The organism is Paenibacillus sp. FSL P4-0184 (assembly GCF_038004625.1).
Lineage (GTDB): Bacteria > Bacillota > Bacilli > Paenibacillales > Paenibacillaceae > Paenibacillus_AQ.
Map to the genome: position 1 here is coordinate 3,195,316 of NZ_JBBORN010000001.1, position 57,671 is coordinate 3,252,986.

At 46.2% G+C, this 57,671-nt stretch carries 42 protein-coding genes and 1 riboswitch (2 of these 43 only partly in view); of the genes, 30 read left to right on the plus strand and 12 right to left on the minus strand.

Annotation, left to right across the window (positions count from 1 at the left end; all coding sequences use genetic code 11):
• Positions 1–7, minus strand: the 5' portion of a protein-coding gene (gene hemQ / locus MKY52_RS13990) for a hydrogen peroxide-dependent heme synthase (protein WP_042191564.1). 746 nt of this gene lie to the left of the window's left edge; 7 of the gene's 753 nt are visible here — the first part of the coding sequence; it begins with the start codon at positions 5–7; the stop codon falls past the left edge of the window.
• 349 nt (positions 8–356) lie between these two features.
• Here hemQ and MKY52_RS13995 point away from each other — a divergent pair, with 349 nt between their 5' ends.
• The 3 genes from MKY52_RS13995 to dnaI all read left to right on the plus strand — a co-directional run bounded on the left by MKY52_RS13995 (position 357) and on the right by dnaI (position 3,459).
• The gene (locus MKY52_RS13995; protein ID WP_042130887.1) at positions 357–653 is read left to right on the plus strand and encodes a YuiB family protein; all 297 of its coding nucleotides are present in this window, start codon (positions 357–359) and stop codon (positions 651–653) included.
• Between the two features lie 292 nt (positions 654–945).
• Positions 946–2,484, plus strand: coding sequence for a DnaD domain protein (locus tag MKY52_RS14000; protein ID WP_341051829.1), 1,539 nt, complete (start codon positions 946–948; stop codon positions 2,482–2,484).
• Positions 2,485–2,502: 18 nt separating this feature from the next.
• Positions 2,503–3,459, plus strand: coding sequence for a primosomal protein DnaI (gene dnaI, locus MKY52_RS14005; RefSeq protein ID WP_042191560.1), 957 nt, complete (start codon positions 2,503–2,505; stop codon positions 3,457–3,459).
• A gap of 155 nt (positions 3,460–3,614) precedes the next feature.
• On the opposite strand, the gene MKY52_RS14010 is transcribed toward dnaI, so the two are convergent.
• A complete protein-coding gene (locus MKY52_RS14010; protein ID WP_143759540.1) occupies positions 3,615–3,770 on the minus strand; it encodes a YqzM family protein in 156 nt (51 codons plus the stop codon).
• A 359-nt stretch (positions 3,771–4,129) separates the two neighbouring features.
• Here MKY52_RS14010 and trxA point away from each other — a divergent pair, with 359 nt between their 5' ends.
• Together trxA and uvrC are read left to right on the plus strand one after the other, a co-directional pair.
• Positions 4,130–4,447 carry a thioredoxin gene (gene trxA / locus MKY52_RS14015; RefSeq protein WP_042130884.1) on the plus strand — a complete coding sequence of 106 codons (318 nt, stop codon included), beginning with the start codon at positions 4,130–4,132 and terminating at the stop codon, positions 4,445–4,447.
• A gap of 121 nt (positions 4,448–4,568) precedes the next feature.
• The gene (gene uvrC / locus MKY52_RS14020; protein ID WP_339267016.1) at positions 4,569–6,521 is read left to right on the plus strand and encodes an excinuclease ABC subunit UvrC; all 1,953 of its coding nucleotides are present in this window, start codon (positions 4,569–4,571) and stop codon (positions 6,519–6,521) included.
• A 106-nt stretch (positions 6,522–6,627) separates the two neighbouring features.
• Here uvrC and MKY52_RS14025 read toward each other — a convergent pair whose 3' ends face one another.
• Positions 6,628–8,313 carry a CPBP family intramembrane glutamic endopeptidase gene (locus MKY52_RS14025; RefSeq protein WP_341051830.1) on the minus strand — a complete coding sequence of 562 codons (1,686 nt, stop codon included), beginning with the start codon at positions 8,311–8,313 and terminating at the stop codon, positions 6,628–6,630.
• 314 nt (positions 8,314–8,627) lie between these two features.
• A riboswitch (cyclic di-AMP (ydaO/yuaA leader) is annotated at positions 8,628–8,809 on the plus strand.
• A 134-nt stretch (positions 8,810–8,943) separates the two neighbouring features.
• On the opposite strand from MKY52_RS14025, the gene MKY52_RS14030 reads away from it, so the two are divergent.
• Both MKY52_RS14030 and MKY52_RS14035 read left to right on the plus strand, forming a co-directional pair.
• On the plus strand, positions 8,944–10,239 hold the full coding sequence (locus MKY52_RS14030) for a TrkH family potassium uptake protein (RefSeq protein WP_341053419.1): 1,296 nt from the start codon (positions 8,944–8,946) through the stop codon (positions 10,237–10,239).
• A gap of 13 nt (positions 10,240–10,252) precedes the next feature.
• Entirely contained in the window at positions 10,253–10,921 is a 669-nt protein-coding gene (locus tag MKY52_RS14035) for a potassium channel family protein (RefSeq protein WP_042191554.1), read from the plus strand.
• 72 nt (positions 10,922–10,993) lie between these two features.
• Here MKY52_RS14035 and MKY52_RS14040 read toward each other — a convergent pair whose 3' ends face one another.
• On the minus strand, positions 10,994–11,896 hold the full coding sequence (locus MKY52_RS14040; protein ID WP_042191552.1) for a LysR family transcriptional regulator: 903 nt from the start codon (positions 11,894–11,896) through the stop codon (positions 10,994–10,996).
• Between the two features lie 401 nt (positions 11,897–12,297).
• Between MKY52_RS14040 and MKY52_RS14045 the strand changes: the two genes are divergently transcribed.
• The 7 genes from MKY52_RS14045 to MKY52_RS14075 all read left to right on the plus strand — a co-directional run bounded on the left by MKY52_RS14045 (position 12,298) and on the right by MKY52_RS14075 (position 19,051).
• Positions 12,298–12,963, plus strand: a complete 666-nt coding sequence (locus MKY52_RS14045) for a succinate dehydrogenase cytochrome b558 subunit (RefSeq protein WP_042130879.1) — start codon at positions 12,298–12,300, stop codon at positions 12,961–12,963.
• Positions 12,964–13,031: 68 nt separating this feature from the next.
• On the plus strand, positions 13,032–14,774 hold the full coding sequence (sdhA, locus tag MKY52_RS14050) for a succinate dehydrogenase flavoprotein subunit (protein WP_341051832.1): 1,743 nt from the start codon (positions 13,032–13,034) through the stop codon (positions 14,772–14,774).
• Between the two features lie 75 nt (positions 14,775–14,849).
• Positions 14,850–15,614 carry a succinate dehydrogenase iron-sulfur subunit gene (gene sdhB, locus MKY52_RS14055; protein WP_042130877.1) on the plus strand — a complete coding sequence of 255 codons (765 nt, stop codon included), beginning with the start codon at positions 14,850–14,852 and terminating at the stop codon, positions 15,612–15,614.
• 188 nt (positions 15,615–15,802) lie between these two features.
• On the plus strand, positions 15,803–16,594 hold the full coding sequence (locus tag MKY52_RS14060; protein WP_341051834.1) for a DUF3891 family protein: 792 nt from the start codon (positions 15,803–15,805) through the stop codon (positions 16,592–16,594).
• 19 nt (positions 16,595–16,613) lie between these two features.
• The gene (locus tag MKY52_RS14065; protein ID WP_341051837.1) at positions 16,614–17,558 is read left to right on the plus strand and encodes a metallophosphoesterase; all 945 of its coding nucleotides are present in this window, start codon (positions 16,614–16,616) and stop codon (positions 17,556–17,558) included.
• Between the two features lie 34 nt (positions 17,559–17,592).
• A complete protein-coding gene (locus MKY52_RS14070; RefSeq protein WP_341051838.1) occupies positions 17,593–18,135 on the plus strand; it encodes a GNAT family N-acetyltransferase in 543 nt (180 codons plus the stop codon).
• A 175-nt stretch (positions 18,136–18,310) separates the two neighbouring features.
• On the plus strand, positions 18,311–19,051 hold the full coding sequence (locus MKY52_RS14075) for an NADPH-dependent oxidoreductase (RefSeq protein WP_341051841.1): 741 nt from the start codon (positions 18,311–18,313) through the stop codon (positions 19,049–19,051).
• A gap of 99 nt (positions 19,052–19,150) precedes the next feature.
• Here the strand turns inward: MKY52_RS14075 and MKY52_RS14080 are convergent, their stop codons facing one another.
• Together MKY52_RS14080 and MKY52_RS14085 are read right to left on the minus strand one after the other, a co-directional pair.
• Positions 19,151–19,960: a histidinol-phosphatase gene (locus tag MKY52_RS14080; RefSeq protein ID WP_042191541.1), complete on the minus strand. Its 810-nt coding sequence runs from the start codon at positions 19,958–19,960 to the stop codon at positions 19,151–19,153.
• Between the two features lie 69 nt (positions 19,961–20,029).
• Positions 20,030–20,932, minus strand: a complete 903-nt coding sequence (locus MKY52_RS14085; RefSeq protein WP_042191539.1) for a LysR family transcriptional regulator — start codon at positions 20,930–20,932, stop codon at positions 20,030–20,032.
• A gap of 253 nt (positions 20,933–21,185) precedes the next feature.
• Between MKY52_RS14085 and MKY52_RS14090 the strand changes: the two genes are divergently transcribed.
• The 5 genes from MKY52_RS14090 (at position 21,186) to MKY52_RS14110 (ending at position 26,011) form a co-directional block, all read left to right on the plus strand.
• The gene (locus MKY52_RS14090; protein ID WP_042130872.1) at positions 21,186–21,641 is read left to right on the plus strand and encodes a chemotaxis protein CheX; all 456 of its coding nucleotides are present in this window, start codon (positions 21,186–21,188) and stop codon (positions 21,639–21,641) included.
• Positions 21,642–21,669: 28 nt separating this feature from the next.
• Positions 21,670–22,446 (plus strand): SDR family NAD(P)-dependent oxidoreductase, encoded by a 777-nt coding sequence (locus MKY52_RS14095; RefSeq protein WP_042191537.1) that lies wholly within the window; start codon positions 21,670–21,672, stop codon positions 22,444–22,446.
• Positions 22,447–22,543: 97 nt separating this feature from the next.
• Positions 22,544–24,046, plus strand: a complete 1,503-nt coding sequence (locus MKY52_RS14100) for a DEAD/DEAH box helicase (protein ID WP_341051845.1) — start codon at positions 22,544–22,546, stop codon at positions 24,044–24,046.
• Positions 24,043–24,789 carry an ABC transporter ATP-binding protein gene (locus MKY52_RS14105; RefSeq protein WP_076285232.1) on the plus strand — a complete coding sequence of 249 codons (747 nt, stop codon included), beginning with the start codon at positions 24,043–24,045 and terminating at the stop codon, positions 24,787–24,789. The genes MKY52_RS14100 and MKY52_RS14105 overlap by 4 nt, the downstream gene beginning before the upstream one ends.
• A gap of 1 nt (position 24,790) precedes the next feature.
• Complete coding sequence (locus MKY52_RS14110) at positions 24,791–26,011, plus strand: ABC transporter permease (RefSeq protein ID WP_341051847.1); 1,221 nt, start codon at positions 24,791–24,793, stop codon at positions 26,009–26,011.
• A 142-nt stretch (positions 26,012–26,153) separates the two neighbouring features.
• Here MKY52_RS14110 and MKY52_RS14115 read toward each other — a convergent pair whose 3' ends face one another.
• From MKY52_RS14115 to MKY52_RS14125, 3 genes are all read right to left on the minus strand, one after another.
• On the minus strand, positions 26,154–26,267 hold the full coding sequence (locus MKY52_RS14115) for a YjcZ family sporulation protein (protein ID WP_234541014.1): 114 nt from the start codon (positions 26,265–26,267) through the stop codon (positions 26,154–26,156).
• A 148-nt stretch (positions 26,268–26,415) separates the two neighbouring features.
• Complete coding sequence (locus MKY52_RS14120; RefSeq protein ID WP_341051852.1) at positions 26,416–27,717, minus strand: aminotransferase class I/II-fold pyridoxal phosphate-dependent enzyme; 1,302 nt, start codon at positions 27,715–27,717, stop codon at positions 26,416–26,418.
• A gap of 179 nt (positions 27,718–27,896) precedes the next feature.
• The gene (locus tag MKY52_RS14125; RefSeq protein WP_341051854.1) at positions 27,897–28,514 is read right to left on the minus strand and encodes a pyridoxamine 5'-phosphate oxidase family protein; all 618 of its coding nucleotides are present in this window, start codon (positions 28,512–28,514) and stop codon (positions 27,897–27,899) included.
• Positions 28,515–28,657: 143 nt separating this feature from the next.
• On the opposite strand from MKY52_RS14125, the gene pdxR reads away from it, so the two are divergent.
• The 5 genes from pdxR to MKY52_RS14150 all read left to right on the plus strand — a co-directional run bounded on the left by pdxR (position 28,658) and on the right by MKY52_RS14150 (position 41,216).
• Positions 28,658–30,163, plus strand: coding sequence for a MocR-like pyridoxine biosynthesis transcription factor PdxR (gene pdxR, locus MKY52_RS14130; protein ID WP_341051857.1), 1,506 nt, complete (start codon positions 28,658–28,660; stop codon positions 30,161–30,163).
• Between the two features lie 232 nt (positions 30,164–30,395).
• Entirely contained in the window at positions 30,396–31,181 is a 786-nt protein-coding gene (locus MKY52_RS14135; protein ID WP_042191520.1) for a helix-turn-helix domain-containing protein, read from the plus strand.
• Between the two features lie 547 nt (positions 31,182–31,728).
• Positions 31,729–32,472 carry a 2,3-diphosphoglycerate-dependent phosphoglycerate mutase gene (gpmA, locus tag MKY52_RS14140; protein ID WP_042191518.1) on the plus strand — a complete coding sequence of 248 codons (744 nt, stop codon included), beginning with the start codon at positions 31,729–31,731 and terminating at the stop codon, positions 32,470–32,472.
• A 217-nt stretch (positions 32,473–32,689) separates the two neighbouring features.
• Positions 32,690–33,685: an ABC transporter substrate-binding protein gene (locus tag MKY52_RS14145; protein WP_341051859.1), complete on the plus strand. Its 996-nt coding sequence runs from the start codon at positions 32,690–32,692 to the stop codon at positions 33,683–33,685.
• A gap of 694 nt (positions 33,686–34,379) precedes the next feature.
• Positions 34,380–41,216 carry a glycoside hydrolase family 3 N-terminal domain-containing protein gene (locus tag MKY52_RS14150; RefSeq protein ID WP_341051861.1) on the plus strand — a complete coding sequence of 2,279 codons (6,837 nt, stop codon included), beginning with the start codon at positions 34,380–34,382 and terminating at the stop codon, positions 41,214–41,216.
• Positions 41,217–41,289: 73 nt separating this feature from the next.
• Here the strand turns inward: MKY52_RS14150 and asd are convergent, their stop codons facing one another.
• Positions 41,290–42,081: an archaetidylserine decarboxylase gene (asd, locus tag MKY52_RS14155; RefSeq protein WP_341051862.1), complete on the minus strand. Its 792-nt coding sequence runs from the start codon at positions 42,079–42,081 to the stop codon at positions 41,290–41,292.
• Positions 42,082–42,167: 86 nt separating this feature from the next.
• Positions 42,168–43,262, minus strand: a complete 1,095-nt coding sequence (locus tag MKY52_RS14160) for a YheC/YheD family endospore coat-associated protein (RefSeq protein ID WP_341051863.1) — start codon at positions 43,260–43,262, stop codon at positions 42,168–42,170.
• 239 nt (positions 43,263–43,501) lie between these two features.
• Between MKY52_RS14160 and MKY52_RS14165 the strand changes: the two genes are divergently transcribed.
• The 5 genes from MKY52_RS14165 to MKY52_RS14185 all read left to right on the plus strand — a co-directional run bounded on the left by MKY52_RS14165 (position 43,502) and on the right by MKY52_RS14185 (position 52,624).
• Positions 43,502–49,081: a WIAG-tail domain gene (locus MKY52_RS14165; protein ID WP_341051866.1), complete on the plus strand. Its 5,580-nt coding sequence runs from the start codon at positions 43,502–43,504 to the stop codon at positions 49,079–49,081.
• Positions 49,082–49,288: 207 nt separating this feature from the next.
• Positions 49,289–50,131: a glycosyltransferase family 2 protein gene (locus MKY52_RS14170; RefSeq protein ID WP_341051868.1), complete on the plus strand. Its 843-nt coding sequence runs from the start codon at positions 49,289–49,291 to the stop codon at positions 50,129–50,131.
• The gene (locus MKY52_RS14175; protein ID WP_341051870.1) at positions 50,128–51,111 is read left to right on the plus strand and encodes a glycosyltransferase family 2 protein; all 984 of its coding nucleotides are present in this window, start codon (positions 50,128–50,130) and stop codon (positions 51,109–51,111) included. The genes MKY52_RS14170 and MKY52_RS14175 overlap by 4 nt, the downstream gene beginning before the upstream one ends.
• On the plus strand, positions 51,108–51,845 hold the full coding sequence (locus MKY52_RS14180; protein WP_341051872.1) for a glycosyltransferase family 2 protein: 738 nt from the start codon (positions 51,108–51,110) through the stop codon (positions 51,843–51,845). Before MKY52_RS14175 ends, MKY52_RS14180 begins: the two co-directional genes overlap by 4 nt.
• A gap of 47 nt (positions 51,846–51,892) precedes the next feature.
• Positions 51,893–52,624 (plus strand): sugar phosphate nucleotidyltransferase, encoded by a 732-nt coding sequence (locus tag MKY52_RS14185; RefSeq protein ID WP_042191506.1) that lies wholly within the window; start codon positions 51,893–51,895, stop codon positions 52,622–52,624.
• A 178-nt stretch (positions 52,625–52,802) separates the two neighbouring features.
• Here MKY52_RS14185 and MKY52_RS14190 read toward each other — a convergent pair whose 3' ends face one another.
• Positions 52,803–53,681 (minus strand): AraC family transcriptional regulator, encoded by an 879-nt coding sequence (locus tag MKY52_RS14190; RefSeq protein ID WP_341053420.1) that lies wholly within the window; start codon positions 53,679–53,681, stop codon positions 52,803–52,805.
• A gap of 270 nt (positions 53,682–53,951) precedes the next feature.
• On the opposite strand from MKY52_RS14190, the gene MKY52_RS14195 reads away from it, so the two are divergent.
• Positions 53,952–57,671: the 5' portion of a glycosyl hydrolase family 8 gene (locus MKY52_RS14195; RefSeq protein WP_341051873.1), read on the plus strand. 1,440 nt of this gene lie beyond the right edge of the window; only the first 3,720 of its 5,160 coding nucleotides appear in the window; its start codon is at positions 53,952–53,954; its stop codon lies beyond the right edge, outside the window.

Genomic DNA, 57,671 nt, shown 5'->3' on the forward strand with positions numbered 1-57,671 from the left:
CGTTCATGATCTCACTCCTTAAAAGTTTTACGAAGCATAGGCTCCGCTTGAAATAACATCGCGTAAAACTTGCATCGGAAGCATACGCTTTGTTTTACGAAGCATAGGCTCCGCTTGAAATAACGTCGCGTAAAACTAGCTACGAAGCTCCTGCATCATAGACTATGTATGATTTATTAATCTATATGCATTGTATCGCAATCAAGTTGCTTAGAGCAAATGATGACATTCCGTTGTAAGAGTATTAGACCTAATTTTGAATAAAGTTCATTGCTTCGTGACATTTTTTCTAGTAAACTTACTACTAGCTCGTATAAGATGTGCGCTTCTTTATAGAAAGGGGTAGTGACGGTAAGATGGGGTTTATTCCAGTGTTTATCCTAACCGTTTTATTCTTTGTGATGATGTTTGGTATTGGATTTATTCTTAACATGTTAATGAAGACAACCTGGTTTCCCGCTTATCTATTCGTACTTATTATTCTACCCGTCGTAGTCTATTCCATTTGGGATAGAAGCGCGATGTCGCTCTGGGAGCATCTCTCCAGTTTCCACTTTGTTGATTACTTAACTGGTGTCGCTGGTCTTGCAGGTGCTATATTGAGTGGATGGACCATTCAAAAACTGCGCTTTGGCGGTTACAAGATGTTTTAAAGATTTAATCGGAAGACCTGCGGCTCTGATGTGAGAGTCGTTTTTTTGAACATATAAGCTTTTAGTTCTACGCTAAGAATCAATTTTGAAATTCAGCGAGAAACGGAACCTTCCTCATCCAGAGGACAGTGAAGCCGTTTCTTCTTGTTTAATAGAGGTAGATAATCGTATGAAAAAGCTGATTATATAGCGAAAAGAGTCGGAATTGGTAGTTTATTTACATTTCCGGCGACGTTTTTTATGATAGAATAGAATCCTGTATGAATTCGTGAAAACAAGGGGGTATCCGTAGATGCGCATGAGTAACTTACATCATTTCACCGAACATCATCGGTACTGCGTTTCCCGCGAATTTGGTCTTAGTGTTATAGATGGACGTATGCTTAGCTCTGTGTATCAGCCTATGGTAGGAGCTTTTGCAATCAGTTTCTATCGCTTGCTGGTTGAACATGTACCAGCAGATAGCATTGGCTATTCTGGAGTGGAGCAACAGCGCAGATTATTTATGACGCTAGGCGTTGAACCAAATGAGAAAGGCCGCAAATATTTAATAGATCAGGCTTCCCGTTTAGAAGCGGTAGGTCTGCTACAGACCTGTCGAATCTATGTGCCGGAAACCGATGATTACTTATATGAATATGAGCTTATGCCGCCGCTATCGCCAGCTGACTTTTTTGCCACTCAGCATTTGACGTTGCTGTTACGCGATAAAATCGGCAAATTTGCTGTGCTGTCCTTACGGGAACAATTCTGGAATCGAGAGCCAGAAGAATGGAGTCGCAGATCCATAGGCAAAGAGAATATCTCCGTGCCTTTTTATGATATTTTTCAACTTAATACACATGTCATTGATTATGAGCTGGAGCAGGCACTTGCAGAAGTAGCCACTGTGCGTCAGCCTGGTATGCGTGAATCTGGAGAACAAGCGATTGGATATAGTGATATTATTTTGCGTTTTCCAAGGGAGTCCGTGAACCGGGCTCATGTAGAAAAACTGCGTTTTGACCATACTCAAATGGGTGTTATTAACTATGTAGCTCATAAGTACGAACTCAGTCCGCAGGATTTATGTCGTCTGCTGGATGAAGATGGCGTGTTCTCACCGGATGGCGAGGTTTTTCTGGATGCACTGCAGTATAAAGCGAGCCAGCATTTCAGGCAGGATATGAAACGACAAGAAAAGCGTGAAGTTGCTGCTGCTAAGGTTGTTTCCATCCGTTCCAGTGCCTCTGAAGAGAATGATGATTCTATAGCACCACCGGAGCAATCTGTAGAGATGGAGTATTATGTAGAAGTACCACCACAATTTTTGTCCAAATGTGACATCCACCAATATAATATGATGCTGCGGAACGAACCTTATACGCGGCTGCTTCAAACTTTTTTCCCAGGTGCAGTACCCAGTCATTTGATGGATATGTTCGAGAAAATAGATTTGAACTATAAGCTAAGCGGTGAAGTAATCAATGTACTTATTCATTACTTAATGACTATGGTAGCCTCAGGTGGAGAACAGCGAATGAACCGCAATTTTGTGGAGGCTATCGCTTCTAATATGCTGGTTAAACAGGTGAACACCTACGAAAAGGCTGTAAAATATATCAGGGATCAGTCCAAAGTGAAAGGCAAGGGAGCTACAACTAACACGGCGGCAGGATCTCGATCACGTTCATATGCTAAAAATACAGGTCGATCCGCTAAACCGGAAATTCCGATTGTGCTGGACGATGGAAGTGCCGGAACGGTATCGGAAGAGGAATTCGCGGCGATGATGAAGAAAGCGGCAGAAATTAAAGCCAACAAGAAAAAAGGCGTTTCCCAAGCGCCGTAATGAAAGAGAGGTGGAACTATGGAGTCTATGGGCGATGTGCTTCGTTCGATTAACAATCCAACTCTACGGCAGCGTCAACGCGATCTTGAACAGGAGTTATTCAATCATCCACTTGTGAAGGCATTACAGTCTGAACATCCTGAGTTAGATGATTCGCGACTGCGGCTTCATATGAGCCGCCTGTATCAATATGTAGAGGAAAGCCGCCACTGTGCGAACTGTCCGGGTCTAGAGAAATGTCCGAATGATTTCCCTGGTCACTTTAGCAAACTTACGGTAGAGAGCGTGAATGGTTCGGCGGACTTATATGAACGCAAGACGGCATGCCGGCTTAAAGTGGCACAGGATAATCAGGATAGCATCCGCAAACGTATCCGTAGCTTTTATGTGGACGAGCGTGTGCTCAATGGCGGTTATGATGAAATAGATATTATGGGTAAGGATCCACGCCGGGTCTCTGCTGTTAATAAAATATTTGATTATATCACGAGCGTTAAAGAAGAGGGTTTGACCTCGCGCGGGATTTATTTACATGGGACTTTCGGAACAGGCAAAACATTTCTGATGTGTTATTTGCTTCATGAGCTTGCTGTTGCCGGCTATACTGGAGTTATCGTATATATGCCAGATTTTATCGAGGATTTGAAGTCGATCATGATGGACGGCCAGAAGATGAAGGAAACCGTAGATACGTTGAAAAACTGCGATTTACTTATTTTTGATGATATTGGTGCGGAGAACTTGAATCCATGGGCGCGTGATCATGTGCTTGGTGCGATTCTGAATTATCGGATGAACCGTAAGCCAACCTTCTATACCTCGAATTATCCGCTCGATGGATTGGAGAAACATCTTAGCTTTACAAGCAAGGATGGCGAGGAGATTTATAAAGGCCAACGTTTGATGGATCGTATTGCTCCTTTTGTGGATGTAATTCCACTGCATGGGGAGAATCAACGGGGGACGATTAGATAAACATAACCGTAACATTCAAAAGAGCAGCGATTCTCCTTTTATTGGAGGATCGTTGCTCTCTGTTTTTTCTTATTTACTCTCAAAAAACAGAAGCCGCCCCCTAAGTAGCATTCACTACTTTTGAGACGGCCTCTGTTTATATTGCGATGATTCCCTTACTCCGAAATGAACTTAATGATAACCATGCCGAAAAAGACAACGGTCATAAATGCAGTCATTCCGAAAAATCCATTCATTAAATCGCCTAGATCATTGCGGGGTTCTTCGTTGATATGTTCTCGTGGGTCCCGTGCTTGCGCGTTGACATCCATAGCTTCTGCCTCCTTACAGGGACAATGCCTGTATTGTTAAGAATGCAAATTGAGTTGACCATTATGAAATAAGTCATTGACATTTAATGCGCTTTCTTAGAGTATACCGAAAGGCTGGGGAGATTGTAAAGAAAAGAGTAACGTAAATAAAATTAGTTTGAGAGCAATATAATTGTATGTGATATATAACATATCCCTTAAAGATATGTTATACTGGAATTGTGTCGGTAAGTGGTAATTTGGTTATCATATTACATGAAACAATTTATTAACTTATATTTTCGGAGCAGCTTCCATAAACTAAGCTTTGGTTTAGAGTGGAGTAATGTTTCGTAAAACTTTAGAGGAGGAACAATATCATGGCTATCGTGAACGTGTCTGACCAAACCTTCAGTAACGAAGTGGAAGGTCAAGGTACTGTAGTAGTAGACTTCTGGGCTCCTTGGTGTGGTCCTTGTAAGATGATTGCTCCAATCTTGGACGAATTGTCCGCAGAACTGGGAGACAGCGTGAAGATTGCAAAATTGAATGTGGATGAGAATCCGGAAACGGCTTCCCGTTTTGGCGTGATGAGTATCCCAACCCTGATCTTCTTCAAAGACGGTCAACCGGTAGATAAAGTTGTGGGATTGAACTCCAAAGAATCCCTGAAAAATATCGTAGCTAAACATCAATAATTGTTAAATGCTACTGTTCGGGCCTCGGCCCTGCCGCTCAGCGCCTTCGGTTCATTCCGGAGGCGTTTTGTGTGCTGAATGCCAATTAATTATGGGTCCAATTTAGCTGGAGGGGATCATTTTGGACAATATCCGCAACAAACTGGCTCTATTACCCGACCTGCCCGGGTGCTATCTGATGAAGAATGAAGAAGGCACCATTATTTATGTGGGTAAGGCGAAGGTGCTTAAGAACCGGGTTCGCTCTTATTTTACAGGCAGTCATAATGGTAAAACTCAGCGGCTTGTCGCTAACATTGCTGATTTCGAATATATTGTTACGTCCAGTAACATGGAAGCGCTCATTCTCGAGTGCAATCTGATTAAGAAGCATATGCCGCGTTATAACGTACTTCTGAAGGACGATAAGACATTTCCTTATATCAAAATAACGAATGAAACTCACCCTCGGCTTGAAGTCACACGCCGGGTGATTAAAGATAAAGCAAAATATTTCGGCCCTTATCCTAATGGTTATGCTGCACAGCAAACGAAAAAGCTCCTCGATCGTATGTATCCGCTCCGTAAATGTGGCGTAATGCCAAAGGAAGTCTGTCTTTACTATCACATGGGCCAATGCTTGGCGCCGTGTGAGAAGGAAGTGCAGAAATCCGAGTATGAGCAGATTACGCAAGATATCGCTGCTTTTCTGAGCGGAGGTCATGATGCGGTTAAGAAGGATCTACAGCAGAAGATGCAGGAAGCTGCTGAGGAATTATATTTTGAACGGGCGAAGGAACTGCGGGATCAGATTATCCATATTGATGCATTGATGGAGAAACAAAAGATTAACACCACAGATACTAAGGATCGTGACGTATTTGGTTATGCGGTAGACAAGGGATGGATGTGTGTACAGATTCTGTACATGAGACAAGGGAAGATGATTCAGCGCCACTCCTCTGTCTTTCCGTTCTATGGGGAAGCCTACAGTGACTTTATGTCTTATGTGACGCAGTATTACAGTGATAATCCTGCTCTGCCGCAGGAGATTCTTCTGCCGGATGTGCTTGACGAGGAAGCAGTGGTTGATAAAGAAGCTAAACCGGCGATTGTCATTGCTGCTCCAGCCGAAGAAGATCTACAAAAGGGGGAAGATACCCCCGAATCGCCTGAAGAAGTTGAGGCCCGTGAAATGGCCGCTGCGGAAGCATCAGCAGCAGGTGTCGTTGATGCTGCAGGTGGCGCCTCTATTCTACAGGAGTGGCTCGGCACCAAAGTGCTAGTGCCACAGCGTGGCCTCAAGAAGCAGATGGTCGGTATGGCCTGCCAAAATGCTACAGTCGCAATCGACGAGAAGTTCCGGCTTATTGAACGAGATGAAGTACGTACCTCTGGTGCTGCAATGAGCTTAGGCGAGAGCTTGGGGCTCGAACGCTTAAGCCGGATCGAGGCGTTCGATAACTCGAATATTCAAGGGACTAATCCGGTTTCTGCGATGGTTGTCTTCATTGATGGCAAGCCTGCACGAAAAGAGTATCGTAAATATAAGGTTCGTACGGTGGTGGGTGCGGATGATTATGGAACGATGCGCGAGGTCATCCGGCGGCGGTATGAACGGGTGCTGAAAGAAAACCTGCCGATACCAGATCTTATCGTAGTCGATGGTGGTAAAGGGCAGATATCCTCAGCTATTGATATTCTGGAGAACGAGCTGGGGTTATTCATTCCGGTCTGTGGTCTCGTCAAGGATGATAAGCATAAGACGGCTCAGCTTTTGGTTGGAGATCCGCCAGAACCTGTCGCTTTGGCTCGGGATAGTCAGGAATTTTATCTGTTGCAACGGATTCAGGATGAGGTGCATAGATTCGCCATCACCTTCCACCGTGAACAACGTGGGAAGTCCATGGTTACTTCTAAACTGGACTCCATACCAGGTATAGGCGAGAAGCGGCGCAAGGCGCTGCTTAAGCATTTCGGATCGCTAAAGAAAATTAAAGAGGCCTCCATAGAGGATTTTAAATCACTTTCTATTGGCGAAAAGCTGGCTAGTCAAATTCTTGAGGCGCTCAAGGATGAAGAGCCAGCGACATAGGCATTCGAAATACTGGAATGATGTATACGTAAATATAAAAAAGGTGTCACAGCAGTTTTCTGCTGTGACACCTTTTTTTATTATAGGTTATCCACCCATTACTTCTTTAAATTACAGATGTAGGTTCAACCGGCTTAGGTTCTGATTTTTGCGGTGGATTAAACCGATAGACGATGTAGGCAACTATGAACGGCATGATAATCGCGAAGATACCAGCCCCTACATTCACGCTTTCCTTCATAAAGATCAGCGTAGCGCCCATCAGAATGCTGTCAAACACGACGTGACTGAACATGACGGCAATAAAGCCGTAACGAAGGAAAATATAGCTAAAAAGCAAACCGATCACCGTCAGCTCAATAGGACGGGAACTGATGGGATAGATCGGATACAGCGTATGGCCAAACGCCCAAACCAGCGTGGTGATCAGGCAAGCAATGAACGTGCTACGGAATACTTTTTTCAACATAGGAATTCCGAAAAAACGATAAATAGCTTCCTCGGATAAACCAGCGAGCCATGCAACGATGGGCAGCAGCCAAGCATATCTCATGTTGTAAGGAGATTGAGTAGCGTCAGTAGTGGACCAGTTCTGCAAGGTAAATGATAATACGATGAACATAAGAGTCTGCACCCCTAGCAGCACGAATGCCCAGACGTATCCAGCGCGGATACTATCCAAAACATATTTTCCATAGCCAGGCTCTTTAGCACGAGGCCATGGGTTCATCCCCTCTTCTTTTTTCCATAGGCCGTCCCCTCCAACTAAAGAAAAATAGAGCAGGGAGGACATTAGGAGGCTATATAAGGCATAAATGATGAACATAATGATGGAAGTTATCTGAGCCTCGAGTCCTTCGCTTGAGGATTCAGGGAGCATATTATAGGTGCTGATCATCATGATTACAAAATAAGCTGAGCTTAGGAATATTCCACGCTTAAAGGAGGTATGTTCTCTTCTAAGTATGCTGTAGATGAGTGCCAGAATTCCTAAAGCTAAAGTAGGCAAACCGTAGCCGAATAAAGTAAACTTTTCCGCGAGAGAGGTCTGGTCCTTTACATAGGAGGTATGCCAGGATGGAGCGGTGAATCCTGCTTTAAAGCTGGATACCTGTTCGCCAGTGAAATCGAAATAATAGTGTAGTAAGGATTCGCCGATCTGAACGGAACGATCTGTATACACGAGCCCGTAATTTCCCGTATTCGATTCAATTTGCAGCTTGGCGGGATTTACATCCCATTCCTGAAGCCAGGGACGGGCAAGATTTTCTTTTTGTGCAAGTGATAAGGTAGTACCCTTGTCCTCTTCTTTTGCACTGGTGGATACATTGTTTGGTAATCCGGTACCTGATCCTTCTGCACTTTGTTTGAAGGCGACAACTGCGCCAGTGTACATATTGAGGTCAACGGAGATCAGTGGCTCTTGTTCCTCTGAAGGACTAAGTGTTACACGAAAGATGTCAAAAGGATATCGTTGATCCAATTTCTTTTTTGTATAGTCCTCCAAAAGCTTCTCGCGGGACATATAACCATAAAAGGAAGAGTCCGTATCGTACAGTACATTCCACTGATCGGTTGGTGCTTTGGTGTAGTTCAGCTTTTGTTCTGCGAATGATATGGCTTTGTCGCTGGCTTCCGCCTTACTGATGACAGTAGTATCTTCCCCGGCAGGGCTATTTAGCACCGAGGGAGCAATCTGAAACATAATAAATAGAATAAGACCGATAATGCCCGAGATGATGAGCCTCTTGGAGAGGGCACGTTGCTGTAAGGGCTGGCCAACGGGATTCATGTAACGCCTCCTTGTAAACTGACAATGTTATGTTCCATTATAGTATTAGTGCCATGATAGTTACAAAAATCATCGTATATTCTTTTTATGGGTAATAGAGATATTATAGAATAGGTAACTGAATATATACCATGAATTTAAGGTGATTATTTCTTCATTTTTCATGAAAATCGATGCAATTGCAGGGAAAACACGGAAAAGTGATGAGAAAAGGCACTCCTAGTGGTACATCCTCTCCAAACCGCATTTTTCATATGAATCACCATTAATAGTGTCTTTGTGATTTATCGAAATAACATATATAATTTGTATGCAATTGTATATAGCCGAATTTCAGGTGAAAACGGGGGAACCATAAGAAGTAATGAAAAGATGATTATACGCCATAGGCGTTGTCTTTATTCATCAGGGGTGAATTTCGTTCTAGGAACGAATAGGGCAGCCTGCACAGTCCGAATCCGTCAGCTAACCTCGTAGGCTAATTTACTGCAGGAACCAAGGGTAGCATTGGTTTTCCAGTGCTTTTTTTGTTGGAATTCTTTAAATTTTGATAAGAGGGTGAGCGTAGTGGCTTCACAGTTTCGCAGGGTTTCTGAATCAAAGTTCCTGAAGCTCTCTCCGCCTCAGATTATGGTGCTTGGTTTTGCATCGATCATTCTGATTGGAGCCTTGCTGCTAATGCTTCCCATTTCGAGTACCAGCGGGAATGATGTTAGTTTTATTGATGCGTTGTTTACTGCAACATCGGCCACCTGTGTGACAGGACTTGTGGTGCTGGACACCGGGACGACATTCACCATTTTTGGGAAAACCGTAATTATGGTGCTTATCCAGGTGGGCGGCTTAGGGTTTATGACAATGGCGACCTTATTTGCCATGATGATGAAACGCAAAATTTCCTTGCGGGACAGACTGATCCTTCAGGAAGCAATGAACCAAGGCTCTATGGAGGGGATTGTTCGACTGATCCGGAGAGTACTTATTTATTCCTTGGTCATCGAAGGCTGTGCAGCGGTGCTTCTGTCCATACGCTGGGCGTTTGATATGCCACTTGGAAAGGCCATTTATTTTGGAATATTTCATGCGGTGTCTATGTTTAATAATGCTGGATTTGATATTTTCGGGGATTTCCGGAGTTTAACCGATTATGTATATGACCCGCTAGTGAACATCGTGGTGATGTTTCTGATTGTCTCTGGCGGTATTGGTTTTATTGTCATGTCGGATCTGGTGGAGTTTCGTGTCAAACGTAAATTATCTTTGCATAGCAAAGTTGTACTCTCCACCACTGCAGGGCTTATTCTTATCGGCGCTTTGGTTATTTTTATATTTGAATTTACGAATCAGCGCACACTGGGGAATTTAAATTTCGGCGGCAAAATATTATCGGCATTCTTTCAGTCCGTATCGCCCCGAACCGCTGGCGCCAACACGGTGGATATTGCCGGATTGCGGCAAGCCTCACAGTTCTTTATGGTTATTCTTATGTTTATTGGTGCATCTCCTGGATCAACAGGTGGCGGGGTCAAGACTACAACCTTTACGATTATGATTGGTGCAGTAATCGCGATGCTGCGCGGACGTGAAGATGTTGTACTGTTCCGTTATCGATTGGCGCAAGAGCGTATCTATAAAGCGTTGACGCTAACATTACTCGCTTTGCTATTGGTCCTCACGGTGTCGATGTTACTGTCCACAACAGAGGATAGTAATTTCTTAGCGATATTATTTGAGACGACCTCAGCTTTTGCCACAGTGGGACTAACCATGGGGCTGACACCTGAACTGTCTGTCTTCGGCAAGATTCTGATCTGTCTGACCATGTTTGCAGGTCGGCTAGGTCCATTAACATTAGTGTATGCGCTTGGACCTAAACAGGGTAAACCATTGTATAAGCACCCAGAAGGTAAAATAATTATTGGATAGGAGTTAATCCGAAATGAAAGCACAGCAATTTGTAGTAATCGGTTTAGGCCGCTTTGGCTCAAGCCTTGCACTTGAGCTGATGGAAATGGGCTACGAGGTGCTCGGCATTGATCACCATGAGGAGCGTGTGGAGGAAATGAGCGATCATCTGACGCATGCGGTAGTGGCTGATGCTACAGATGAAGGAATTATGCGCTCGCTCGGCGTACGGAACTTTGACTGTGGGATTGTAGCGATTGGCGACAATATGGAACGAAGTATTCTGGCGGCGATTTTGTTAAAAGAGATTGGAGTCAAGCAAGTGGTAGCCAAGGCGATCTCGATCCTTCATGGTCGTGCGTTGTCCAGGCTGGGCGTGGACCGGGTTATTTTTCCGGAGCGGGATATGGGCATTCGTGTGGCACATCAGCTCGTGACACCCAATTTGCTGGATTATATTGAACTGTCCAAGGATTATAAAATTGTCGAGCTAACCGTTCCGTCTTGCATGAACGGGAAAAGCTTGTCAGATTTAAATACAAGAGCGAAATATGGCTGCAGTATTGTTGCCCTGAACCGGGAAAGTGGAATTATAGTGGCTCCAACGGCACATGATCATTTGAGTGAGGGCGACGTTATGGTACTCATTGGTTCTAATGAAAGTATTGATCGATTTGAGGATGAAGTTGTAAACCAAGATTAAATAGATAAGCCCTCCGTCCTTTACATGGGACGGGGGGCTTTTTTTAATTAAGGTTGCACTCAGAGGTATGTACTATTTCTCTCGTTCCGTCAGAAACATCTCTTCTGTGACCTGCACGAGGCTGCGGGCCGCTGTGCTCAGGCTCCCATCGTCACGGTAAATCAGACAGGTAGTTCGCTGAGTCTGCTCCAGCTCTTTAATATGCAGAGAGACCAGCCCACCGCCGTTTAACAGCTGCGGACGCAGATAAGACTTGGGCAGTAACGCTGCCACATTGACTGTCGGCAGCAGCCGCACGATGGCTTCGAAGGAGTCAATCTCCATCCGAACGTCTGGATCAATTCCACAGCGCTGGAACAGATCATCTGTTAGACGTCGGTACCAGGTGCCTTTGGAGAACAGGATCATAGGCAGTCGGGACAGATCATCCATGGTTAGCTTGGTAGATTGATTCAGAGGATGATGCTCAGAAACAACCAGTCGAAGCTGATCCTCAAACAGAGAAATACAGCGCAGTCCAGGTTCTTGAATAGAGGAAGCGATCAGACCTATATCTGACTTTCCTTCACTGACAGAGGAGACAATTTCATGTGTTCGGCCTGTGATTAGCTTCAGCTCCGCAGTTGGGTATTTCTCCATATATGCGTTAACTAGTGGAGGCAGAGTGGTCTGCAGTGAGGTAAGTGACGCCCCTAAGGTGACGAGCTTAGGCTCGCCTTCTTTGTATTTTGACAAAGCCTCCAGAAATTTAGAGCGCTGCTGCCGTTGTTCAAGTGCGTAGGAATAAGTAAGACGCCCAACCTCGGTTAACTCCAGACGCTTGCCATAACGATTAAATAGCGCGACACCCAGCCGTTCTTCCAGCTTGGAGATTTTACGAGATAGGGCAGGTTGGGACAGATTGAGCTGGCGGGAGGCCCGATTCAAGCTGGAGTGCTCCACAACCGCTGCAAAAACATCTAAATCGTCAAACATATTTATGTTCCTCTCGTAGTGCAATCTATAAACAGTAGTGACGAAATTCATAGCCATGAAGACAATACTTCTTGCTCCATAAGGAAATAAAAGATTTGTCGGAAAATGTTGTTTCTCTAAATGAGAATTATTATCATATAAAATCTATTCTTATGCGTTTATTGTATAACGTTTAATAATTAGATTGCAATTCCCTTATAAGGGAAAAAGGAGTAACATGAAAAGTGACACAAGATATTCACATTTTGTGAAAAAGAAAACAAAGTCCGGGAAACCAAGGATAGCGGTAAATATAGACGTTTTGTCATGACATATTCTACGTTATCCTGTGTCAAATGTAGTTCCGGCGGTGAATACACAATAATGAAAACGCTGTTTTAATCGGAAAGGGGTTACTTTGTATGAAAGGATTTTATTCCAGAAAGATTCATTCCTTGCTAGGCGTTATCCCGCTTGGAGCTTTCTTCATTGAGCACATGATGACGAATTTTGCGGCTGTAGAGGGTGGCGCTTCCGGTTTCACTGACAGCGTGATATGGCTGAATAGCCTGCCGCTTGTCTTCTTCCTGGAATTGTTCGGTATATGGCTACCTCTGCTGTACCATGGCGTATATGGACTGTATATTGCCTATCAATCCAAGCCGAACTTGAACCGTTTCAACATTGAAAGAAACTGGCGTTATACGCTGCAACGCATTACAGGAATTATTACCTTTATCTTTATAGTCTGGCATTTGTTCCAAACCCGGGTTCAGGTGGCAGTTGGTAGTGTAGAGCATGAAGAGCTGGGCGGTCTGATGCATGATATCGTGACTCAACCACTGATGTTGACACTGTACATTATCGGTATCGTTGCAGCATGCTTTCACTTCTCAAACGGTCTATGGTCTTTCTTGATCAGCTGGGGAATCACGGTAGGACCTCGTTCACAGCGGGTATCCTCTTACCTTTGTCTCGGTATATTTGTTCTTGTAACGTTTATGTTCCTCATTTCGCTAGTCACTTTCCGTGATGCTGAATTTCAAACCGCAGCTTCCATAGCTCAGTCCATAAAGACTTTCATCTAAGTAATTATCCTCTCAGGACTAGATTCCAGAATCCTTTCTGATATTTTCAATAAAGGGAGTGAACTATCATGGCAACAGCAAATATCATTATCGTGGGTGGCGGTCTGGCCGGCCTGATGGCTACCATCAAGGCGGCGGAGTCCGGTGCGCATGTTCAATTATTCTCATTAGTGCCTGTAAAAAGGTCACACTCCGTTTGTGCGCAAGGCGGCATCAACGGCGCGGTAAATACGAAAGGGGAGGGGGACTCCCCTTGGGAGCACTTCGACGATACCGTTTACGGCGGTGACTTCCTGGCGAATCAGCCACCGGTCAAGGCGATGTGTGAAGCAGCACCGGGTATCATCCACCTTATGGACCGGATGGGCGTAATGTTCAACCGCACACCTGAGGGATTACTCGACTTCCGTCGTTTCGGCGGAACGAAGCGTCACCGCACTGCATTTGCTGGCGCAACGACAGGCCAACAGCTTTTGTATGCGCTGGATGAGCAAGTGCGCCGCTGGGAGTCCGAAGGTCTTGTAACGAAACGTGAGAACTGGGAGTTCCTCTCGGCCATCGTCGACGACGAAGGTGTATGCCGCGGCATAAGTGCCCAGAATCTCAAGACGATGGAAATTGAGACTTTTCCTGCAGACGCTGTTATTTTGGCTAGCGGCGGGCCTGGTATTATTTTTGGTAAAACAACGAACTCCGTAATTAATACGGGTACAGCAGCAAGTGCGGTGTACCAACAGGGCGTACATTATGCCAATGGAGAATTTATCCAGATTCACCCAACGGCTATTCCAGGAGATGACAAGCTCCGCTTAATGTCGGAATCAGCACGTGGCGAAGGCGGCCGTATCTGGACTTATAAAGACGGGAAACCGTGGTATTTCCTCGAAGAAAAATATCCGTCCTACGGTAACTTGGTGCCGCGCGATATTGCTACACGTGAAATTTTTAATGTGTGTGTGGATCAAGGGCTGGGCATTAACGGTGAGAATATGGTGTATTTGGACCTCTCTCACAAGGACCCGAAAGAGCTGGACGTGAAGCTTGGCGGGATTATTGAAATTTACGAAAAATTCATGGGGGATGACCCTCGTAAAATACCAATGAAAATCTTCCCGGCTGTGCACTATTCCATGGGCGGTATGTGGGTTGATTACAACCAAATGACAAACATTCCTGGTCTGTTTGCGGCAGGCGAATGTGAATATCAATATCATGGAGCGAATCGTCTAGGCGCTAACTCTCTGGTATCTGCCATTTACGGTGGTATGGTTGCTGGACCAAAGGCTGTTGAATACATTAAAGGTCTGAAGAAATCGTCACAAGATATCTCTTCTTCTGTATATGATAGCTTCCACAAAAAGCAGACGGACAAATATGAGTCTCTGCTAGCGATGTCAGGTACAGAGAATGCTTATGTGATTCACAAGGAACTGGGCGAATGGATGACCGCCAATATGACGGTTGTACGGCATAATCCGAAGCTGGAAGCGACCATTGGCAAAATCAAAGAGCTTAAAGAACGCTATCGCAATATCAATATGAACGATACGTCACGCTGGAATAACCAAGGTGTAGCTTTCACCCGTCAGCTATGGAACATGCTGGAGCTGTCCGAAGCGATGACACTGGGAGCGCTTATGCGTAATGAGAGCCGCGGCGCTCATTACAAACCGGAATTCCCGGATCGTAATGATGAGGAATTCTTGAAGACCACGAAAGCAGCTTGGACTGCAGACGGTCCGCAAATCTCTTACGACGAAGTCGATGTCTCACTGATCCCTCCACGGGTCCGTGATTATTCGAAGGATTAATCTTTCCCAGCAGTGAAACAGCTTGCGAGGCAAGCTTAATGAAATAAAATTAGGCAATTTGAGGAGGGAACCATTATGGCGGAAACTGCTACAGCTCCCAAAAACGTAAAGTTTATCATCACCCGCCAGGACGATCCACAAAGCTCATCTTATGTTGAGGAATTTGAGCTCCCTTATCGTCCGGGTATGAATGTAATCAGTGCTTTGATGGAAATTCAGCGTAACCCTGTGAATGCCAAAGGTGACAGCACCGTTCCGGTATGCTGGGATTCCAACTGTCTAGAAGAAGTATGCGGAGCTTGCTCGATGGTGATCAACGGCAAACCTCGCCAAGCCTGCGCAGCGCTTATAGACAATCTGGAACAACCTGTACGCATTGAGCCAATGAAGACATTTCCGGTGGTGCGTGACTTAGTGATTGACCGTACCCGGATGTTCAACGCACTGAAACGAGTAAAGGCCTGGATTCCAATCGATGGTACGTATGACCTTGGGCCGGGACCACGTATGCCGGAGAAGAAACGGCAGTGGGCTTATGAATTATCTAAGTGTATGACTTGCGGCGTATGCTTGGAAGCTTGTCCGAATGTCAACGAGAAGACGGATTTCATCGGACCCGCAGCAATCTCTCAAGTACGCCTGTTCAATGCTCATCCTACAGGTGAAATGAATGCGGATGAAAGATTGGACGCATTGATGGAAGATGGCGGTATTGACGGTTGTGGTAACTCACAGAACTGTGTGCGCGCTTGTCCAAAAGGTATTCCTCTTACCACCTCCATTGCAGAAATTAATAAGCAGACGACAAAACATATGTTCAAACGCTGGTTAGGTGTGTAATAAGTAGTACCGCCGGATCTTTAATATGGAGCTATCCTCAATGGTGGATGTATATTCGCTGAGGATAGCTTTTTTGTTTATAATTGGTAGGGAATAGGAAATTCGTCTAGCTCAGAAGAATGAATAGCATATGCTATAATATCCATTGTTAACGTACGTTAGGTGTGGAACAACAGGGAGGAATAATCGTGATTTGTCGGGAGCATGATGGAGCAATTGTAATGGTTAAACAGCATGATCACGGGAAGTTAGCTGGAGAGCTTGCCATTTGGTTTAAGGAAGAGCATGTGCCAGAAGAAGGACGCCGGGATGAGGTGCTTTGGGCGGTAGCTGAACATGACCGGGGCTGGATTGATCTGGATGAGACGCCCTTTTGGAACGATGCGGAACACGCGCCTTACAGCTTTATTGATTTTCCTGTAGTGCCGAAGCTGACCTTTTATAAGCGAGGACTTGATGAGATCGAGGCGCGGACACCTTATGGAGCGCTTTTGTGCAGCTTGCATTTTGAACGACTCATTAAGATTTCGGGACTGGATTATCCAGAACTGACTTTATATCAAGAGCATGAAGAGGAACGTAGATCCCGTATTCACCGAGAACTGGAAGTATCCAAACCGATTGGTGAAGATGAGCTGTATTATGATGCCCGTCTTTTGGAATTCTGCGATGACTTATCTCTATATTTGGCTTTAAATGAACCGGGTAGCCCGAAATCTGAGGAGCATCCATGGTGGCGTGAAGGATTCTCTGGCAGTGAAGATTTCAGTTTTACGTCAGGTCGTACGATAACCGTGGAGTGGAAAGATAAGTCAACGTTAGTGCTGGATCCTTTTCCCTTTAAGAAGACGGTGGAAGTAGCCTTTATGCTGAAACGAGTCCAACGATCAGAAATTGCTAATAGAGGCATCGCACCCGCATACCGTGATACGCCAGAGGAAGAATGTAGAATTGTACTGACGGCTCTAAACGAAAGCTGAAGGGAAGGAGAAACTCCGTATGAAGATACAATCGTCTGGGGCTTCTCCCAATAAGAAAAATAATCATTCAGGTAAAGGCACCCACTCTAGTGCCTCTGGACGTCGATCTAAGGGCAAGACAACAATGACCCGACGGCAATTCCTGGTTCGAGGTGCGGCTACTGTAATCGGCGCAGGCTTGCTCACAAGTGGTTACGCTTGGCAAGGGGAGCCCAACTGGATTCAGGTTACTAAGCTGAAGTTGTCCTTCAAAGATATTCCCTCTGCTTTTTCAGGCATGAAGGTTGTCCATTTCAGTGATACTCACCTTGGGTTTAATAAGGATGCCCGTGATCTGGCTCGACTTGCAGAACGTATCGCTAAGGAGGAACCGGATCTTATATGCTTTACAGGTGACATCGTGGACAGCAACCCTGAGGATCTTGTAGATGCCATACCTGTATTGGCAGAGCTGAATGCTCCACTAGGAAAATATGCGGTGCTAGGCAACCATGATTTCAAGAATACGAAGCGGATTATCGAGTTGTTTACATCTGCTGGTTTCCGGGTGCTAAGGAATGAATCTTATCTTCTAAAAAGAGGCGGGGCAGTTATGGCTGTGACCGGACTGGATGATCTGCTGCATGGCGAGCCTGACCCTGTGAAGGCACTCAAGGGTGTACCTGCAGGAACCTTTACCGTTCTGATGATGCATGAACCGGATTATGCTGATATAGCACAGGCTCATTCCTTTCATCTACAGCTATCCGGGCACAGCCATGGAGGACAGATTCGCCTGCCGTTTCTAGGTGCGCCATTCACCCCTTATGGGTCTCAAAAGTACATAAATGGATTGTATTATACAGATACCAAGCGCATGCCAGTGTATGTGAATAGAGGTTTTGGCGAAACAGTCATGCCTTTTCGTTTTCTATGTAGGCCTGAGTTAACGGTGCTGACATTGCGCCATTCATCGGATGAATAGGCTGATATTTTAGCGGCATGGAGGAGGAGAGAGTATGAGCACTTATGAGGCAGTATCGTTCCAGGCGCAAGAAGGTGTGGCGGTTGACCTTAGGATGATTCCGCCCGAGGATGCCTGTCATTTGCAGCAACTGCTCTCCCACCCAGAAGTGCAGGCTCATATTCAAATACGCACCGGAGCTGGATCAGACCTTGCTCAGGTGGAGAAGCTGGTGAACCGGATGTTATTCGCATTCGATCCTTGCGCGTTACATGCGGGTATCTATTTAAAGGAGCAGCAGAAGTTGATCGGTATTGTTGCTTTACAGCATTGGAACCGCCGTGAGGGCAAGGCCACGTTAGGATATATGCTAGACCCGGCGTACTGGGGAGGCGGATTGGCGACAGAGGCGGTTGGCTTATTTTTAAATTACAGTGTTCATACGCTTGGGATCACACGGATCGAAGGGCGCTGCCGAGGAGATAATATTAGATCCGAACGTGTAATGCTTAAGAACGGCATGATGCTGGAGCGAGTGATGCCCAGAGTAGGCTCCTTGGATGATGTAATGAAAGTATTCACATTGTTACACAAATGAAATAATGCCGTTATGAAACTCTAACAGTGTCCGGTTAAACTAAGTACATGACCCCCTTTTAAAAATATACTGCTTTGGGACCCGATGATTCGGGTCCATTTTTTTTTGTCAGGACCTCATCCGATCGTTTATGATTAACAAACAGTCGAATGAATTGAGAAGGAGGCGTAACATTTTGAATGATGTAATACAGACGTTAATGAATCACCGTTCTTTCCGGCAGTATTCTGATCTACAAGTGGAGCCGGATAAGCTAAAGATAATGATCGAATCGGCCCAAGCAGCGCCCTCATGGGTTCATGGACAGCAGGTCTCCATTATAGCTATCAAGGATCCTGCGCGTAAGCAGCAGCTTTCGGTCTTGTGCGGCAATCAGAAGCATGTAGCAGCAGCCCCTGTCTTTCTAGTGTTCTGCATGGACTTCTATAGAGCGAAATTAGCAAGTAAAGTGGAAGGCAAGTCTTTTGAAGCGGTAAAAGATGTAGATGCTCTGCTCGTTGGAGCTACAGATGTTGGTATCTCAGTGGCTAACGCGATTGCAGCGGCAGAATCCATGGGACTCGGGATCATCCCTATTGGGGGTGTCCGGCGCAATACAGCAGGCGTTATTGATCTGTTGAAGCTGCCGGAGTACGTATTCCCTATCGTCGGGCTCTGTGTCGGATATCCAGCCGAACAGACCGCACAGAAGCCGCGGCTGCCGCTGGAAGCGGTGTTTCATGAGGAACAATACAATCCGGATGTGGAAGGCCTCCTGGAGGCGTATAATCAAACCCACCGTGAATATATGCAGCAGCAGGGATTAACGGAGAGAGATTGGACGAGCACGATTGCTCATTTTTACGATATCAACCCGGAATATGGGGATGCGAAGCGCACCCTGAAGCAGCAAGGGTTTACTTGCGATAACCTATAAATAAACGACAATGCACCAAGCGGAGATTGGTTTAACGGAGGGTAACCCCACCCCTAAACCAATAACGCTTGGTGCATTTGTTCAAAATATAAGAAATCTTTACAGTGAAACTTTAATTTTCTCGCGCTGCTTGTAATAAACCCAATGTGTAAAACCTATCGCTTTTAGCTGTGCAGCTACCGCATCTCGGTCTTCTGCGACTCGGGACGGCTTATGCGCATCCGAACCGAAAGTAACCTCAACGCCAAAATGATGTGCGCGCTCCAGTATATCTTCTGATGGATACCAACCACCAACCAGCTTGGTTCCGCCTGAGGTATTAATTTCGATCGCCACGCCACATTCACTAATTACTTGCAGACAGTCATCAATTGGCTTTGGAGCAGGAATTTCTGAAAAAGCAGGATAATTCCCCTTCATTGCATCAATGTGTCCGAGAATTTGAAACATGCCACTGCGGGCGGAATCAGCAATCAATCGATAATAATCAGACTTCACACGAATCTGTTCATTTTTGCTAAGCCCTTTCCAGCGACCCTTGTTAAAGATACTGACGCCACCAACACTATGTACCGATCCAATCACATAATCAAAAGGGTAGGCGGATAATGTTTTGCGGTAAAGCTCGGCATGCTCAGGGAAGTAGTCTGATTCAATCCCTAGCAGAACGTCGATTACTCCTTCGTATTCTTTTTTGAGGGAGAGGACTTCCTCAACATAGTTTGAGAATTCGGACTTACCCATAGCAATTAGAGGAAAAGCTTGCTCGGAAGGGCTTCCGAAATATGGGGTGTGATCAGAAATGCCTATTACCCCTAAACCTGCTGAAATTCCAGCTTCGATATAATCTCTAATCGTTCCATCAGCATGGCCACAGCGAAAATGATGTGTATGCAGGTCAAATTTCATCAAGATCAACTCCTTTAAACAAGGTTATGCAATTAGCTCAGAAGTATCGATTCCACTATTGGGTGTTTTTTATTCAGACCCAATAAATTGTGTCTCCGGCATACCTTTGAGATCACTGAGAAACTGTCTCATGGCTGAGTTCACGTATTTTCCAGACTTCGTTATGACGCCAACAGGATGCGTGACTTCCAATTCAATAATAGGCACAATTTTGAGGGAACCGGCTCGCACCTCAGCGGTCACTGACTGCTTGGAAATAATGGCTGCACCTAAATCGAGTTCTACCATCCGTTTCACTTCCTCGCTGCTCGTCAGTTCCATAATTACCTGTGGCTCTATGCCATGCTTGGAGAATACCTCGTCGGCAAATTTACGGCCCACTGTATCTGGTGAGAGCAGAATTAGCGGGGTTTTGTTTAGGGCTTCTATACCTGCAGTCTTAACTTGAGCCAGGGGGTGTCTAGGTGAGACAACCAACTCGAATGTATCATAATAAAGAATGGAAGTAGTCATGCTCGGACTTCGTCCGATCAAATAGCCAATGCCGACATCGACAATGCCATTCTCGACATGTTGATAAATTTGAGACGAGGACATAGAGGAAATAGATGTTTTGATATGAGGGAACTGGTCTTTAAAATAGGACAAAATACGCGGTAAAATTTGAATGGCGATAGAGGTAGTAGTGCCGAGAATAATATGTCCTTGGGGATTATCTTCAAGGTCCGCAAGTCTCTGTTTAAGCTCCTCGACAATCGTCACAATTTGTTCCGCATGCTCCAGAAATACAGTTCCTCGATCGGTTAACGTAACAGGCTGGTTCCGGTCAACCAGCTGTGTTTTGAACTCTTCTTCAAGGCTCTTGATTTGTGCTGAAACCGCTGGTTGGGTCAAGTTAAGCAGTTCTCCGGCCTTGCGAAAGCTCATCGTTTTGGAGATCGTTATTAGTGTCTCCAGCTGGCTGATGTTCATGGAATACCTCCTTTGGACAAGCAAATATGAAAGTGATGGGGTGAAATATTACGTTCCATGTTGGCATTTGATTTAAATTATAGGAGATAATACCCGACAGAGCAATGTTGCAACATAAACAAACTTGGGTTCGAATTCGACATGTACATTAATTTTTGCTGAATTGTGCCGATATATAAAGTATAATAAATCCATATTACTTGGGACTTTTGGTATATGACTAAAGCACGATAAAGGGGGAGACAGGACTTTCATGAAAGCAGAAGTAATTAATCCGTTTTTAGAATCTGCACGGACAGTTATAGAACAAGTGATTCAGGTCTCGCCTTCCACTGGGAATTTAGGCATCAAAGAAATTGAACTGATCGATAATCATATATGGATTCAAGTGGGAATGACAGGCCAGCTGAGCGGAAATATTATATTTGGTATCGCAGAGCAGGTAGCCTTGCGAATGGTATCGATTATGATGGGCGGGTATGTGATTACGGAGATGGATGAGATGGGTCAGAGTGCAATTTCAGAGCTGGGCAATATGATCAGTGGAAATGCTAGTACGATTCTATATAATCAGGGGGTTTCAGTGGATATAAGTCCTCCCCAAATTATGAAGCTTGAGAGCATGTCCTTTTTGCCTCGCAGAGCACTTAGTATTCCATTGTTGATGGATGGGGTTGGAGAGATGGATATTCAGGTGATGATCTCTTAGGCAAGAGTTAGGAGCTGAAATACTTTTTATGGTACTTAAAGATAAGGTTGTTGTGATTACAGGAGCATCCAGCGGTATTGGTGCATTAACCGCACAAATGCTTAGTAAGCAAGGTGCGATTCCGATCCTTGTGGCACGTTCCGAAGCGAAGTTGAAAGAAACGGCGGCCGGTATTCCGGGCGTTTTTGGACTGTATACATGCGATGTAACAGATGCCGACGGTGTACAAGAGACCTTTGCTCAAATTTTGGCGACTTACGGCAGAATTGATATTTTGCTAAATAATGCTGGGTACGGTAAATTCGCCGCTTTTACAGAGATGGAGCCTCATGAGTTTGATGATATGATGGATGTTAACTATATGGGGATTGTTCGCTGTACGAAGGCTGTTGTTCCACATATGTTAGAGCGGGGAAGTGGCCAGATCGTAAATGTGGCTTCTATGGCAGGGAAGATCGGTACAGCCAAATCGGTAGCCTATACAGCCACCAAGCATGCTGTTCTCGGATTCACGAATGCACTTCGTCAAGAGCTGCGGAAGAGCGGAATCATCGTCTCGGCTGTGAACCCTGGTCCCATTGCCACTGATTTTTTCAAAACGGCTGACCCTTCCGGCAATTATGAAAAGAGCGTAGCTCGGATGATGATGACACCGGAACATGTCTCTTCCAAGATCGTAAAGGTCATGGAAACTGGCAAAGAAGAGATTGATCTTCCGGGTCTGGCAGGGTTTGGTATTCGGCTTTACGGTCTGTTTCCTCGTCTGGCGGACAAGCTTACTTATAATGCGATGAACAGAAAATAGAGCCTGCCGTCAGCATTATTGGCCTTCCATTTGGTGGAGAGGCCTTTTTGGCATATAATGAAGATATTATCTCAAGCGAAAAGGATGAATTACACTTATGAATAAAGCTTCTTTTGCGGCTATCGGCATTCAGGAAGACCTAGTTGCCCGATTGTCGGAATTCGGTATTAACGCTCCATCCCCTGTACAAGAGCAGACGATTCCACTTCTGCTGGAGGGAAGAGATGTTATTGCTGCTTCCCAGACTGGAACGGGTAAGACCTTGGCCTATCTGTTGCCTCTGCTTCAAACGATCAATCCGGAGCAGAAGGTGGTCCAAAAGCTGGTGCTCGCCCCTACACAGGAGCTGGCGATGCAAATCTTACGTGAGGCGGAACGTTATGGCGAACACCGTGGGATTCGAGTTATGGGTCTTATTGGCGGGGCAGCCATCAAACGCCAGATTGACAAACTGCGTGAGCATCCACAGCTTGTTGTGGGAACCCCTGGCCGGATTCGCGAATTGATTGGTCTTCGCAAGTTAAAGATGCATGAAGTCAGCACGATTGTTCTAGATGAAGCGGACCAAATGTTTCAGCTAAGCGGGGCCGGAGAGGTAACGAAAATTGTTAGCAGCGCACTGCGTTCACGCCAGCTCGTTATGCTGTCTGCAACCATTGGTCCGGAGACAAAAGCCTTGGCAAATCGTGAAATGAAGAACCCGGCAGAGGTTGGAATTGCTCCTGGTGTCATGACAGCAGAGAGTTTAGAGCATCACTACGTTGTTACTGAAGAACGCAACAAAATAGACATGCTGCGTCGGGTCATCCGTCATTACAATCCAGATAAGGCGATTGTGTTCGTGAATGCGACTGATGATATTGCAGAGGTAGAGGCTAAGCTAAACCATCTTGGACTGACCGCAGCCGCACTTTACGGTGATGCTGATAAAGTAACGCGCAGTAATGTATTGTCACGTTTCCGCGAAGGGAAATTCCGTGTGCTTGTTGCCAGTGATGTAGCTGCCAGAGGATTGGATATTGAGAATTTGTCACTGGTAGTTAGCTTTGATCCTGCCTTTGATTCCGAGCATTATGTACACCGTGCGGGTCGTACGGGTCGGATGGGAAAACGCGGATTATCCGTAACGATTGTGACAGAGCAGCAGACCTTTATTATGCGTAAATTTGCGCGTGAACTGGATATTGCCCTTGAAGAGCGGGAAATGGTCGGTGGCAAGGTGCTAGCAGCAGATGAAGCGCGCAACGCTTTGAATAGTGGACGGGGACGAAATGAGAGCAGCGGACAACGCCGCGATGCTTCTTCTCCGCGCAGCAGTAAGCCACAGGCGCGAACATCTGGGAATGCAGGAACTCAGCCGTCTACAACCAGCACAGAGCAGCAACCTGTTAAAAGACTGGCTACGATCCAGACAAGTGAGGCTAGCGTAGAACCACAGCGCGATTCTCAGCGCAGTGTGAATCCTTCTGCAGGCGCGCGTGGAGGTGCTACTCCTGCTCGAAGCAAACGCAGCAGCAATGCGGAACGTGAGAAGAACCGTAAGAATAAAGGAGCACCAAAGTGGTTGAAAGACAAAACTCCGAGAGGTGACGGTCAATGAATAATTCTCCCGTATTGCAAATTACGGGCCTCAGTGGTGGATACAGCCTGAATAAGCCGGTGCTGCATGATATTGCACTTCAGGTGCAGCCTGGCGAGATGGTTGGTTTAATTGGTTTAAATGGAGCAGGAAAAAGTACGACCATGAAGCATATTCTAGGATTGATGTCGCCCCATAAGGGCGATATCACAGTAAAGGGTAAGACTCGTGCTGAAGATCCCATCGGATATCACAATGCTTTGAGTTTTGTACCTGAATCTCCTCTTCTGTATGATGAAATGACAGTACGTGAGCATGTTGAATTTACAGCAAGAGCGTATGGGGTAGAACAAAGTGACTACGAAACTCGCACCTTACATCTAGCCAAGCTGTTCCATATGGAAGATAAGATGGACACGTTGTCGACTCATCTATCCAAAGGGATGAAGCAGAAGGTCATGATCATGTGCGCTTTCGTGGCACGCCCTGCGTTATATGTGATCGATGAGCCCTTTTTAGGACTGGATCCGCTCGGGATTCGCTCTCTGCTTGATTTCATGATGGATCTGAAAAAATCAGGCTCCTCTATTCTGCTTAGCTCTCATATTCTTTCTACCATTGAGAATTATTGCGACCGCTTTATTGTGCTGCATAGAGGTAAGGTGATTGCTCAGGGAACGCTGGCAGAAATTGCGGCAACCACTGGACTACAGGGGCTGACTTTGGAGCAGCTGTTCTACGAGCTGGTTCAGGGAGGGAAATAATATGGATTTGAAAGAGCTGCGGCGCACGCGGCGAGGTCGATTCATGGGAAGTATGCTTCCTTATGTGGGATATATCATTCAAAGCGGCGTAGCTATGGTCTTCCTCTTTGTGTTGATTGTCTTCTCTGCTTGGTATACATCGTTGTTACAGAATGTGCCTGAAGGCATTCCCATCCGCTGGATTATGCTTGCAATACTGCTGCCTGCAGCAGTAAATAGCAGCTTCCGCACCTATTTGCAGACTCCGGATACGATCTTTCTATTGCCTCAAGGACATCGAATGAAGGAATATTTCGCACCTTCGTGGGTGAGTGGGAACGTATGGAAGATTGTTCGATTGTTATTTGTACTCATTACCCTTTGGCCGTTGTACATACGTACAGATGACTCGCCTAAGCGGCTGTTATTTACAATATTGATTCTGATTGCTGTGAAGCTAATCGCGAGTTACGGCTTATGGAAAGAGATAGCTATGCTGTCGCGTCCGATGGCAAGCATATTCACTTTCTTACGCTGGGCAGTAGGAGGATTAATTATTGCCGCTTGGTTGTGGCAGCCTGCCGGTAGAAGCCTGATATTTATGGCGCTATTAGCAGCAGCCTATCTGGTTGCACTATCCGTACCTGGACGCCACGCCGTACCTTGGGAAAGACTAATCGCCATGGAAAAAAATCAAGGTGGACGCGCCCTGATGGTTCTGGGCTGGTTCGTGGATGTACCGGGCCGTGAGCAACGGGTATATCCTCGTCGCTATCTTTCCAAATGGGGGGCTCGGCTGCCTTGGCGTAAGGATACGGCTTACCGCTATCTGCTGACCAAAAGCTTCGCCCGAGGAGATATCTTCGGAATCATTATGCGGATTTCGGTACTGGCTTTGCTGCTGAATTGGTTGAACCATGACAGTTACTTCGGTACAGCCATCTATTTGTTCTTCCTGTTCATTATTGGTGTACAATTGTCGGCACTCCGCAAATTGCATAGTGAGTCTTTTTGGTTGACAGTGTATCCCTTTCCTGAAGGCAGTAAGGCGGATAACACAACGCAATTCGTATTCCGCGCGCATCTGGTAGTGGCACTTATTCTTGGTTTACCTTTCTTAGCCTCTATAGGCGACCGCCTACTACCAGTGATTGGTACCTTTGCAGCAGGGATTCTGGTATCCTTTCTGTTTAAGGGATACTTGTCCCGCAAAGCAGCACGGATGGTTGACGAGGATTTGTAAGAGATTATTTCAAAATAAAAAAGGCTTTCTCAAAAGTAGAGGATTCTACGGATGAGGGAGCCTTTTTTTGTGTGGGGAATGAGGTGTACTACGTGGAAATAGGAAAGAGCCTAAGGCTCTTTCCCGAGACTGTCATCTCTAGTTAGACAAAGAGTGAACGGCTGATGATAACTAACAGGATAAAGAGAACCAGAATGGCGCCAGTGCTTGTGAATGGGCTGCAGCATCCATGTCCGCCTCTTACTTCTTCGCTCATGTTCATTCCCCTTTCGGTGTGTGTTGTACTTGAGTACATCGTATTGTATGTGCGAAGAGAGAAGCATGTATAGGCCAATGCCGGAGGAGTCCAGAAAAAAATCAGCCCCGCAGAAGCGGAGCTGATTATAGGGAATATGAAAGATTTGTTAAGCTTTTTCCAAATCGCGAACACCTGCGTATACAAGATCAAATAGATCTTCGAGCTGTTCTTCCTCGATACAAGAGAAAGCAATACGCAGATCTGTTTCACCGAGAGCGATAGTGCCTAGTCCGTAATTATGAATCAGGTGAAGCCGAAGGGCTTCAGCCGAAACGGTGTGAAGCTTCAGACACATAAAGTAGCCGGAGTTAAAAGGATAATACGTCCATACATCATCGCCGTATTTGCCGCTATCGAGCAGCGCTTTTACTTTATTCGCACGGCCCTTCATGATTTGGAACTTCTCTTCCTTCTGTTCTTCGAATTGTGGAGATTTCAGTGCATCTAATACGAAGGTCTGTGATGGGTGTGCACCGCTGGAAATAGTGGCGCGAATGATACCTAATGTTTTTTGCTCCAATGCAGCCAGCAAGTCCTTGTCTTCTGAGGCATAAGTGATGAAGCCAACACGGAAGCCCCAGACGAATTCTTCTTTGGTTGCGCCGTCAATTTTGATTGGAAGCACACGTGGGTGCAGATGAGCAAGCTTACCGAATAATGATTCCTTTAGTGAGTCTTCAAAGAACAGTCCGAAGTAGGCATCATCACTTACGACAACCACGTTAATGCCTTCCTCAGCCGCACGAAGGATAGCTGCGACGATTTCATCGCCTTCCTTAATCCCTGGTGTATACCCTGTAGGATTGTTAGGGAAGTTCAGCAGAACGATCGCTTTTCCGCGTTCTTTTTGAGCCAGCAAAGCATCTTCAAGACCCGCACTGTTAAAGGTCATTTCTTCTGTGAAAAGTGGATAATTAACGGTCTCCCCATGACGGCGAATTCCGAAGGTTAGTTCATAGTTTTCCCAGTTCTTATCCGGGTAGATGATAGCGTCACCTGGCTCTGCGAAGAGGTCAGCGACAATGCTAAGCCCATGAGTAAGGGCGTTGGTTACAACAGGATTGCTGATGGTTTTACCTTCTAGCGATGGATTTTCGCGCAGCATCTTTTCACGCCATACAGTACGCAGCTCTGGTTTACCTGCTGGAGGAGCGTAACTATACAGATCCTTAGGGCTGTAAGCGGAGAGTTTATCCTGGATGACGCCGAGGTGCATAGGCACGCCACCTTCAGTAGCAATACCGATGGTCGCGTTATATTTCTTGGCGTGAGCTCCTGCTTCAGCGGATTGGCTCAGGATGCCCTCTTTTGGGAAATAAATTTCTTTGCCAAGCGTAGAGAGCATATCATACACATGTTCATTTCCTGCTTTGATACTTTCGTTTAATTGTCCAGCTAGTGGATTCATCAGTTTCATCCTTCCAGGGTTCTTTGGGGATAACATACTGTTAACATTGCCTAACATTATATCACCGCCGCCTGCAACCGTCACTTGGAAAGATACGTTTTTTTAAAATTTAAGGAAGTTTAAGTTTTGCACTATACATAGTGCTTATTTTGTACGAGAAACTGGTTTATCCGTATCTATTATTCGGAATGGTAAGGGCAGTATTTTTTCATCATTTCAATGGTTTCTTCATCACGTGGATGATTTCTTTCAGATAGTCCGGAAATGACCCCGGAACGTCCTTCTTCTTTCAAATTCTGCCCAAACTTAAACTTCGCAGTGATCTCATCGGGGGTAATGCGTACAACGGCAACTCCCTTTAGACGGGGACGGTATCTAGGGTCCTCTGCATCTATCTGATTATAGCCACCCTCGGGTTGGAGTTTTTTCATAAATAAGGAGAGTATGATGGCTTTTTCGCTAATGTTTTCGACGGGCTCGGCTGTGCCGTAGGCGGTAACACTTTTAAAATACGCGGTTGCTGGGCAGGCCATCTCTGGATCGCTAAAATAAGACGGAATAAGTGCATACTCATCCGCTACTGTAAAGCAGACCTTCTGCTGATTGCGGATCGCCTTCATTTTGCCACCAGCATGACTACCGTGGAAATAGAAACAACCATCTGTATATACAAAATTCAGCGGTGTCACCCGCGGTAGCCCCTGTTCATCGCTTGTACCGAGAAAACCGAAGCTCATTCCGTCTAGAAAAGAGATCAATTCTTCCTCCTGATCTACTTGAAATTCTTTTCTGCGCATAGGGTTCACGTCCTTTTTCTTAATAGTGTAGAGCATTTGCTCCGATGTAGATGTTCTTTCAAGAATAGTAGAGTAGTTGACAATTAAAAAGGACCAATTAAGATAGTTTTTAATGGACCACTTGCTGGCCAAGGAGGGGAACAATGAATATCACGCTGGCATTCGATCAATATCTGGCGATACATCGTTACAAATATTTAGCGTTATATCATGCACTTCGCGCTGGAATATTGGAGGGAACTCTCCCGGGTGGCACTCAGCTGCCGTCTACACGAAGTCTGGCTATGCACTATGACTTGTCACGCGGATCGGTCTCGCAGGTGTATGAAATGTTGCTCGCTGATGGTTATGTAAGGACGGTGACTGGACGGGGGACATTCGTATCAAAAGATAGCTTTGTTTCAGCTTCTGGAGATAATAAGCGTGAAAATGTGACTTTGGGTGAGGGGGCAGATGCTGCTGGGGGAGGCCCTGCATCTGAGAGAACGATCACACTTTCGGCATGGGGAGAACGACTACTCACGCGCCCGACACCCTTGTATGAGCAGCATAGCGAGAATGTTGTAAGCTTCCTTAGCGGCGGTATGCGGATGGAGCACTTTCCTTACGCCGAATGGCGCAGTGCGCTAACGTATGCTGGAGGGAAAGAAGGCGGTTTGCTGCAAAGCACTTGTCCTCCCGAAGGAGATGAAGGGCTTCGCAAAGCTATCGCTGCGCATCTGCGGATTACCCGCGGGATTCGTGCGGATGTAGAGCATATCGTATTGTTTAGCGGTTCGATGCAAGGCATCGTTATTTTGACCCAGCTGCTGCTGGATGCAGGGGGTGAAGCGGTTGTCGAGGATCCGGGTTTCCATGGGATTCGCCGAGCGGTAGAGATCAATGGGGGACGATTGCTGGTAGGAAAGCTGGATGATAGCGGTCTAATTCCGGAGGATTGGGATGCGCGTCTGTTGTTTGTTACACCAAGTCGCCAATTTCCAACAGGTGTGGTGCTGCCTTTGGAACGGAGGCGTATCTTGCTGGAATGGGCGCAGCGACATGAAGCGGTAATCATTGAGGATGATTATGACAGTGAGTTTCGGTGGTCGGGACGTCCAATCGAGCCATTAAAAGCGCTAGATCGCGGAGAACGGGTCGTGTATATTGGCTCCTTCTCAAACACGATGTTCTCTGGTCTTCGGCTGGGCTTTGCAGTGCTTCCACCCTCTCTGGTAAAGCCGACGATCGCCGCTAAGGCGCTATATGAGCCTTTACCAGTCGGACTGCTGGAACAGCGGGCATTGGCACGGTTTATGAATACCGGCGGCTATGGCCGTCATCTGCGTCGGATGACCCGCATTTATGGTGAACGCGGTCGCATCCTTAGGGCGATGCTGTCAGAACAGCTTAATGAGCTGTTTGAGCTGCTGCCTGGCGATGCGGGGCTGCAAGTATATGCGCGGTGGCTACGCAATAGAGAAGAGTTCGTGGCATTCCGGGCGGCAGCGCGCAGGCGCGGCACGGATTTCAGAGATGTGGCGTTATATCAAGTTTCGCCGGGGGAGCCAGCCGCATGTTTTGCTTTTGCCCATCTAAATGCTGTGGAGCTGGAGGAAGGAATAAAGCGCCTGCTTTTGGCGTGGGAAGATGTACAAACTGCAACATGACAAGGTATGATGGTGGGGATGGGAAGCAAAACGAAGTGAATGCTAACGATGCAAGTTATGCAGAGTAACTCAAGTAGATTATGCTAACAAAACAATGTGAATGCTTACGAAGTGAGTTTTGCGGAGTAACTCAAGTAGATTATGCTAACAAAACAATGTGAATGCTTACGAAGTGAGTTTTGCGGAGTAACTCAAGTAGATTATGCTAACAAAACTTTTGGGAGGGAACGTTATGCTGCACGCATCGCCATCCTCTTTTGTTATATTACCTGCCTTGGCGAAGATTGTGTGCGAACCAAGCTGGAAATGGCAAAAAAGAGAGAAGTCGCTGCAAAATTATGATTTATTCTATGTATGGAGCGGGGAAGGGACGGTTATTCGTAACGGTGAACCCTTCCAAGTGGGCAAGGGGAGCTGCTTCTTGTTCCGTCCGGGTGACCATACTAGCGCTACTCATAATCCGCAAAGACCACTTGTCCTTACATATATTCATTTTGATGTCACCGGAGAGGTGACAGATGTTCCGTTGCCCTATCGCGTACTTGCAGAAACCGTTGAATTTGAGCATTTGCTTGCTCGTTACGTCCGGCTGTTCCTAGTGGATACGTACGCGGCTGAGGAAGAAGGGCAGCTTGTTCTAAAGCAACTAATGATTCATCTGCTTAGGGAGGACCGAGTGAAGCCTGTAGAACGTTATGCTAGCAACCATTTAACAGAGATTATTCACGAAATAGCGAACTATGTGAGCCAACATCCCGGGATTTCGCATCGCGTAGAGGATCTTGCTGCACGTGCAGGGCTGTCGCCGCGGTATTTTTCCATTAAGTTTAAGGAGCTTACTGGCTCTTCCGTTCAATCTTATGTCATTCGAGCTCGGATTGAGCGTGCTCAGCATTTGCTGCTCTACGCTGGAATGAATGTTACTGAGGTAGCGGATGCACTTGGATACCGTGACATTTTCTTTTTCAGCCGCCAGTTCAAGCAGTATACCGGAAAAAGTCCATCTGAGATCCGCTGATTTTCATTCATTGTTTCAGTTATTTCATCCAAGGGTAAATACTTTGCAGTTTAGTTTACAGAGAATTTACATAACTTCTTGGAAGGGGAGACGCATGGGATGATGATCAGACGCCGAATCTGCAACACCGATTGTAAAAGTGGAGGCGGAGGGCTTTTTAGAAACCGTTTGAGAAGATTAAAACAATCGAGTGCTTTTGCCATAGATAGCTGGTTCTAAACTGAACAGGTATACAATCGCTGGATATGACCAAAGACTTTAAATAACCGGAGCCAACAGGCTTCCGGTTTTTTTGAAATATAAGACATAAACGCTTACCGTCCTTATAAGGGTGCCGCTAGGCATTTATGCTTGGCAAACTGAAGGATTTATCGTTCCTCTCGTTGTATTTGATACAATAGAATGAATCTCCTGTGAGGGTAATTTTGCATTCTGTTGCATAGCTTACATTCAATTGCCCAAAAAACGCCCATACTAGAGATTATCACGGTGATCTATTGCATGATGTAACAGAGTTCCAGAGCATATAGGTGGGAGGAGAGATAAAATGTACGAAATCGTGCTTATACGTCATGGTGAAAGCCAGTACAATGTGCAGAATTTGTTTACGGGCTGGAGTGATCCGGATTTAACCGAGAAGGGTATTCAGGAGGCCAAGGCTGCTGGCAAGCTTTTGAAGGATGAAGGGTATACATTTGATCTTGCTTTTGCATCGGTACTCAAACGATCGATCAAAACACTCAACTATGTTCTCGATGAAATGGATCTGCTGTGGATTCCTGTGCAAAAGTCCTGGAAGCTGAATGAACGGCATTATGGTGCACTTCAGGGACTTAGTAAAAGTGAAACGGCGATAAAATACGGTGAAGAACAATTGCATCTCTGGCGACGGAGTTTATCGGTTCGGCCTCCACTGCTTGAGCTTAATGATCCTCGGTATGCCCGAAACGATATTCGTTATAGCAGTATTCGTCCGGAGGATATTCCGCGAGGCGAGAGTCTGGAAGATACTGTTCATCGTGTGGGTGATTTCTGGAGAAACCGCATCGTTCCCCTTGTACGTAAAAAGGAACGGGTGCTCATTTCAGCCCATGGCAATACACTGCGAGCGTTGATCAAATTTATGGAGGATATTGATGAGGCAGCACTGCTGGAGCTCAATATTCCTACAGGAGTACCACTCGTGTACAAACTGGATGAGGACATTAATCCAATCAGCCGCTTTTATTTAGGCGATCCGGAACAGGTTGCGGCCAAGGCGCGTGATGTTGCTAAGCAAGGACATGTGTAATAGGCGTAACAGATGTATAGAGTAGATAATGACTTGAAAAGATTAAGGGACAGCCATGGGGCTGTCCTTTTATTTTTAGTGTGTAGTAGGTGTCCAAAAGGTAAATGCAGTAGATGCTAACGCATTCTCCATTGCCAAGAATAGAATAATACTATATAGTTACATTGATAATGATTATCAATATCATTATATAATATGTCGATTGGAGTGAATTATTTTGTTTAAATCTCCAAAAACTTATCTATTGCTTGTGTTTACTTTGGTTATAACGTTACTGCTAGCAGCTTGCGGACAAGCAGTTGAGCATAACACCTCCTCAGTAGATGGGACAGAGAGTGCCGTATCTTCATCAAACACCAATGACTCATCCAGCGAAGTGGACATGGTTACATATCAAGCAAGTAACGGAGACATTCAAGTACCCAGACATCCGAAACGGATTGTCGATTTAACCTCCTTCGACACTGGATACTTCTTGGCGTTAGGAATCAAACCGGTTGGTGTTATGAATGGTGTCTTAAACAGTCCCTACTTTGAAGGAATGCTGGAAGGCGTTCAAGGCCTTGGGGATGAACCATCTCTTGAACACATTTTAGAGCTGAACCCTGATCTTATTGTTGTATTCTCCGGAATGGAAGGACTCGACAAGCTGGCCGAAATAGCGCCAGTAGTAGCCATTCAATACGGTGCAAAAACTATCAGAGATCAAATGCTTGATTTCGGTACATTAACGGGGAAAGAAGCCGAAGCTAAAGCTTGGGTGGAACAATGGAACAAAAAAATCAACGAGTTGAAGCCTCAGGTGTTAGCAGCTGTAGGTGACAAAACCGTTTCTATCCTGAATCCGTTTTCCGGCGGATTATTCGTATTCGGTCACAGCTACGGGCGCGGTGGAGAAATTATTTATAATGAATTTGGCCTGAAAGCACCTCCTGAAGCGCAGAAAGAAGCTATAGACAGTGGCACTGGTTGGGCAACAATCTCCCTTGAGAAGCTGCCTCAATTTGCTGGAGATATTGTATTCACATGCCCATGGGCTGGCGATACGAGTGATCCGAAAATCGTCTATGACAACCCCTTATGGAAGCATCTTCCTGCCGTAAAAACAGGCAACGTATTCCAACTGGACCCAACCGCTGATACATATAGTGATCCCGTTACGCTTGAAGCGCAGTTAAATTACATTACTGAGAGTCTTTTATCTGCAAAATAATTCTACTTCAACGAAAGTCCACGAACTTGTATTTGGTTTTTATAGCAGGGAGAATCGGCATTAAGCGATGCTGATTCTCCCTGCTATTTTTAATGTAGCTGTTTTATAATGGGCCCATCTTAACTTTGGTTTATAAGTTTAGCATCGGCCGAGTGAGCCTTTTTAGTTATTTTGAAAAACTTGAATTCTGTGATACATGAGTATATTCAATAAATCTATGAGGATTTTCTATGTTAGGATGATATTTCTGATGATAGTATTCAATGTAAGTTTAAAAAGTAAAGGAGGAATTAATGAACATTTTCGCACGTTTTAATTTGTAAGTATGAGTTAGGAGAATTATGCGAAAAATCTAAACCGGTTTAGATTTAATCAGTAACACACTTGATGCTTGAATAAGCCTTACTCCACAGCGGCTAGCGCTCTTAGAGAATAACTCCTTCCTGAAAGTAAAATCATCCTATCGGTTTATGAAGCGAACGTTTATGCATTAGAAATTTTTAATTGAAATCTCGCTCTTTACGATGACCCATTATCCTAAGCTGTACCTTAATCGAAAGGAATGGTGATAAGTATGAGGAATAATTGTAATCGCTTACTTAAAATATTATTCTGCTGCATTCTGATAACCTCAATCATAACGCCTAGTACCAGTTCTCCCGTTTTGGCTAAGGTTCTCCCGGGATTAGCGGATGTGTCCAGAGAAGTGGCCGCTGAAGGTATTGTGTTGCTGCAAAATCCGGAGTATAAACCAGCAGGATCACAAGTAAATGAGAATGAACAAGTGCTCCCTATCAAGATGAGTGAAAATGTATCGGTATTTGGCCGCATACAAGCGCATTATTACAAGTCAGGCACAGGATCTGGCGGTGCGGTAAGAGTAGATTATGTGAATGGCATTCTGGAAGGTCTTCGGAACAATCCCAGTCTCAAGTTAAATGAAGATCTGGCGAAGGTTTATGCCGACTGGATCAAAAAGAATCCTTTCAACAATGGCGGTGGTGGCTGGGCAGCAGAGCCATGGTCACAGGCAGAAATGCCTTTATCCGATGAAATTGTGGATGCAGCAAAAGCAAAAACGGATACAGCTGTGGTCATCATCGGTAGAACAGCCGGTGAAGATAAGGATAATACGGACGTCAAGGGTGCCTATAAGCTGACAGACCTTGAAGTAGACATGCTTAACCGGGTCTATGCCAAATTCGACCGTGTGGCCATCGTATTGAACGTAGCCAACGTTATCGATATGTCATGGGCTAAAAACTATCCCAAAGCTGCTATTTTGTACACATGGCAAGGGGGGATGGAAGGCGGTAGCGCAGTAGCCGACGTACTGACCGGAGATGTTACGCCAAGCGGAAAATTGAGCGATACGATTGCAGCTACACTTGCTGACTATCCTTCTACTGCACATTTTGGCAGCAAAACTGAGAATTCTTATAGTGAGGATATTTATGTAGGCTACCGCTATTTTGAGACCTTTGCTCCGGATAAGGTGCTCTATCCATTTGGGTACGGACTGTCCTATACCAATTTCAAGATCACGACTGATAATGTCAACGCTGGTGAGAATGAGGTTGCAGTGACTGTAACTGTTCAGAATACAGGTAAAGTGGAAGGCAAAGAAGTTGTACAGATTTATTACGGTGCACCACAAGGTAAACTTGGCAAGCCGGCCAAGGAGCTTGCTGCTTTTGCTAAGACCCGGCTGTTACAGCCTGGGGAATCACAGTCGATCACCATCACGTATGACACCAAAGATATGGCCTCATATGATGATAGTGGAATTACAGGTCATGATTCATCTTATGTTCTAGAAGCTGGTGACTATAATATTTACGTAGGCAACAGTGTAAGTGACAGCGACAAGCAAGGAGTATACAGCCTTAATGCTTTGAAGGTTGTAGAAACCTTGCAGGAAGCGCTCGCGCCAACTAAGGAATTTGATCGTATCAAACCAGGACAACCGAATGAAAATGGTACTTTTACCACTGTCACTGAAAAGGTACCGACACGGACTACCGACTTGGATGAAAGAATCAAGCAAAATCTTCCTGCGTCCATTCCACAAACTGGGGACAAGGGTTATACCTTATTGGATGTATACAATCAGAAAGTGACTATGGATCAGTTCATTGCACAATTGTCCAACAACGATCTGGGGGCCATTATTTTAGGGGAAGGGATGTCTAGCCCTAAAGTTACTGCCGGAACCGCTGCGGCTTTTGGTGGTGTCACTAAAAATCTGCTGAAATTCGGACTCCCTATCGACAGTGCTGCCGACGGTCCTTCAGGAATCCGGATGGAGACCAATGCAGAGAAGGCAACCAGTATCCCGAACGGGACGATGCTTGCCTGTACGTGGAACACCGAGCTGAATGAAAGATTGTTCGATCTTCTCGGTAAAGAAATGCTGATTAACAATATCGATACGCTGCTTGGACCGGGAATCAATATCCACAGAAGTCCCCTGAACGGAAGAAACTTTGAGTATTTTTCAGAGGATCCGTTACTGACAGGCATCATGGCTGCTGCGCAGACAAGAGGTCTTCAGAAGAACGGTACATCGCCTACTATTAAGCATTTCGCAGCGAACAATCAGGAAACGGATAGACATCTTGTGAATGCACTTGTCTCTGAAAGAGCGCTTCGCGAGATTTATTTGAAAGGTTATGAAATGGCAGTAAAGAGTGGAAAGGCGCGTTCAGTGATGACGTCCTATGGTCCGGTAAACGGAACTTGGGCTTCCAGTAACTATGATCTGAATACGACCATTCTCCGCGGAGAGTGGGGATTTGACGGGATTGTCATGACAGACTGGTGGGCGAAGATGAGTGAGGATCAGGGCTTCTATGCCACTACCAATCGTTATGATGAAACCAACGGCAAAGCCATGGTCCGTGCCCAAAATGACCTTTACATGGTAATTCCGAACGATTATGCAGAAACGCATAAGAATCGGAATAACAGTACCTTTAATACGATGACATCGCTTGCTAACGGCAGTCTGACCCTGGGAGAATTGCAGCGTTCTGCCAAGAATATCACGAGCTTTTTGATGAAATCTCCAGCCTTTGCAAGAACGGCAAAGATTGATTATGTGGTCAATTATACGCCGGGAAGAGATTGGTTCCGGGTGAATACGGACAAATCAGGAGATCCACAGCTCTCTGATATTACGGTTGGCGGAAAAAAGATCAAAATATTTAATCCATTGAAACTCGACTATAAAGCCTTTGGTGAACCGACTGAAACTAGCAGCTATCCTGAAGTCAAAGCTACGGCGATAGCTGGTGTAGACGTAAGTATACGACAAGCCGATAAAGATAGACCGGCTGCTGTAATTTCTGCATCGGCCGGAGGAGAGAAACGGATCTATAAGGTTATTTTCTCTTCGGAGGAAGGCTTGGAACCGATTTTTGAGAATCCGACCTATGCTTATTTAAAGAATATCTCTATTGATGGTAAGCCGCTTGAGGGGTTTGCACAGACTAGGTTCAGTTATGATGTAGGTCTCAGTAACGGGGCTACTTTACCTGAAGTTACGTTTGAAACGAATGATGGTGTAAAAGCAACGGCCAACGTAGATCTCATCAATAAAAGAGTGACGATCAAATGTATCAGCTCCGATCAGGCGAATTCCTATGTGATACAGTTTGGTACGACACCACAGAGCGATGAGTTCGATAGTACAAATCTAAGCAACTTCTGGACGATTAATAAAGAGACTGCTACCAATACAGAAAACAACAAAAATTGGTCTTTGAGCACTGCTCTCGGCAATTTGAGAATCATCGCTGAAAGAGGCGACTTCTGGAGTGATCATGCAGATTTGAAGAACTATTTCCAGCAGGAGGCCTTCGGCAACTGGGAAGCAACAGTGAAAATTAATATGAGCAAAGCGCCAAATCAAAATTATAACGGCTTCGGCATCACGGCTTCACAGGATAACAATAACTATATCTGGGTGAAGTATGAATATAGTAGCGGTAAGATCATCGGTATGACCAAAGAAACCGGAGGTACGGAGCCTGTTACCATCGGACAACTGTCTGCCAGTCAGCTCACCAGTATTTTTGGAGAAAAGAAAGAGCTGTATTTACGTTTGAAAAAAATAGGCAACAGCTATTCCGGTTATGTCAGCGCTGACGGCAAGGAATATATTTCACTTGGCAGTACAACTGCGAATTATGCCAATCCGAAGTTTGGATTACTTGCATCTAATGGAAGTCAGAATCTTACAGATCCATTTGTTGTTGATTTTGATTATGTCAGAATCAACAGTGATGTAGCTTTGGCAGTAAAGAAGATTGGGAAAAATACTAAATTGAAGGTAGCCGAGACGGAATTTGCCTCCATTACTCCGATAATCACGCCAGTAAGCAGTAATGATGTAGACGGCGGATTATGCTACACCAACACAAGTAAGGGAGAAGCCATCTCCTATAAGGTAAATGTAGAGAAAGAAGGCATGTACAAAGTCACATCACGAATTCGCTCTAGCCAATCGGATGTCGCCCAAATGTCCTTTGGCATCTATGATGGCGATAAGCTACTGGGTACCTTCGACCTCACCACGACTAAAGGGGTATGGAAAACCTTCAGAATCCCTGATATTCAGCTGTCAGCGGGTGAGCATACCCTTAGAATTGTATTTGAGAGTGCTGGTATTGACCTGAACTGGCTAACCTTCCAGCTGAAGCAGGACAATGTAGACACATCGGCGTTAGATGCGGATATCAAGGCTGCTCAAAATATCGATATGAATGCATACACAGCTTACAAAAAGCTCAAATTCAACACTGTGCTGGATGAGGTTAAGGCTGTTCTTGCTGAGCCGATTAACGACGAGGTTGTTGCAGAAGCCATAGCTTCCTTGAAATCGGCTATAACAGATTTAAGCATATCGTCTATGCCAATCAATAATGCTCCGAGAGAAACGCTGAAAGTAGAGAGCGGTATTAGAATCTATCCTTATAATGCACCATGGATTTATGCAACGAATACCCAGTTCAGATTCGAAAGTGGTACGGACGCCATGAGTTATGTCAATTCTAATGACCTTGTTTATTTCGGTCAGGTTGACTTAACTAATCTTGTGGAAGTAAGAGTGCAGTATGCCCGTGAAGGCGGATCGTCTCCATCTTTTAAATTCTACACAGAGGCTGACAATACGGGTAAACCAGTTAAAAGAGCTACTACACAAGGAAGAGCATACGCTGATGCTTACAGCGGCGGAGGTTCTTTTGAACTTGGTAATGAATTTGCAAGCATTAGTTTTGCACAGAAAGCAGGCGCTGCTTGGGGGAATTATGGAATGGCAAGCACCAAACAAACGCCTGGAAATTCTTACATTGATCATTATTTGACAGCGGAAACTTTCCTAGACAGAACCAAAGTGACTGGAAAACAAAATGTGTATATGATTTTTAACGGATTAAATGCAAATTTACAATATGTTGAACTCATTTATGCTGATCCGATTGAAGTCACCTTCGATCAGAATTATCTGAACTCACCGGATCCTACCAAAGTAACCGCATTTAAAGGTGAAGCATTAAGCGCCTTACCTCGGGTACCGGAACGTGAAGGCTACATTTTTGCTGGCTGGTTTGATAATAAAGAAGGGACTGGTAATGCATTAACCGTAGAAACGGTAATGAACATAAGCACGGTGTATTATGCCAAATGGACAGAAGATACCCATGCTAAAGAAATTATATCGATTGTTCAGCCGCAACTGCTGAGTGTGCCGTTCGGAACTGCTGCAGGAGAATTGAATTTACCAGCTACAGTGGAAGCTACATTGGGCAACAAAAGGGTAATTCACTTGCCTGTACAATGGGATAGTAAAGATTTCAACGGTGGAAAAGCGGGGAGTTATACGCTGGCAGGTAGCTTTGAGCTTCCTGAGGGGGTATTGAATAGTACCCATCAAACTGTTTCTATTACAGTGGTTGTACTGCCAGAAGGCACTAAACCTATCCAGATTACTAAAGTTGAGAAGCTGGAGGGCAAAAATGTTGAATTTGGCACCGCTTTTGATAAGTTGGAATTGCCGTCTTCAGCTACAGTAACGCTTGATACCTATGAGCAGAAGGAACTTGTTGTTAAATGGAGCCCTGCTGGTTATAACGGCAATGTGGAAGGATCATACGTGCTGAGCGGTACTATGGTATTAGAAGAAGGAATGATCAACCCTAATGATCTGAAAGCTTCCATCACCATTCAGGTAATGCCCGAAGTGATTCGTGTCGCTGAGATTGTCACAGTGCAGGATTTGGAAAGTAAGAGCGTTCCATTCGGCACTCCATTTAATGGATTGAAGCTACCATCATCGGTCATAGCTACTTTGAACAACGGTGAGACAAAGGCGATATCCATCGATTGGAATAGTGAAGGTTACAATAGCGATAAGCAAGGATCTTATATCCTGAAAGGAGCGCTAGTACCTCTGGAAGGTGTCAGCAATCCCAAAGACCTGAAGGCATCCATTACGATCGAAGTACTGCCGGAGGTCATTACGATACCGGAAATCACGGCAGTGCAAGCACTAGCAAGTAAAAGCGTTGCTTATGGTACCAGTTTTGACGCACTGGAGCTACCAGCTTCAGTATCAGTAACCCTGAATACCGGGATGAATAAGGTCGTTTCTGTTCAGTGGAACAAGGAAGGCTATAACGGTAATACGGAAGGAACGTACACCATCAAGGGGGATCTTGTCTTCCCTGAGGGTATAGCTAATCCACTTGGCCTGAAGGTACAGATCTCTGTGATCGTTAAACCTTACAGCGGTGGAGCTGGTGGTCAACCAAGTACACCAACACCGACTACCCCAGCTGTACCTTCAGTACCATCGATTCCTGGAGAAGTCGTAAAACCTGGAGAACAGCAGCCTCAGTCTCCGATAACAGATGGAAAAACGAAGACACCGGAGCTAATCAGACAAGAGCTTAAGAATAAGTTTAAAGATGCTACTCTAATTCCTAGCTGGGCAGAATCTGCGATTGCAGCGCTGGTGGAGAGAAATATTATCGGCGGACGCACAGACGGAAGCTTTGATCCAAGTGGGAAGGTAAACCGTGCCGAGTTTGTTGCCATGGTAGTAAAAAGCTTCAACTTCAGCATGGGCGAGAATCAAAAGCAGTTTACTGACGTTCTGAAAGATGCTTGGTATAAAAACTATGTTGAGATTGGGACTTCTAATCAACTGATCAATGGTATCGGTAATGGCATGTTTGCTCCTAATAGCAGCATTAGCCGTCAGGACCTGTGTGTAATTCTATTCAATGCATTGAAGAAACTGAATGTTGAATTGCCGCAAGCGACTAACCATGACTTCCCAGATGATGCTTCTATTGCGGGTTATGCTAAAGAAGCGGTCTATGCCTTCAAAGATCTTGGTATAGTAAATGGAGGCAGCGGTGGAAAAATGGATCCGACAGCTTCGGCCTCAAGAGCTGAAGCAGCTGTGATCATCAACAATGTACTGGATTACTATGCTAGCGTAACAAGCTCTAAAGTGAAATAAACAAAACAAGGGTATCCCGGCGCCGATTTTCAATCGGTTAAGGATACCCTTATTTTGTTATATCGTAGCTTTACTAAAGCGGCCGATGTAGCGTCCCCAGCATTTCCCCCATCTTTACCGTCGTGTTGACCTCAAGCTTGGGTCTCGGGGTAAAAGTACCGCTCTCCATAAGCAGTACTACAGTGGAGCCGAACTCGAAATAGGCTAGATCATCGCCGATTTGCCACTCGGTAGCGTTAGCATCCGTATACCCGATGCTGCTGACGTTCATCGCGCCTACCTTTACTACTGCTGTTTCTCCGTAGTCTCCGGCGATATACGTGATAAGACGTTCATTGCGATTCAGTACGCCCTTCATATGTCGCATGCCGAAATCGTTGACAGGATAGGCTCGTCCACGAATATGATCACTCTCAACCTTATGTCCAGTAAGGGGAGAGTGAATCCGGTGATAATCCGTAGGACTTAGATAAAGGACGAAGAAAAAACCTCTCTTGTATAGCTCCAGATGCGGAGAATGATTTAGTAGATCCTCGATCTTATAATCCTGCCCTTTTACATTCATAATCGTACCAGAGGAAATGTCACCCATAGCAGTAATCATTGCATCTACGGGACTAACTAAAGCGTCAGCATCGGTTGCAATAGGCCGCATGCCAGGCTTCAGCCGGCGGCTGAAAAACTCATTAAGAGTGAGATATTCTCCAGGATTCTTCTCCGCTTGGGCGGAGGGGATTTGATAAGTCTTAATAAATACCGGGATTAGAAAACGGCTGAGTCTACTATGAGAAAAAGACCCCATTAACCGTGAAAGCCATCGGTGCGAGGATAGCTCGGTCATTAGCCGCAGCAATTGTTTTACCATGCCCATCTCCCTTCCATAATACAGCAGTACGGTCGTATGTGGCCGCCATCTGCTCTGCATTATATTGACATAGAATAGGAGACAAATCAATAACTGTTATATATGAGGCTGTTCTTTTCTAGTAAAAAACGTGCGTATCCCATAGGTCTTCGGTAACTCTCCTTCCAAATCTCCGTAAGGCCGGCTTTGTGAAATCCATAGCGTTGGTCGCGGCCATTGCATTCTATGAAGAAGATGCGACCATCCTTTGTAATGCCTATATCCAGTCCGATATCGGCCAGCCCTGGAAGGTCTTGTTCGAGACAACGAGCTATAACAAGGCTAAGTGTTTCGACAGCCATACGGATATGGGCCGCTATTCCTCTAGAGAAGGCTTTTTCCAGCGCAAAGGAAGAGCTTAACGCTTCTCCTCCACGAGCTATATTAGAGACAAACCCCCCAGGGGGTGCTAGTTTAGCAAAGAGACCGGTAACCTGCCAATCGCCTCCCCAGCCACGTTGAACGGTGACGCGTAAATCAAAGGGACGCCCTCCAATTTCAGCAAGGGGAATACGCTCCTGCACGAGATAAGGGACAGAGGCAAGGCGTACCCGGAGCATTTTTGGCAGCGCCCCCTGATATACAGGAGTGCTTATCCAGCGCCGCATAGAGGGGGAGTGATAATTTAAGCTCCAGCGCTGAGGCCCTTTACGAACCAGTCGCATGACCCCATTCCCAATGCTTCCACGGCAAGGCTTAAGAATAAGATCGGGGTAACGATTCATCATTTGTTTGAGTCCAGATACGCCAGTTGTTGCTGGCAAAATCTCACGCAGCTCTTCATGCTGCTCAAGCAGTTCATGGATCTCATCCTTACCGTATCGATTGCAAGTATTGTACACCAAAGGATGGTGCCGCAGCAGACGTTGCATTCCTGGGCTGTTCTGGCTGTATATAGCCCGGTTGTGGATGACATTGGGCGTAGGCACTACTACGCTTTTATATCCATGAGATCCCTTTATATAGGCGGCACTGAAGCCTGAGTCTGTATCGATGTCCGCGAGCTTCAGAAAGCAGGGGACTAAACCGTATGCAGCGGCCGCCTCTTCATAGTTGGATAGAGACTCCTGTCCTGTTTTTAGCCGGGGAACGCCCCGGTGCATATCGGCATTTAGTAGTATTCCAATGAGCTTATGCCCCATGTTTGTTCCTCCTGTTTCCTCGGTCACGTGATTCCCGCTTTTACTACTCTTGTCATTGTATGTTTGTACCCGCGTGTCAGGGTGGACGAATGCGCGGCGGCAGAAGCCTTTTTTTTAATATAAGAAAGTATAAATTTCATCAGAATCTTATAAAGGGCTTATCGCAAAAGGGTGTCATCAGCCCATACCGCTGCATATGATGCCTAGGAGAAACAATAGATGGAAGGAGGAGACTGCTTGTGAGGGGTTCCAAAAAAAAGCAGCCGCGCAGTCCACAAAAACGACTTTATTTTGTAGATAATCCCAATACAGAGGAACTGAGTATGCTGGATACCAAAAGCAGCTCTAAGGATTCAGGGAGTATCAGTGACGGAGTCAGCAATTCAGAGATTGCTGAAGTTCAGGTAAGTGGAGGAGGAGTAGCTGAAGTCGTTCAAGAGGAACTCATTTCTGCTCCAGTCCTGCAGCCGGAGCCTATGGTGGAGGTGCAGCTTCAGAAACAGGTGGATAATCTTTCTGAAACCATATGGTTCGCTCCCGAGAAAGAACGGTTCCAGCCCGTTTATACAGATGATCTATCGGATGCAGCAGTTACAGGAGCTAAAATCGCTCCACGTACCATTGACGGTTCTAAGCTGAAGTTCGGCATTATTGGTACACCATGGTTGCAAGATTACGCTGTACAGAGCATCAATATCGCGGACAAGGCAGTTACTTCTTCGAAAATCGCGCCTGAATCCATTGTGGGTGAACATTTAGCTGAAGGAAGCGTAAGTGGCGGTAAACTGCTGGATCATTCCATCAGTGGAGAGAAGCTGAAGAACGGTAGTATTAGTCCAGAGAAGCTGGCTGATCGGATTATCGGCGGCGGTCAACTTGCGGATAAATCAATTGAGAGCCGTCATTTGAGCGATCTGATTATTACGGCTGATCTACTGGAAGATGGAGCGGTTACTGGTGAGAAGATAGGAAGCAGCAGCATCACAGGCCGCCACATCGCAAACGGGAGTATTGACCGTTCCAAGCTAGCTGATGCAGCGGTATCTGGCGATATAATAGCCGATGGTGAAATCAGTAGCTCCAAACTGGCTGATGCTGTGATTGAGGGTCGCCATCTTAGCGATGCTTTGATAACCGCTAGACATTTGGCTCCGGGAGCGATCGGACCAGGGCAGCTTGCCAGCAAGCTGATCGGCAAGGAGCAGCTCCAGTCGGGTGTAATCGAAGGCGCACATGTAGCGGATGGTGCTATTGGTTCCAAGCAGCTAGGTGCAGAAGTAGTGAGAAGCATCCACCTAAGTGCAGAAAGCGTACACGGTTCCCATATCAGCGACGGGGAAATAACGAGTCGCCATCTAGCTGACCGAAGTATCTCCTTTTTAAAGCTAACAGAGGGTGCGGTAGGTACTGCACAGCTGGTTGAGCAAGCGGTCACCTCATCGAAAATCGCTGATCAAAGCATACTCGCACATAAGCTAGCAGATGAAGCTGTAACCACCAGACATATTGCCAAATCCGCCATACGCGGACCGCAAATTGCTATGCAAGCTGTTTCCTCTAATCATCTGGAACGTGAGGCTGTGAACCACTCCCATTTAGCTTCGGAAGCGGTAGGCTCAGAGCAGCTTATGGATGAAGCTGTTCATACGGAACATCTATCCTCTGGTGCTGTTACTGGAGAAAAGCTTGCCTCAGAGTCTGTGGGTGCGGAGCACCTGCGTCCACAGAGCGTTACTTCCGCCAAGTTAGCGGACGGAGTGGTGAGCTCGGCTAAACTAGCAGCAGGATCGGTCATTGGAAGTACGATTGCTCGTGAAGTGGTAAGTGGTGAGCATATCGCTTTTTGTGCAGTGGAGGAGAAACATCTAGCAGATGCCAGCGTGAGCGGTCGTGCCCTGCAGGATGCTGTAGTGGATAAAGATCATCTTGCCACTGGAGCTGTGGAACGGAGACATCTCGGAGAAAATAGTGTGACTACTGCTGCGATTCAGTCCGGCTCGGTTTCGGGAGATAAGCTGGCTTCTGCTGCGGTGAGAGAGATTCATTTGGCCGCTGGGGCAGTGCAGCCACATCATCTAGCAGATCATGTGGTGACATCGTTAAAGCTGTCCCCGGAAAGTGTATCGACGGATAAGATTAGTGATTTATCGGTCACATCAGCTAAGCTTGCTGATGGAAGTGTGGATTCCAGTAAATTAGCAGTGTCGGCAGTTCAGGCAGAGCATTTATCTGTGAATGCAGTTCATTCAAAATCCATTAGCGATAGTGCGGTTCAGAGCAGACATATGAATCCGGGAAGTATCGGCGGGGCGCATATCCGGCCGTTGTCCATCGGAAATGGTCATATCATTCCTAATTCCATCTCTTCGATTCAAATACAGGAGGGCAGCATTAGCGGGTCTAAGCTGGCCAAAGGGGCTGTGGATTCCCAGCATCTTTCACCGGGCAGTGTAGACGGCAGCCATCTATGTATGGATACGATTGAAGGACGTCATATCGGGCATGGTGAGATCAAGCTGGCTCATCTAGCCGAAGATGCACGTAGTTCCGACTTGCTGCCAGAAGGCAGTGTTACCGGAGAGAAGCTCGCAGAAGAATCCGTAGATTCTATTCATCTAGTACCTGCAAGTGTAGACGGAAGTCATCTGAGGCTGGGTGCAGTAGAAGGTCGTCACATTCAGCATGGTGAAATCACACTTGCTCATTTGGCAGAAGAAACGTTTAGCTCTGAGCTACTGCCTAACGGTAGTATTACCGGCGAGAAGCTCGCTGAGGAATCCGTAGGTTCTATTCATCTAATGGCCGGAAGCGTAGATGGCAGTCATCTGAGCTCGGATACAGTGAAGGGACGTCATATTGGGCACAGTGAAATCACCTTAGCTCATCTAGCCAAAGATGCACGTAGCGCAGACTTGCTCCCAGATGGCAGTATTACCAGAGAAAAGCTGGCGGAAGAATCTGTGAACTCAAATCATCTTATACCTGGAAGTGTGAATGGCAGCCATCTGAGCCCAGATACAGTAGAAGGCCGCCATATCGGGTACGGTGAAATCACCTTAGCTCATCTAGCCAAAGATGCACGTAGCGCAGACTTGCTTCCAGACGGCAGTATTACCAGAGAAAAGCTGGCGAGAGAATCTGTAAATTCAAATCATCTAATACATGGAAGTGTGGATGGTAGTCATCTGAGTCCGGACGCAGTGGAAGGCCGTCATATCCGAAATGGTGAAATCACATTAGCTCATTTGGCAAAAGAAACGCGCAGCTCTGAATTGTTACCCGACGGTAGTATCACCAGTGAGAAGCTGGCAGTAGAATCCGTAGATTCAAATCATCTAATACCAGGAAGTGTAGATGGCAGTCATCTGAGTCCGGACGCAGTGGAAGGCCGTCATATCCGAAATGGTGAAATCACATTAGCTCATTTGGCAAAAGAAACGCGCAGCTCTGAATTGTTACCCGACGGTAGTATCACCAGTGAGAAGCTGGCAGTAGAATCCGTAGATTCAAATCATCTAATACCAGGAAGTGTAGATGGCAGTCATCTGAGTCCGGACGCAGTGGAAGGCCGTCATATCCGAAATGGTGAAATCACATTAGCTCATTTGGCAAAAGAAACGCGCAGCTCTGAATTGTTACCCGACGGTAGTATCACCAGTGAGAAGCTGGCAGTAGAATCCGTAGATTCAAATCATCTAATACCAGGAAGTGTAGATGGCAGTCATTTGAGTCCAGACGCAGTGGAAGGCCGTCATATCCGAAATGGTGAGATTACGTTAGCTCATTTGGCAAAAGAAACACGTAGCTCTGAATTGCTGCCGGACGGTAGCATTACCGGTGAGAAGCTAGCAGAAGAATCCGTTAGTTCTATTCATCTTGAACCTGGAAGTGTAGGGAGTAGTCATCTGAGTTCGGGTGCAGTAGAAGGCCATCATATCGGGTATGGTGAGATTACAATGGCTCATCTAGCACCAGAGACACGCAGCTCAGAATTACTGCCGGACGGCAGCATTACCGGTGAGAAGCTAGCAGAAGAATCCGTAGATTCAAACCATCTGGCACCAGGAAGTGTAGATGGCAGTCATTTGAGCTCAGGTGCAGTAGAACGACGTCATATCGGGTACGGTGAGATTACCCTGGCTCATCTAGCACCAGAAACACGCAGCTCCGATTTCCTGCCGGACGGTAGCATTACCGGTGAGAAGCTAGCAGAAGAATCCGTAGATTCAAACCATCTGGCACCAGGAAGTGTAGAGGGCAGTCATTTGAGCTCAGGTGCAGTAGAACGACGTCATATCGGGTACGGTGAGATTATCCTGGCTCATCTAGCACCAGAAACACGCAGCTCCGATTTCTTGCCAGATGGTAGCATTACGGGTGAGAAGCTGGCAGAAGAATCCGTAGATTCAGTTCATCTTGTACCAGAAAGTGTGGATGGTAGTCATCTGAGCCCGGGTACAGTAGAAGGACGTCATATCGCATACGGTGAAATTACCCTAGCTCATCTGTCAGAAGAGGTTCGTAGTTCTGATCTGCTGCCGGACGGCAGCCTTACCGGAGAGAAGTTGGCAAAAGCATCCGTAGATTCAAATCATCTTGTGCCTGGAAGTGTAAATGGAAGTCACCTGAGTCCAAGTACAGTAAAAGGCCGTCATATCCGGCACGGAGAGATTACTCTTGCTCATCTGTCAGAAGAGGTTCGTAGTTCTGATCTGCTGCCAGATGGTAGCATTCCTGGTAAGAAGCTGGAGGGTGGATCCATTCATGCTTTCCATCTGGCCCCAGGCAGCGTGTATGGGGGGCATTTAGCGGGGGATACGATAGATAGCCGTCATCTGCGATCTGGGTGTATCACCTTGAAGCATCTGTCAGAAGAGGTGCACAGCTCCGATCTGTTGCCGGATGGCAGCATAACAGGTGGAAAGATTGAAGGCGGAACTATCCAATCATTCCATTTGGCCCCAGGTAGCGTCTTTGGTGGGCATTTGGTAGAGGAAGCGGTGGATGGTCACCACATTCGATCAGACAGCATCACCTTGAAGCATTTGTCAGAAGAGGTCCGCAGTTCCGATCTATTGCCGCAAGGTAGTATTACTGAAGAAAAGTTAGCCGAAGGCTCAGTGAATGCTTTACATTTGCAGTCGCGGAGTGTGTACGGAGAGCATCTGGCTGACAAAATCGTAGAGGATCGGCACTTGCAGCCCGGTATCATCAAATTAGAGCATCTCGCAGATGAAACTCGTACCTCAGCGCTGCTTCCGGATGCAAGCATCGATGGAGCCAAGCTGAAGGCAGGCAGTATTGATTCCGTTCATCTGATTGAGGGTAGTGTAGGCACGAAAGAGCTTCAGGACGAAGCGGTGGTTGCTTCGAAGATCTCTTCATTTTCTATTCAAGCGCGTCATCTAGAGGAAGAGAGCGTTCAAGATTATCATATTGCCCCCGGCGCAGTAAATGGGTTCCATTTGGCACCGAGTTCTGTGAATGCTGAGCATCTATCCTTCAGTCCGATTCAGACAGCAGGGAAGCGAGAGGCGCTTCAGCAGTTTGGGATGACAGCCTTTATGTTCAACGGGGATGCTGAAAGTGTGGAGGTCACTGTATCGTTCGATGAGAACTTTGGTCATACGGGTTATGTACTCGTCGCAATGACTAATCAGCCTTACTTCTATGCTTCCTTAAAGAGCAGAGCCAATGGAGATGCAGTGATACAAGTGGTGCGACTGCGCGAAACTCCGCATTTCTATGGGGTCATCTCTTGGATTGCTATCGGCGCTCCATTAGCCAGACCGGCAGTGGATGATCGTGTGTTTGATTAATTCGCAATGATGATGTACAAAATGCTAAGCGCAGCCGATGGCTGCGCTTTTTGTTGTGTTGTCCTCCTAGCAATTAAGAGGGTGAGTACATTTGTCCTGTTTTCCACATGACAGGAGACAAAGGCCGTTACCCTGTTCGGCGTAGTACATAAACTGTGATGTAACCCTCAGCCTGACGAATAGGCTCTGTAAGGAAGGTGGATGAGCATGAAGCCCAAACGTACTTCTGCCCGCCGCACGGGACGGCGGGTCTCTCGGATCAAACGGCGGACTTCACGCCCAGTGCGGCAAGTCGCCGCAATCCCTATCGTTAACCATCCAAATCCCTATGTTTCTGTTATTATTCCTGCCATGAACGAAGCGAAGACCATTGCGGGAGTGATATCCGGAGCTAGAAGGGTCCATCCGCGCTGCGAGGTTATTGTAATCGTCAACGGATCAGCCGATCAAACGGCAGAAATTGCCCTTTCGCTTGGTGCGCATGTTATTTCCTATGAGTTGCCGCTGGGACACGACGCTGGTCGCAGTGTCGGAGCAGAGGTAGCTAAGGGAGAGGTTCTCTTGTTTACCGATGGAGATTTAGTGATTCCTGCCTCGGGGCTACGTCCTTTCGTCACCGCCATTAGTGGTGGCGCAGACATAGCGCTTAATGATTATTCCGGACCGGTAAGGAGACTTTCGCCCCATCCGGTGGTGCTGTCCAAACATGCACTTAATATTTTACTTGGCCGTCCGGATCTAAAAGGATGTTCGATGACGGCGGTTCCGCACGCAATCAGCCGAAGAGCGCTTGAAATCTTAGGGAGTCAATCATTATCTCGTCCCCCTCTGGCACATGCTCAGGCAGTTCTGAGTGGTTTACGTGTGGTAGCTGCTCACAAAGTGCATGTAGGGAAACTGAATGCGGTCAGACGTAAGGAAGATGGCACAGATCCTTTGCAGCAGTTGATTACAGCAGATCATATGGAGGCTGTATCCCTCTTGCTTAAACACCGGGGAAACAGGGCGGGGTTCACCGACGGAACCCGGCGCAGAGAGATGGTGAGATGATGGTTGCTCTGTTACAAGTGTCTGGTAGCTCTGCCGTTCGACGAGGAACAGCAACTCGTACGGTAAAGAAACGTTCAGCATCTAGTCAGGCCAAAACAACACTGGCACCCCGCCAAAGGGTAGCGAATCGTTCGGTAAAAAGAGGCATCCCTACCGCTCGGCCACCGATTCTGTCTCGGCAATCCAAGGTAGGTCGCGAGGTACTGAATTTACCGAGCTTACGTGGGACCTTGTCAGTTATTATCTCCGCGCGTAACGAGGAGCAGACCTTGGGACGTCTGCTGCAACAGGTATCGCGGCTGGGACCTACTGAAATTATCGTCGTGCTTAACGGTTGCAGCGATAGCAGCTTTCCCATTTCCAGACAACATCGTCAAGCAATAGTTGTGCATTGTCCGGAGTCAGTTGGACATGATGTAGGGCGGGCTATTGGTGCGAAGCTGAGTCGAGGAGATATTCTGCTCTTCCTGGACGGAGATATGGTTATCCCTGCATCTCAGCTCGGATTATTCACAGCTGCTGTAGATGGTGGAATTGACGTGGCTCTTAATGATTTGGATCCACTGATGCCTTCTTTTGGATTATGCGATGATGTTACTCGCAGCAAGCTGTTTCTGAATTATGCTCTTGGACGGTACGATCTCGGAGTTAGCTCTATGACGGCTGTCCCTCACGCGCTTTCCCGGAGAGCACTTGAGACTATAGGCTACCGTGAATTAATAGTTCCTCCTAAAGCCCAAGCTCGTTCTGTATTAGAGAAGCTAAGGGTGGAGAAAGTTGGAACGGTGAATGTGATTAAGCATAATCGGCTGCGTCAAGCGAACATAGGCGCTGGAAATGCTGTGGAGAAACTGATCATAGGGGATCACGCAGAGGCTCTCCTTGAGGTGCTTTCCCGTCAAGATGATGGGGGCCTACTTAATAGCGAAACGCAGCGTGAATACCGCAGACAAGTAGCCGCTTGGAGGAACCGGATATGACGATGACTAGTATTATTATTCCGACCTACAACGCGTTGCCACTGCTGCGGTCCTGTGTGGAATCGATACGTGCTTATACTCCACTGCCTTACGAGATCATCGTTGTAGATAATGCTTCATCAGATGGAACGGATGCCTATTGCCGCGCGAATCGTATAACGTTTATTTCATTGCCTGAGAATCGAGGCTTTCCATCCGCCTGCAATTTGGGTCTACTGCTAGCATCAGGGGATGAATTGTTACTGCTGAATAATGATGTGGTGGTTTCCCATGGATGGTTAACTAATCTGAAGAGATCGCTATATAGTGCTCCTGAAGTTGGTATTGTTGGGCCAGTGACAAACTATGCGAGTGGACGTCAACAGGTGAAGACGGATTATGAAAGTCTGTTAGATTTTCATAAGGTTGCAGAGATAACTAACCGTTCCAATCCTCAAAAATGGTTGGAGACTAAACGTTTGGTAGGATTATGTTTTTTATTCAAAAGAGAGCTACTTACTTCCGTAGGTCTGTTGGATGAGAGTTACTCACCTGGACATTACGAGGATGATGACTATTGTTATCGCGCCAGGCTAAAGGGATATCGATTGCTCATCGCAGGGGATTGCCTTGTACACCATGAAGGAAGTGCGAGCTTCAAGCAGGTATACCACACCGGGCTACAGGAGCTGGTGGAACGAAATCGTAAGCTCTTTATGAACAAATGGAATGTGGATCCAACGAGTTTCATATAAAGTGCAGATCCGAAAGCAAAGGACTTAGATAAAGAGGAGGAAAGTAAGTGAAAGGAGTCATACTGGCGGGCGGAACAGGATCCAGACTTCAACCGCTGACCCGGCTTATGAACAAACATTTGCTTCCGGTCGGCAAATATCCTATGGTCTGTTACGGCATAGATCGGCTTCGCCGGGGAGGAATTACCGACATTCTTCTGGTCATCAGCAAGCAGTCTGCTGGTCTGTATACGGATTTTTTAGGCAGCGGTGCAGCATTTGGTGTATCTCTGACTTATAAGATTCAGGAAGCTGCTGGAGGCATTGCAGAGGCTCTCGATTTAGCAGAAGGATTCATTTTCCCTGGGGAACGGTTTGTCGTATTGCTTGGTGATAATCTGTTTATGGATGATCTGACGCCTTACGTGGAGAGCTATCTCCGGCAGCCTGAAGGTACAGCAAAGGTATTGCTGAAGCCGGTGGACGACGCACGTAGATACGGTGTTCCCGTGTTCGATAGTCAAGATTCTGCATGGATTGCTTATATCGAAGAGAAACCCGAGCATCCCAAGACCAAATTTTGCGTAACAGGTATTTATATGTACGATGAAGCTGTGTTTGACATCATCCGCCAAGTATCCCCTTCCAAGAGGGGGGAGCTGGAGATTACCGATGTAAATAATATATATGCTGCTAACCGCAGGCTCAGCTATGATGTTCTCAAGGATTGGTGGAGCGATGCGGGGACGTTCCAGTCTCTGCGGGAGGCGGGAGAGAAGCTGAAGGATGCACTGCCATAAGTGGCAGCGGTAACGTGGAGTGGCCGGCCTTGGGTCGGGCACTCCTTCTTTATAAACTATAAGAAAGTATATCTTTCACCATACTTTGCTTATATTTCTATGAGATACGGGGGTCGTCCTTATGGATGGCTCCCGTTTTTTCTTGATTGGCGCAGCAGTCCGGACGAAGGACCTGATCTCAAGCTTGCGTAGAGATATTATTTTCATCAACCCGGTTCTGTTTGCGGTATTTGAGCGGTGAGGTTCCGGTCATGGTTTTAAATACTCTTCCAAAATGGGTCAGGTTACCAAATCCTGCACGCTCAGCGATTTCCGAAACGGTTAATTTGGAGTCCTGCAGCAGAGAGCGGGCTTCTTTCAGGCGGGTGTTATTTACATATTCGCTGAAAGTAAAACCGGTTGTGTCCTTGAACGTTCGGCTTAAATGGGAGGTGCTTATGGAGAACCTGTCCGATATGTATTCCAGAGACAGAGGCTCAGCGAAGTTACCGTTGATGAAATGGATGATTTGGGAAATTTTCTTATGGGTCCGGTTCGTTTCTACAAAATGTTCGTTTTGATCCGGAAGCTTTTTTCGTTGGATGAAGATCAGCAGCTCCATCAACAGGATTTTCCGATAGTAGTCGAAATTTGGAGGTCTCTTGGTGTCTTCATGAATCAATTTGCTAAAAAGATTCTCGACAAAGATCTGGTCGTAGCCGCTTAACTTGATCGCATTTGATTTGGAGTGAAAGCAGGAGAAGAGGTCGCATGGAAGAGGGCTGTCCGCAAAAAAGTCGCGAAGGAACTCCCTTTTAAACAATAAAGTAACTCTTTCGTACATCGTACCGTTTACATTAATCAGTCTGTGCAGGTCATTAGCGTTAATGAACAATAAAACCCCGCTGACGATTTGAAAGGTTCGGTCTTCTATAAAATAGTACAGCTCTCCAGACACTAAGTAGAGAATTTCATAAGCATCATGATAATGATTTGAAGGCATACTTGAGACATTTTTTTTCTCTCGGCTAATGTGAAAGGGATCAGACTTATAGAAGTTGATTTCCAGGGGTGTCATCTCCAATCCGGCGGGAATGATCCTCGCAGAAACATGATCCATACCTGAATCAATCGTATCACGTTCATTGACCTGTTGAACAGGATAGAAATTAAATAGCGGTAAAAGTAGAAAATCATTAACAATAACAAAATATGCAGAGATTGAATCGAAATGAATGCGCTATATTTACATATAAATCGTATTTAAGGAGGGGAAAAGAAAATCAGGGTCCGCTGCAAGTGAAAGTTAAAGCGCTTAAACTATTATCTGCGAAAAGAGGGAACGAGAGTGCAAAAGAAGGGTCATTTGAAAAGAAGGCTGCACCAATCCATTTCTTTGTTGCTCGTGCTTATACTGCTGCCATTCCAGATTGCAAATGCTGCACCTGCACCAGATGCTGTCGGTTCAGATTCAATAACCGGTGTAAAGACGATAGCCGAATGGGTGTTTGATGAGGCCGCTGAAAATGTGGGGGTAATCTCGGCTACATACGGCATCTATGAGACAGCGTCTACTTTTCGCAATGTAGGCGGTGTGTTCGAGGATGTGGATGTAAGCAAGAAAGCGATCAGCTATCAGGGCTGGGACAATGGAAACGGGAAAAAGTATTGGCTTGCTACCGTGTCTACAACCGGGTTTGAGAAGATCACCTTATCCTCTGAGCAAAATTCATCCGGGTCAGGTCCGCGTGATTTTAAAGTGCAGACGAGTGTAGACCGACAAACGTGGGAGGATGTGCCGAATACGAATCTTAAAATGGCCGTCTCCAGTTTTGATTGCCCGGGCGATACCTGCAGATTGGTGAATACTCCCCTTCCGAACAGCAATGATCGGGAAATATTATATATTCGCTGGATCGTCAGCTCCGATAACAACACCAGGGGGAATGATGAGGGCATAGGGGGTTCAGGTTCCAGTAGAATCCGAAATATCAAGGTGTCCGGCGAGCCAATCCCGGGGAAAGAACCTGTCATTCCTACCGTAGATCTTGTCCAGCAGCCTGCAGACGGTTCTGGAAATGTGTCTCCCGAAGCTCCCGTTGAAATCAAATTCAACAAGGCCATTGCCCTTGATCCGGGTTATGCTGTCCGATTTGCCGATGAGAACGATCAACCGGTTGATGGGGTTACACTTGAAGTCTTAAACAGAAATACTTTGCGGATAAACCATCCTCCGTTGACTTATGGGAAGTCTTACACAGTAACTATACCCAAGGAGCTTATCAAGGGGGCAGATCTTGTGCCGCTGGTTCGGGAAGTTTCCTGGAGTTTTGGCGTTCAGGATTCGCCTCTTGCTCCAAAATCCATCAATATGACGTTTAACGGAGATCCAAAGACGAGCATTGCTTTGGCCTGGTACACGGATGCAATGACGGATACCGTGGTGCAGGTTATAGAAGCCTCAAAGGTTATGGGGAACATTTTCCCGGAGAACGGGGCTTTGACTTATCAGGGAGAGGCCGAAGAAATTGAGACCTTTATGAGTAAAAGCGACAGAAGCACGAACCATAAAACGAAATTTATTAGTCATAAAGTCATTGCAGACCAGCTTCAACCGGGAACAGCTTACAAGTTTCGGGCAGGTAACGGTAAATCAGGTGATTGGAGCTCTATCGGCTCGTTCACTACCGATGCTGCCGGCCACCAGCCTTTCCGTTTTATCGCCGGTTCCGATTCACAGGCTTCCAGCAAGTCTGACTTTGAGCCTTGGGGTGATACCTTCCGGAAAGCAGTTGATTATATAGGCGACCCTAAATTCTTGATCAGCGCCGGAGATCTGGTGGATAACGGTGATTTGGAGGAGCAGTGGCAATGGATGCTCGGAGCAGCCCAGAATCAATTGCTGCAAGTGCCATATGTGCCTGTACTTGGCGGTCATGAGGTCATGGATTATGACGGAGACGAGACGACGCCGAATAACAACTTCTACAACCATTTCAACTTGCCGAAACAGGTTGTTGCGGATACCCATGAAGGCTCTGTGTATTCTTTTGAATACGGTGATGCACTCTATCTTGTCTTCAATTCGCAGTATTCGGGGGCACTTGCAGAGAATGGGAAAGATGTGGAATGGGCAGATGACCAATTCTGGGACCAAGTGGCCTGGATGAAGAGTACGGTCGCCCGCAGCGACAAGAAGTGGAAGTTTGTTACTTTTCACAAAAGCCCCTATGCAGCAGGCGACAATTCTGCACAATGGGAAGACGATCGCGTCCAGTTTTACAAGAAATACCTGATTCCTGCCTTTGACGAGATGGGCATCGATATGGTGTTCGAGGCCCATGATCATATGTATATGAGATCCTTCCAAATGTACAATGATGAAGTTATTCCCAAGGAGAAGCTGACATTTGATGGAGAGGGCAATGCGCTCAACCCCAAAGGCACGGTCTATCTCATGTCTAATGCATTCGGAAATAAATTCTATTATAAGAACAATCAATATGAACTGGATGAGAATGGAGAACCCCGCGAGATTCAGGACGAAAACGGGAATCCGGTTCCTTATGATGATTACTTTGCAGCCATCGACGAACAGCCGGAGAAGAAGATGTTTACGGATGTTTCCATCACAGACCGGGTGCTTTCCTTTACAGCATATACCGCAGCCGTAGCGGATGAGAATCAGCCGGACACCGTTGGCGACGGCCTAAAAGCATATGACAAGTATGGGATCAAGCGAACGGACACCAAGCCGGACCCGGCGGAAGCGGTGAAGGTGAAATTGAACGGCAGCAAGGCGGTTCTGACCTGGAGTGCACCTTCCACAAGTACAGAACCTGTAAGAGGATTCCGGATTTATGAGAAGAATGACAAGGTGAAGACACACTGGAGTATATATGTGCCAGCAGCGGAAGGTCAAACGGAATACACCTACACGGTAGATGATATCAATCCTGCGAAAAAATATGAATTTATTGTCAAAGCGGTCGGCACAAGAATCAATTCAGATCCGGTCGAAGTCAGTACAATCGAAGGTCCAAGCGAGTCGGAGCCGCCTTCAGCACCTTCAGATTTAAAAGGAACTGCGGTTTCTCCTTACCAAATCAACTTGAAATGGACGGCATCGGCCGGCAATATTCAGGCAGCGGGCTACAATGTATACCGCAACGGCAGCAAGGTCGGCACGACGAAGGAAATATCCTACGGCGATACCGGGTTAACTCCGGATACGGCCTATAGTTATACTGTGAAGGCCTATAATGCAGAAGAGAAGGAATCGCTGGCGAGCAATACCGTTCAAGTAAAGACCAAACCTTCATCCACTGGAGAGGGTGTCCATAAGGCATTTCCGCAGCATACGTCTTATGTGGCCGGCTCCATTAAGCCGAATCACTTGACTCAGGCCCAACTGGACGCTACGGTGGGCAGATTATATAACGAGTGGAAAACAAAATATCTGAAACAAAATCCATATCAGTCAGACCAGTATTACGTGTGGTATAGCGACGGAGATTGGTTTGAGAATAACGAGATTACAGTTTCAGAAGCGCATGGCTACGGAATGCTGATTACCGCTTTGCTCGCGGGTCATGATCCGGAGGCTAAGAAGTATTTTGACGGAATGTATCGCTATTTCAGAGCACATCCAAGTGAAATCAATCCCGATTTAATGGCATGGCAGCAAGCGGATACCGGCACGGAAATTATTGATATCAATGGTGTGGATTCGGCAACCGACGGCGATATGGATATTGCTTACGCCCTTCTGCTTGCCGACAGCCAATGGGGCAGCAGCGGGGAAATTAACTACTTGTCCCAGGCCAAAAAGGTAATCAACGCCATTATGAAAAGCGATGTCAACCATTCCGAGTGGACATTGAAATTGGCGGATTGGGTCAGTGACAATGATTCCATGTTCGGCAATGCTACACGTCCATCCGATTTTATGCTGCAGCATCTGAAAGATTTTAAAAATGTATCCGGAGACCCCAATTGGGATCGTGTTACCGATAAGACGTACAACATCATTAATAGTCTGTATGAAAATTACAGTCCAAAAGCCGGT

Coding starts and splice junctions, on each gene's coding strand:
- MKY52_RS14175 (WP_341051870.1), top strand. CDS start 50,128: ATGATGGTTGCTCTGTTACAAGTGTCTGGTAGCTCTGCCGTTCGACGA.
- MKY52_RS14115 (WP_234541014.1), bottom strand. CDS start 26,267: ATGAGCGAAGAAGTAAGAGGCGGACATGGATGCTGCAGCCCATTCACA.
- sdhA (WP_341051832.1), top strand. CDS start 13,032: ATGGCAACAGCAAATATCATTATCGTGGGTGGCGGTCTGGCCGGCCTG.
- MKY52_RS14085 (WP_042191539.1), bottom strand. CDS start 20,932: ATGAACATCAGCCAGCTGGAGACACTAATAACGATCTCCAAAACGATG.
- MKY52_RS14070 (WP_341051838.1), top strand. CDS start 17,593: ATGAGCACTTATGAGGCAGTATCGTTCCAGGCGCAAGAAGGTGTGGCG.
- MKY52_RS14065 (WP_341051837.1), top strand. CDS start 16,614: ATGAAGATACAATCGTCTGGGGCTTCTCCCAATAAGAAAAATAATCAT.
- MKY52_RS14135 (WP_042191520.1), top strand. CDS start 30,396: ATGCTGCACGCATCGCCATCCTCTTTTGTTATATTACCTGCCTTGGCG.
- MKY52_RS14000 (WP_341051829.1), top strand. CDS start 946: ATGCGCATGAGTAACTTACATCATTTCACCGAACATCATCGGTACTGC.
- MKY52_RS14025 (WP_341051830.1), bottom strand. CDS start 8,313: ATGAATCCCGTTGGCCAGCCCTTACAGCAACGTGCCCTCTCCAAGAGG.
- MKY52_RS14090 (WP_042130872.1), top strand. CDS start 21,186: ATGAAAGCAGAAGTAATTAATCCGTTTTTAGAATCTGCACGGACAGTT.
- MKY52_RS14160 (WP_341051863.1), bottom strand. CDS start 43,262: ATGGGGCATAAGCTCATTGGAATACTACTAAATGCCGATATGCACCGG.
- MKY52_RS14110 (WP_341051847.1), top strand. CDS start 24,791: ATGGATTTGAAAGAGCTGCGGCGCACGCGGCGAGGTCGATTCATGGGA.
- MKY52_RS14045 (WP_042130879.1), top strand. CDS start 12,298: ATGAAAGGATTTTATTCCAGAAAGATTCATTCCTTGCTAGGCGTTATC.
- pdxR (WP_341051857.1), top strand. CDS start 28,658: ATGAATATCACGCTGGCATTCGATCAATATCTGGCGATACATCGTTAC.
- MKY52_RS14105 (WP_076285232.1), top strand. CDS start 24,043: ATGAATAATTCTCCCGTATTGCAAATTACGGGCCTCAGTGGTGGATAC.
- sdhB (WP_042130877.1), top strand. CDS start 14,850: ATGGCGGAAACTGCTACAGCTCCCAAAAACGTAAAGTTTATCATCACC.
- asd (WP_341051862.1), bottom strand. CDS start 42,081: ATGGTAAAACAATTGCTGCGGCTAATGACCGAGCTATCCTCGCACCGA.
- MKY52_RS14190 (WP_341053420.1), bottom strand. CDS start 53,681: ATGACACCCCTGGAAATCAACTTCTATAAGTCTGATCCCTTTCACATT.
- MKY52_RS14170 (WP_341051868.1), top strand. CDS start 49,289: ATGAAGCCCAAACGTACTTCTGCCCGCCGCACGGGACGGCGGGTCTCT.
- MKY52_RS14080 (WP_042191541.1), bottom strand. CDS start 19,960: ATGAAATTTGACCTGCATACACATCATTTTCGCTGTGGCCATGCTGAT.
- dnaI (WP_042191560.1), top strand. CDS start 2,503: ATGGAGTCTATGGGCGATGTGCTTCGTTCGATTAACAATCCAACTCTA.
- MKY52_RS14180 (WP_341051872.1), top strand. CDS start 51,108: ATGACGATGACTAGTATTATTATTCCGACCTACAACGCGTTGCCACTG.
- trxA (WP_042130884.1), top strand. CDS start 4,130: ATGGCTATCGTGAACGTGTCTGACCAAACCTTCAGTAACGAAGTGGAA.
- MKY52_RS14125 (WP_341051854.1), bottom strand. CDS start 28,514: ATGCGCAGAAAAGAATTTCAAGTAGATCAGGAGGAAGAATTGATCTCT.
- MKY52_RS14030 (WP_341053419.1), top strand. CDS start 8,944: ATGGTGCTTGGTTTTGCATCGATCATTCTGATTGGAGCCTTGCTGCTA.
- MKY52_RS14035 (WP_042191554.1), top strand. CDS start 10,253: ATGAAAGCACAGCAATTTGTAGTAATCGGTTTAGGCCGCTTTGGCTCA.
- MKY52_RS13995 (WP_042130887.1), top strand. CDS start 357: ATGGGGTTTATTCCAGTGTTTATCCTAACCGTTTTATTCTTTGTGATG.
- gpmA (WP_042191518.1), top strand. CDS start 31,729: ATGTACGAAATCGTGCTTATACGTCATGGTGAAAGCCAGTACAATGTG.
- MKY52_RS14120 (WP_341051852.1), bottom strand. CDS start 27,717: ATGAATCCACTAGCTGGACAATTAAACGAAAGTATCAAAGCAGGAAAT.
- MKY52_RS14040 (WP_042191552.1), bottom strand. CDS start 11,896: ATGTTTGACGATTTAGATGTTTTTGCAGCGGTTGTGGAGCACTCCAGC.
- MKY52_RS14100 (WP_341051845.1), top strand. CDS start 22,544: ATGAATAAAGCTTCTTTTGCGGCTATCGGCATTCAGGAAGACCTAGTT.
- MKY52_RS14095 (WP_042191537.1), top strand. CDS start 21,670: ATGGTACTTAAAGATAAGGTTGTTGTGATTACAGGAGCATCCAGCGGT.
- MKY52_RS14010 (WP_143759540.1), bottom strand. CDS start 3,770: ATGGATGTCAACGCGCAAGCACGGGACCCACGAGAACATATCAACGAA.